Source organism: Nitrospiria bacterium (assembly GCA_035498035.1).
GTDB lineage: Bacteria > Nitrospirota > Nitrospiria > JACQBZ01 > JACQBZ01 > JACQBZ01.
In genome coordinates this window covers 1-57,671 of the sequence record DATKAN010000005.1, presented here as the reverse complement: position 1 = coordinate 57,671, position 57,671 = coordinate 1, and the positions used below count along the sequence as shown (strand labels likewise).

42 protein-coding genes (1 of these 42 running past the window's edge) are annotated in these 57,671 nt (G+C 58.5%); 23 read left to right on the top strand and 19 right to left on the bottom strand.

Annotation, left to right across the window (positions count from 1 at the left end; translation table 11 throughout):
• The 21 genes from VMN77_00410 to VMN77_00310 form a co-directional block, all read left to right on the top strand.
• A protein-coding gene (locus VMN77_00410; protein ID HTN42239.1) for a glycosyltransferase family 4 protein crosses the window boundary here: on the top strand, positions 1–818 show its 3' portion. The gene continues 367 nt to the left of window position 1, outside the view; only the last 818 of its 1,185 coding nucleotides appear in the window; the start codon falls outside the window, past its left edge; its stop codon occupies positions 816–818.
• On the top strand, positions 811–1,944 hold the full coding sequence (locus VMN77_00405) for a glycosyltransferase family 4 protein (GenBank protein HTN42238.1): 1,134 nt from the start codon (positions 811–813) through the stop codon (positions 1,942–1,944). Before VMN77_00410 ends, VMN77_00405 begins: the two co-directional genes overlap by 8 nt.
• Positions 1,941–2,657: a methyltransferase domain-containing protein gene (locus VMN77_00400; protein ID HTN42237.1), complete on the top strand. Its 717-nt coding sequence runs from the start codon at positions 1,941–1,943 to the stop codon at positions 2,655–2,657. Before VMN77_00405 ends, VMN77_00400 begins: the two co-directional genes overlap by 4 nt.
• A 142-nt stretch (positions 2,658–2,799) precedes the next feature.
• Entirely contained in the window at positions 2,800–4,950 is a 2,151-nt protein-coding gene (locus VMN77_00395; GenBank protein HTN42236.1) for a bi-domain-containing oxidoreductase, read from the top strand.
• Positions 4,943–6,907, top strand: a complete 1,965-nt coding sequence (locus VMN77_00390) for an alginate lyase family protein (protein ID HTN42235.1) — start codon at positions 4,943–4,945, stop codon at positions 6,905–6,907. The genes VMN77_00395 and VMN77_00390 overlap by 8 nt, the downstream gene beginning before the upstream one ends.
• Complete coding sequence (locus VMN77_00385) at positions 6,858–7,592, top strand: WecB/TagA/CpsF family glycosyltransferase (GenBank protein HTN42234.1); 735 nt, start codon at positions 6,858–6,860, stop codon at positions 7,590–7,592. The genes VMN77_00390 and VMN77_00385 overlap by 50 nt, the downstream gene beginning before the upstream one ends.
• Before the next feature lie 10 nt (positions 7,593–7,602).
• Positions 7,603–9,198: a VPLPA-CTERM-specific exosortase XrtD gene (xrtD, locus tag VMN77_00380; GenBank protein ID HTN42233.1), complete on the top strand. Its 1,596-nt coding sequence runs from the start codon at positions 7,603–7,605 to the stop codon at positions 9,196–9,198.
• An 8-nt stretch (positions 9,199–9,206) separates the two neighbouring features.
• Complete coding sequence (locus VMN77_00375) at positions 9,207–10,838, top strand: MraY family glycosyltransferase (protein ID HTN42232.1); 1,632 nt, start codon at positions 9,207–9,209, stop codon at positions 10,836–10,838.
• Between the two features lie 28 nt (positions 10,839–10,866).
• Positions 10,867–13,266 (top strand): tetratricopeptide repeat protein, encoded by a 2,400-nt coding sequence (locus VMN77_00370; GenBank protein ID HTN42231.1) that lies wholly within the window; start codon positions 10,867–10,869, stop codon positions 13,264–13,266.
• Between the two features lie 22 nt (positions 13,267–13,288).
• The gene (locus VMN77_00365) at positions 13,289–13,870 is read left to right on the top strand and encodes a polysaccharide biosynthesis/export family protein (GenBank protein HTN42230.1); all 582 of its coding nucleotides are present in this window, start codon (positions 13,289–13,291) and stop codon (positions 13,868–13,870) included.
• A 62-nt stretch (positions 13,871–13,932) separates the two neighbouring features.
• Positions 13,933–15,087: a hypothetical protein gene (locus tag VMN77_00360; protein HTN42229.1), complete on the top strand. Its 1,155-nt coding sequence runs from the start codon at positions 13,933–13,935 to the stop codon at positions 15,085–15,087.
• 53 nt (positions 15,088–15,140) lie between these two features.
• Entirely contained in the window at positions 15,141–16,886 is a 1,746-nt protein-coding gene (locus tag VMN77_00355) for a Wzz/FepE/Etk N-terminal domain-containing protein (GenBank protein HTN42228.1), read from the top strand.
• Positions 16,887–16,908: 22 nt separating this feature from the next.
• Positions 16,909–17,727, top strand: coding sequence for a CpsD/CapB family tyrosine-protein kinase (locus VMN77_00350; protein ID HTN42227.1), 819 nt, complete (start codon positions 16,909–16,911; stop codon positions 17,725–17,727).
• A 10-nt stretch (positions 17,728–17,737) separates the two neighbouring features.
• Positions 17,738–19,150, top strand: a complete 1,413-nt coding sequence (locus tag VMN77_00345; protein HTN42226.1) for an AAA family ATPase — start codon at positions 17,738–17,740, stop codon at positions 19,148–19,150.
• 70 nt (positions 19,151–19,220) lie between these two features.
• Positions 19,221–19,775 (top strand): hypothetical protein, encoded by a 555-nt coding sequence (locus VMN77_00340; protein HTN42225.1) that lies wholly within the window; start codon positions 19,221–19,223, stop codon positions 19,773–19,775.
• On the top strand, positions 19,772–21,529 hold the full coding sequence (locus VMN77_00335; GenBank protein HTN42224.1) for a POTRA domain-containing protein: 1,758 nt from the start codon (positions 19,772–19,774) through the stop codon (positions 21,527–21,529). The genes VMN77_00340 and VMN77_00335 overlap by 4 nt, the downstream gene beginning before the upstream one ends.
• Before the next feature lie 50 nt (positions 21,530–21,579).
• Positions 21,580–25,098 carry a filamentous hemagglutinin N-terminal domain-containing protein gene (locus VMN77_00330; GenBank protein ID HTN42223.1) on the top strand — a complete coding sequence of 1,173 codons (3,519 nt, stop codon included), beginning with the start codon at positions 21,580–21,582 and terminating at the stop codon, positions 25,096–25,098.
• Positions 25,099–25,144: 46 nt separating this feature from the next.
• A complete protein-coding gene (locus VMN77_00325; GenBank protein HTN42222.1) occupies positions 25,145–25,924 on the top strand; it encodes a MotA/TolQ/ExbB proton channel family protein in 780 nt (259 codons plus the stop codon).
• A gap of 33 nt (positions 25,925–25,957) precedes the next feature.
• A complete protein-coding gene (locus VMN77_00320; protein ID HTN42221.1) occupies positions 25,958–26,383 on the top strand; it encodes a biopolymer transporter ExbD in 426 nt (141 codons plus the stop codon).
• A gap of 5 nt (positions 26,384–26,388) precedes the next feature.
• A complete protein-coding gene (locus VMN77_00315) occupies positions 26,389–27,024 on the top strand; it encodes an energy transducer TonB (GenBank protein HTN42220.1) in 636 nt (211 codons plus the stop codon).
• 152 nt (positions 27,025–27,176) lie between these two features.
• Positions 27,177–27,656 carry a DUF4864 domain-containing protein gene (locus VMN77_00310; protein HTN42219.1) on the top strand — a complete coding sequence of 160 codons (480 nt, stop codon included), beginning with the start codon at positions 27,177–27,179 and terminating at the stop codon, positions 27,654–27,656.
• Between the two features lie 61 nt (positions 27,657–27,717).
• Here the strand turns inward: VMN77_00310 and VMN77_00305 are convergent, their stop codons facing one another.
• The 4 genes from VMN77_00305 to VMN77_00290 all read right to left on the bottom strand — a co-directional run bounded on the left by VMN77_00305 (position 27,718) and on the right by VMN77_00290 (position 33,071).
• Positions 27,718–30,612: an EAL domain-containing protein gene (locus VMN77_00305; GenBank protein ID HTN42218.1), complete on the bottom strand. Its 2,895-nt coding sequence runs from the start codon at positions 30,610–30,612 to the stop codon at positions 27,718–27,720.
• Positions 30,613–30,627: 15 nt separating this feature from the next.
• The gene (locus VMN77_00300) at positions 30,628–31,104 is read right to left on the bottom strand and encodes a prepilin-type N-terminal cleavage/methylation domain-containing protein (protein ID HTN42217.1); all 477 of its coding nucleotides are present in this window, start codon (positions 31,102–31,104) and stop codon (positions 30,628–30,630) included.
• A gap of 95 nt (positions 31,105–31,199) precedes the next feature.
• On the bottom strand, positions 31,200–31,439 hold the full coding sequence (locus VMN77_00295; GenBank protein ID HTN42216.1) for a hypothetical protein: 240 nt from the start codon (positions 31,437–31,439) through the stop codon (positions 31,200–31,202).
• Between the two features lie 477 nt (positions 31,440–31,916).
• A complete protein-coding gene (locus VMN77_00290; GenBank protein HTN42215.1) occupies positions 31,917–33,071 on the bottom strand; it encodes a helix-turn-helix transcriptional regulator in 1,155 nt (384 codons plus the stop codon).
• A 334-nt stretch (positions 33,072–33,405) separates the two neighbouring features.
• Here VMN77_00290 and VMN77_00285 point away from each other — a divergent pair, with 334 nt between their 5' ends.
• Positions 33,406–33,714, top strand: coding sequence for a PilZ domain-containing protein (locus VMN77_00285; protein HTN42214.1), 309 nt, complete (start codon positions 33,406–33,408; stop codon positions 33,712–33,714).
• 36 nt (positions 33,715–33,750) lie between these two features.
• Here VMN77_00285 and VMN77_00280 read toward each other — a convergent pair whose 3' ends face one another.
• The 3 genes from VMN77_00280 to cysC form a co-directional block, all read right to left on the bottom strand.
• Entirely contained in the window at positions 33,751–35,076 is a 1,326-nt protein-coding gene (locus tag VMN77_00280; GenBank protein HTN42213.1) for a TolC family protein, read from the bottom strand.
• A 216-nt stretch (positions 35,077–35,292) separates the two neighbouring features.
• Positions 35,293–36,204 (bottom strand): hypothetical protein, encoded by a 912-nt coding sequence (locus VMN77_00275; protein HTN42212.1) that lies wholly within the window; start codon positions 36,202–36,204, stop codon positions 35,293–35,295.
• Positions 36,205–36,547: 343 nt separating this feature from the next.
• The gene (cysC, locus tag VMN77_00270; protein HTN42211.1) at positions 36,548–37,192 is read right to left on the bottom strand and encodes an adenylyl-sulfate kinase; all 645 of its coding nucleotides are present in this window, start codon (positions 37,190–37,192) and stop codon (positions 36,548–36,550) included.
• A 298-nt stretch (positions 37,193–37,490) separates the two neighbouring features.
• Between cysC and VMN77_00265 the strand changes: the two genes are divergently transcribed.
• Positions 37,491–38,198, top strand: coding sequence for a hypothetical protein (locus VMN77_00265; GenBank protein HTN42210.1), 708 nt, complete (start codon positions 37,491–37,493; stop codon positions 38,196–38,198).
• Between the two features lie 50 nt (positions 38,199–38,248).
• Here VMN77_00265 and VMN77_00260 read toward each other — a convergent pair whose 3' ends face one another.
• The 12 genes from VMN77_00260 to VMN77_00205 form a co-directional block, all read right to left on the bottom strand.
• Positions 38,249–38,554, bottom strand: coding sequence for a hypothetical protein (locus VMN77_00260; GenBank protein HTN42209.1), 306 nt, complete (start codon positions 38,552–38,554; stop codon positions 38,249–38,251).
• A gap of 42 nt (positions 38,555–38,596) precedes the next feature.
• Positions 38,597–41,557, bottom strand: a complete 2,961-nt coding sequence (locus VMN77_00255; protein HTN42208.1) for a hypothetical protein — start codon at positions 41,555–41,557, stop codon at positions 38,597–38,599.
• A gap of 28 nt (positions 41,558–41,585) precedes the next feature.
• Positions 41,586–42,554 (bottom strand): PHB depolymerase family esterase, encoded by a 969-nt coding sequence (locus VMN77_00250; protein HTN42207.1) that lies wholly within the window; start codon positions 42,552–42,554, stop codon positions 41,586–41,588.
• Between the two features lie 72 nt (positions 42,555–42,626).
• Complete coding sequence (locus VMN77_00245) at positions 42,627–44,384, bottom strand: NAD-dependent epimerase/dehydratase family protein (protein ID HTN42206.1); 1,758 nt, start codon at positions 44,382–44,384, stop codon at positions 42,627–42,629.
• Between the two features lie 51 nt (positions 44,385–44,435).
• A complete protein-coding gene (locus VMN77_00240) occupies positions 44,436–45,407 on the bottom strand; it encodes a sulfotransferase (protein ID HTN42205.1) in 972 nt (323 codons plus the stop codon).
• Positions 45,408–45,446: 39 nt separating this feature from the next.
• Positions 45,447–46,439: an NAD(P)-dependent oxidoreductase gene (locus VMN77_00235; GenBank protein HTN42204.1), complete on the bottom strand. Its 993-nt coding sequence runs from the start codon at positions 46,437–46,439 to the stop codon at positions 45,447–45,449.
• Positions 46,440–46,533: 94 nt separating this feature from the next.
• Positions 46,534–48,000 (bottom strand): hypothetical protein, encoded by a 1,467-nt coding sequence (locus tag VMN77_00230; protein HTN42203.1) that lies wholly within the window; start codon positions 47,998–48,000, stop codon positions 46,534–46,536.
• A 10-nt stretch (positions 48,001–48,010) separates the two neighbouring features.
• On the bottom strand, positions 48,011–48,910 hold the full coding sequence (locus tag VMN77_00225; GenBank protein HTN42202.1) for an alpha/beta hydrolase: 900 nt from the start codon (positions 48,908–48,910) through the stop codon (positions 48,011–48,013).
• 17 nt (positions 48,911–48,927) lie between these two features.
• A complete protein-coding gene (locus tag VMN77_00220; GenBank protein ID HTN42201.1) occupies positions 48,928–50,571 on the bottom strand; it encodes an alkaline phosphatase family protein in 1,644 nt (547 codons plus the stop codon).
• Positions 50,568–50,879: a hypothetical protein gene (locus VMN77_00215; protein HTN42200.1), complete on the bottom strand. Its 312-nt coding sequence runs from the start codon at positions 50,877–50,879 to the stop codon at positions 50,568–50,570. The genes VMN77_00220 and VMN77_00215 overlap by 4 nt, the downstream gene beginning before the upstream one ends.
• Positions 50,869–55,944, bottom strand: coding sequence for a beta-ketoacyl synthase N-terminal-like domain-containing protein (locus tag VMN77_00210; GenBank protein ID HTN42199.1), 5,076 nt, complete (start codon positions 55,942–55,944; stop codon positions 50,869–50,871). Before VMN77_00210 ends, VMN77_00215 begins: the two co-directional genes overlap by 11 nt.
• The coding region (locus VMN77_00205; GenBank protein HTN42198.1) for an SDR family NAD(P)-dependent oxidoreductase at positions 55,944–57,671 on the bottom strand (1,728 nt) is incomplete at its 5' end. The genes VMN77_00205 and VMN77_00210, both read right to left, overlap by 1 nt.

Genomic DNA, 57,671 nt, shown 5'->3' with positions numbered 1-57,671 from the left:
CGTCGCGTCTAAGGCGATTGATCCGTCGAGGGTTTGGGGCATGGTCCGACGGGGCGATCGCCTCATCCGGCGCGGCGAGGGAAGCCTTCCGGCAGTATGGCGTCTCCGAGGACCGCATTCTCACCACCGTGATGCCCGTCGATGTAGACCATTTTCACGCCGTGGCGAGCGCGTTCCGAAGCACGCAGGAATTCGAGATGCTTCGAAGACGGTACCGCAACCCGATCCTCATATCCGTGGGCCAGATCATCCCCCGTAAGGGATACCGGGAGCTGTTTGAAATCTATCGGCGCCTCCTCGAGGCGGGCCACAAACCCTCGTTGCTGATCTTCGGGGAGGGCCCGGACCGCCCGTACTACGAAAGGCTTGCGCGCGACCTGGGCTGGGATCACGTGCATTTCCATGGTTTCGTGTCCCCTGAGGAGTTGCCCAAGTGGTTTGCCCTCGGAGATGTCTTTATCTTCCACACTCTCTTTGACCCCTTTGGGGCTGTGCTCGGTGAAGCGATGGCCGCTGGATTGCCGGTGGTATCCTCGATCCACGCCGCGGCGACCCACGAATTGGTAGAGGACGGCGTGACGGGGTTTTGTATCGACCCCAGAGAGGCGGACGCATCGGCCGCCGTGATCATCAAGGTGCTGACCCTGAGCTTGGAAGAACGGCTCGCCATGGGCAACGCGGCTTACACAAAGGTCAGGCGTTACGACCCCAGGACGTCAGCGATCGCGATCGTTCAGTTCCTGACATCCGTCCTCAATGGCGTAGGCAGGCCCCTGCGCGAGGGGACCGAGAACAGCCCGCCGGTCCGTCATGATTGAGGAGCGAAATCGCCCCAACGTCTTGATCATCGGACCCACGCCTCCGCCTTACCACGGCGTGGCGGTTGCGATGCAGGTGTTATTGGGTTCCGCATTGCGCGAGCAGTATGCCCTGACGCATTTGGATATCTCGGACCGACGCGGAATCCGCCACGTCGATCAACCGGATCTCCACGACGTCGTGCTGTTCTGCCGCCAGTGGAGCAATTTCATGGTATTGCTCCTCTGGGAGCGGCCGAAGCTGGTCTACCTACCGCTTTCCCAGTCCACTGTGGGATTTCTGCGTGACAGTTTCTTTCTCTGGCCTGCCGCTCTGCTGCGCTGCCGGATTCTTATCCACCTTCACGGCAGCCACTTCAGGCAATGGTATGAGCGCCTGGGGAATCCATTAAAAGCCTACGTCCGATGGACCCTTCGAACGGTCACTCGAGCGATCGTCTTGGGGGAGTCGCTGCGTGGCGTCTTTAAGGGGTTGGTTCCCGCGGACCGAATCTCCGTGGTGCCCAATGGTATTGAAGGCGGGAATGATCATCCACGCGGCAAGCGGGATCCGGCGCGCCAACGGTATCGGCTGCTGCATCTGAGCACCCTCAGCCGCCAGAAAGGGGCACTGGTTGTGCTCGCCGCCATTCCACTGGTAATTCAAAAAAGACGGGACGTCGAATTTATTCTGGCCGGGGACTGGCTGCGCGAGGAGGACCGGATGGCGGCCGAATCCCTGATTCAACGGGAAGCGTTGGAGGGGTATGTCAAGTATACGGGCCCGGTGGCCGGTGATCGAAAAGAGCGGCTCTATCAGTCGGCCGATTTGTTTCTCTTTCCGGGAATTCAGCCCGAGGGCCAGCCGCTGGTATTGCTCGAAGCGATGGCAGCGGGATTGCCGGTGTTGTTCACCAACCAGGGATGTATCGGAGAAACTGTGATCCAACGAGAGAACGGTCTTCAAGTGGAGGTCGATGATCCGGCGGACCTGGCATCAAAAATTCTCTGGTGTCTGGATCATCCTGAAGAAATGCAGGCGATGGGCGTTCGAGGCCGCATCCGATATGAAGCCCACTACACCGACGAACAGTTCAAAAAACGGATGGCGGATGTCGTCTGGAAGACGCTGGCGGATGAACGATGAACACCCGTGACTCGGTGCGGGATTATTTCGATCGTGTAGCCGACCATTTTGCCGCGAATTATCGCAAGGAAGATGCGTTTGAAGAACGTCGACGTATCTGGCATTGCATGATAGAAGAAAACCTTTCCCGTCTCAAGGATGGAGGGCTTTGTTTCGACATGGGATGTGGAGACGGATCGCTGAGTCGTCCGGTGGTCGCTCTCGGGTATCAAACGATCGGCATTGATCAAAGCGAGAACATGCTAGCCCTGGCCCGGCGCCAGTGTGAGGGGAACGGGCCGGTCCCATCTTATATTCAGGCGTCTCTTCCCCTTCCCCAGGATCTTTTGGAGAAATATCGCGATACGGCCGGACTGATTCTCTGCTCGAGCCTCCTTGAATATCTTGATGATTATGAGCGAGCATTGATGCAGTTTCATGGAATTTTACGAAAAGGCGGCCGGTTGATCCTTTCCGTTCCAAACAAGGATGCTCTCTACCGGATGGGGGAACGAGTCCTTCGGTTCGTCCTCACGTCCCGAAATTCGTACCTGAAATATCAGAGGCACCAATTTCGTCCCGCCTCTCTCCGATCGACGATGGGGCGTCTTGGTTACACCCTGGTGCACGAGCAGTATTTCGCACTGCCGATACAGAGGTACAGTTCGAAATTATTTGGAAATTTCCGGGGTAGACGGCTGGCCACGCTGTATCTTCTGGTGGTTGAAAAATAACCTTTTAAATTTAAAAGAGTTAACAGAGATTTTACATGACCTTGATTAAGCCGTGATTGACAACATGTTAAACCTTTTCTACAAATGGCGTGTTGCAGCCGAAAGTCCGGTTTCCCGGGCACATCGTGATTGATAGGACCCTATGAAGCAGATCGTTCAAAATTACAGAACCGGCCTGTTGAAGGTCGATCAGCTTCCCGCTCCGGCGTTGCGTCCCGGAGGCGTTTTGGTGGCCAATCGTTTTTCTCTGATCAGCGCCGGAACGGAGAAATCCACCGTACAAATGGCGCAAAAAAGCTTGGTGGGAAAGGCCGTCGAGCGGCCGGAATTGGTTCGAAAGATGCTGAATCAAGTCCGGAAAAACGGCCTGGTCGAAACGGTGCGGATGGCCTTCGATCGGCTCGATTCTCCGGCCGCGCTCGGGTACAGCTGTGCCGGTGTTGTACTCGGGGTGGGGGAAAATCTGAACGGGTTTTCGGTGGGCGAGGGCGTGGCCTGCGCGGGACAGAATTATGCCTCGCATGCCGAGGTCGTTTACGTGCCCAAAAAACTCTGCGTTAAAATTCCGTCCGGAGTTGATTTTGAGGACGCCTCTTTTGTGGCCCTGGGTGCGATCGCGCTTCAGGGAATCCGCCAAGCTGAGCCATGTTTGGGTGATCGGGTGGCGGTGATCGGTCTTGGGCTTTTAGGTCAGATCACCGTCCAGATGTTAAAAGCTTCGGGTTGTCTCGTGCTGGCTTCGGATCCGGATTGGAAGAAACTTGAGATGGCCAAGACATTCGGTGCGGACGCAGTGGCGGTTCCCGAAGAGTTGGACGAAGCCGCGGCCGCTTTTTCATGCGGATATGGCGTCGATATCGTGCTGATCACGGCCGCCACGAAGGAGAACGGTCCGATCGAGGTCGCCGGAGAGATTTCTCGAAAGAAAGGCCGCGTGGTGGTGGTGGGGGCGGTCGGGATGTCTATTCCGCGTGAGCCTTACTACCGGAAGGAGCTGGAATTGCGCTTCTCAACTTCGTACGGACCGGGGCGCTACGATGATCGCTACGAAGAAAAGGGTCACGACTATCCCTACGGCTATGTTCGGTGGACCGAAAACCGGAACATGGAGGCCTTTTTATCGCTGCTTCAGCAAGGGAGACTCCGTGTCAAGGACCTGGTGACGCACCGCTATCCGATTGATGAAGCCGGGCGGGCTTATGAACTGATGATGGAAAATCAGGAGCCTTATCTTGGAATCTTAATCTCCTACCCTCCGGATACGCCGTTGACGAGCAACCGCGTCATTGAAGCAAGTCCGTCGCTGCCCTTAGAAAAGCTCAACTTGGGGATCATCGGCGCGGGCCGCCACGTAAGGGATCGACTGCTCCCGGAACTTCTCAAGATGAAAGAGCTCCGGCTACGCGGGATCTGTACGGCCTCCGGAATCCATGCCAAGGCCCTGGCCGAGAAGACGAAAGCGGCTTACAGCACCACCGATTACTACGAAGTGTTGAAAGATCCTTCGGTGAACGCGGTCCTGATCGGGACGCGTCATGATCTCCATGGGACGTTGGTGGTCGAGGCGCTCGAAGCAGGAAAGCATGTTTTCGTCGAAAAGCCCCTCTGCCTTACGGAAGAAGAGCTGGACAGAATCGGTTCCATTTATGAAGTGAAGGCTTCTATGGGTTTGCATCTGGCGGTGGGATTTAACCGACGCTTCTCTCCCCACGCGGATCGGGCCAGGGAATTCTTTAAGGATCGCAAAAATCCCTTGGTGATGGTGTATCGGGTGAATGCCGGTTTCCTCCCCGCGGAGCACTGGGCCCAGGATCCTGATATCGGGGGCGGCCGCATTGTGGGTGAAGCCTGTCATTTTGTGGACTATATGCAATCCTTGTGCGGTGCCCCCCCTGTCTCCGTTCACGCACGAAGAATCGGCCGTCACGACTCTGGAACAACGGATGACCAGTCTATTCTTTCCTTCACGTTTGAAGATGGATCGATAGGCACCGTTGTATATACCGCAGGGGGAAATACATTGCTGGCCAAGGAACGCTTTGAGGTCTTCGGCGGTGGGAAGTCTCTCGTCATGGACGACTTTATGCGTTCGGATTTCTACGCTGACGGAAAAAAGACGAGCTTTAAATCGGGCGGGCAGGACAAAGGATTCCATGCTGAAATGATCCGGTGGGTCCAGAGCGTGGTTCGGGGCGAAGCTCCCGTGATGTCCTTCGGTCAGATCCAGGCGGTCACGCGCGCCTGTTTCCTGGCCGTGAGAAGTCTTCGGACGGGGCAGGTCTACGATGTTTAAGAGCGATGCGATGCCTTCGGGGGAAGATTTCCGGTGGTACGTCAAGCGGCTTAAGGTGATGAGCCCGTTCGAGATCGTGTCCCGGATCGCCGAGCAGTGTTCACTGAAGGCGATGGAGGTGAAATACAAGATGCGGCCGGCACACGCGCATCCCTTTCGTTACGACATTCATCGCTTCGGTTTCTGCACCGGATCCGAGCCCAGACTTCCGGAGCTTCCCTGGTCGTTTCCACAGGATGATTCTACAATCCAGGATCTTCTGGCCGGATCGTGCAAGGCGCTGGGTTATCCATGGACCTGGAGGCCGGATCCGTCGGTCTGGCACGAAGCGCCGGACACGGGAAAACGGTGGCCTCAGATTTTTTTCGGTTCCATCCCCTACCGAAACGGAAACCCATACGGGGATGTTCGCGTGGCCTGGGAGCCTTCCCGACTGCAGCAGTTGGTTTTGTTGGGCCTGTTGGCCGGGAAGAACGATGGAGCGCTTGGGGAACGGGCCGCTGTTCGGTTAGAAGAACAACTCCTGTCCTGGGTTGAGGCGAATCCGACACAGCAAGGCATTCATTACATCTCCGCCATGGAATGTGCCCTCCGGATCCTGGCTGTTTGTTATGCGGTGGACCTTGCGCGAAAAAAACTGGCCGGGTCATCGCGAATCTGGAAGGCCGTGTTGGTTCTGGTCAACGGCCATGCCGATTTTATCAATCGTCGGCTCTCTCTGTATTCTTCAGCGGGCAACCACACCATTGCGGAGTCCGCCGGACTGGTTTACGCGGGAACGCTCTTCCCGGAGTTGGACGGAGCGGAGGGTTGGAAAAACCTGGGACTGGCACAGTTGGACCGGGAAGCGAGCCGGCAGATCGCGTTGGACGGGGGCGGATCGGAACAGGCCTTTGGGTATCTCCAGTTTATTGTCGATCTATACGGCCTGGTGGTTGCGTTGATGGATCATCACCACGACCCTGTCCCGCCCGCCGTCCGATACGCCCACACCCGGGGGAGGCAATTTTTAAACGCGTTCGGGAATTCTCCGGAAGAATGTCCTTCCATCGGGGATTCCGACACCGGTTACGCCCTTTCTCCGTTTCTCCGTCTGTCCCGGGATGATTCCCCGGCCCGTCAAGCCCTCTTGACCTTCGAGGATTCCGGGTATTCGATGATCCGGGACGGAAACAACGGGGAGATCACGCTCATTTTTGATCACGGTCCTTTGGGGATGGCGCCTTCCTACGGGCACGGCCATGCCGATGCGCTATCCGTCTTCTTTCGGGCGGGGAGGGAAGAAATCCTGATCGATTCCGGTACCTACACCTATGCCGGGGATCCGCGCTGGAGGTCGTATTTTCGGGGCACGCCGGCCCACAATACCGTAACGGTAGATGGGTCGGATCAGGCGGTTCAGGAAACGCCGTTCATGTGGTCTCGCCCTTTTCAGACTCGAATCATCCGTCGCGAGGAAGCCTGGGACGGGGAAATTCGTCTCTTGGCCTATCACGACGGCTACACACGATTGAAGCCGGGGGTTGAACATTGGCGTGCGGTGATCTATCGTCCGCCGGGCCTGTGGCTGATCTTCGACCGTCTGGCCGGTGAAGGCCTTCACACACTGGACCTCCACTGGCATTGCGGGGTTTCGCCCGTCCGGAACGGCGAGGCGTTTCTTTTACGCGCCCGCGATCGGGACTTTAATCTCGTCGTCCAGGGCGGGGAGCTTTCCCTTCATTCCGGGGAGGAGAGTCCGATCCTGGGGTGGAGGTCGCGTCGATACGGATTCAAAGAACCGGTCACGATGCTTCGGGCGCGATACCACGGAAAGCTTCCCCACCGATTCGTGACGCAGATCCGGACCGGCGATGGGGCGACGAAGATATCGGATACGGAATGTTCCGGGATCCAGGGGTGGATGGATGAGGCCCAAGCGAATCGAGCTGCTCGGTGTGCCGCTGGACTGTGTTGACCTCCCGCTGGCCTTGAGCGCCGTTGAAGAGATGATGCGGGACGATCGGCCCGGCATGGTGATCGCGGTGAACCCCGAAAAGGTGATCAAGGCGATCAAGAGTCCGGTGCTCTTGGACCCGCTTCGGGAGGCCCGCCTGTTGATTCCGGACGGGATCGGCGTCGTGATGGCGGCCCGCCTCCTGGGGTTGGGGAGGATGAAAAGGGTCCCGGGGTCGGAGCTGATGCCGGCCATCTGTGAGCGGGCCGCGCGGAAAGGATATCGGGTCTTTCTTTTCGGGGGCGGTCCGGAGGTGAATCGCGATACGATGGATGCCCTGCGGCGGCGTTTCCCGGGCATTCAAATCGTGGGGGGGCAACACGGTTATCTCAAAGAGGAAGAGATGCCCGGCCTGATCGACCGCATCAATGCCTCGAAAGCGGAGGTGCTTTTTGTCGCATTGGGTAGTCCGAAGCAGGAGATTTGGATGAAGCGGTATCTCCCGCGGCTGAACATCAAGGTTTGCCAAGGCGTGGGTGGGACATTCGATGTGCTCGCCGGACGGGTGAAGCGCGCTCCGGCGGTCATCCGGAAGGTCCACCTCGAATGGCTTTATCGCCTCCTCTCCGAACCGAGGCGTCTGGTCCGGCAGACCGCGCTGCCCCGATTCGCCGTGCGGGTGTTGCGGCAATTCGTGATCGGCTGAAGACGGATCGATGGAATTCGAATCGATGGGCGTTATGGAAATCCTGTACAAACGTTGGTTCTGGCAGATGGCGGTTCTTCCCGTCCTGCTCTTGGCGATCATCTATTACCCGGGAATGGCCTACATGGTAAAGTCATGGTACACGGATGAGAATTACGGCTACGGCTTCTTTGTCCCGTTGATCTCTCTCTATCTGATTTGGCAACGGCGCGAGAGGCTGAAGGCGATCGACCGGGGCGGAACCTGGTGGGGTTTCCCGGTCGTGTCGGTCGGTTTGGGACTTTATTTCATCGGAGAGCTTTCCACCCTGTATGTCCTGATTCACCTTTCGCTCCTTGTGGTCGTGACCGGCCTGTTGCTCTCGGTCATCGGGACACGCGGCCTGAGGGAGATCGCCTTTCCCGTTTTCTTTCTTCTCACCATGATTCCCCTTCCCGATTTTCTGTATCAGGGATTTTCGGCCAGGATGCAACTGATTTCCTCCGAACTCGGCGTCGGCTTCTTGAAGCTGGTCGGGGTGACGGCCTTTCGGGAAGGGAACGTGATCGACCTCGGGCCGATTCAACTTCAGGTGGCGGAGGCCTGCAGCGGATTACGATACCTCTTTCCCTTATCGACACTGGCGTTGATCTGCGCTTATCTTTACCGGGAGGACCTTTGGAAGCGGGCGGCCCTTTTTCTGTCGAGTTTTCCGATCGCGATTTTTCTCAACGGGTTTCGAATCGGCGTGACCGGATTCCTGGTCGACCGCTACGGCCGGGTGACCGCGGAGGGATTTTTCCACGCTTTTTCGGGATGGCTGTTGTTCGTCTGTAGCCTCCTGATGCTGGTCGGCGAAATGTGGGTCCTCGGGCGGATCGGCGCACGGGGGAGACGGCGGTCCTTGTCGGAAATGTTCGGTCCCGCCCCGGCCGCGACAGCGGATGAGGGGGAGGGCTCGGGGGTCCGGAAATCGGGATCGGTTTTGTCCCCTCCGGCCTATTTCGTTTCCCTGGCCCTTTTCGTTCCGGTGATCATCGCCTCGACCCATGTCGTCTCGGGTGAGGAAATCCCGCCGGCCCGGCCGACGTTTGCCGAGTTTCCGATGAATGTGGGGGCTTGGACGGGGAGGAGTTTTCCGATGGAGGAGGAGTACGTGAAAACGCTCCAGTTCGACGACTACCTCCTGGCGGACTATCGCGGCCCGGGCGATTCCCCGATCAACTTCTATGTCGCTTACTACCAGTCCCAGAGGAAGGGTCAGTCGGCCCACTCCCCCCGAACCTGTATTCCGGGCGGGGGGTGGGAGATTACCTCCCTGGAAGAGAAAAAGATTGGTCCGGAGGCCGGGTTTCCTCTGACGGTGAACCGGGCCGTGATTCAGAAAGGAACCGACGAACGGGTCGTCTATTACTGGTTTCAGCAGCGGGGAAGGATCTTAACCAACGAGTATCTGGTCAAGTTTTATCTTTTCTGGGATGCCTTGACCAAAAACCGAACCGACGGGGCCCTGGTCCGCCTGACGGCCCCCGTGCCCAAGGGGAAAAGCGCCGCCGACGTCGACCGCCGACTCGTCGAATTCGCGGGCGAGGTCCGTCCCATTTTGGCGCGTTTCATACCGCATTAAATATGGATATGACCCTCTTTTACGCGTTTGTATGTTCCTTGCTGATCTGCATCGCGCTGATCCCTCCGTTGATGCGATGGGCGGGACCTCTTCGTCTCCTGGACATGCCCGGCGAGCGGAAAATGCACGCCGTCCCGGTCGTCCGGGTGGGAGGAATCGCGATGGCCGCCGGGGCGTTGGCGTCGATCCTGTTATTTGCGCCGATGGACCGGGAGGTTTCATCCTATCTGATCGGCGCGGGAATCATTCTGTTTTTCGGGGTGTGGGACGACCGCTCGAGCCTCGACTTCAAGTCGAAATTTATGGCGCAAGTGTTGGCGATTCTGATCGTGACGGGGTACGGAGGGATCCGTTTGAAGAGCCTGCCCTTCCTCGACGGGACGGATTGGGGTCCATGGTTGGCGACCCCGGTGACCCTTCTGGTCCTGCTCGGAATCACGAACGCCGTCAACCTGTCGGACGGACTGGACGGACTGGCCGGCGGGCTTTGTTTGCTCAGCTTCGCCGGGCTGGCCTACCTGGCCACACTGTCGGGAGACCCTATTGTGATGATCCTGTCGTTCTCGGTGCTGGGGGGTGTTTTCGGATTTTTGCGTTTTAACACCTATCCGGCGAAGGTTTTCATGGGGGACAGCGGGAGTCAATTTCTCGGGTATTCCGCGGCCGTTTCGGCCGTGATCCTGAGCGATCCCGCTCGATCGCCTTTCAGTCCGATCCTGGCCCTTCTCGTGATCGGCCTGCCGGTGCTGGATACGCTCATGGTGATGGGCCAGCGCCTCCGGGAGCGCCGGTCCCCTTTTCTCGCGGATAAAAATCATATCCACCACAAGCTCTTATCGGTCGGTTTTTTCCATCACGAAGCCGTCGTGATTATTTATCTCATTCAGGCCGCGATGATCGGCCTGGCCTATCTGATGCGCTGGCATGAGGATGGGGAGCTGTTGGCCGTGTACACCTTGTTCGCGGGGGCGGTTCTTATCTTTTCCGTTCTGGTCGCGGGGGGCCGATTGCGATGGCGACGGGCCGACCGCGGCCGATCGCTCTCGGCGGTTCTGATGCGACGGATCAAGGAATCGGGGCGTCTTTCGGAGATTCCATTCTGGATTTTGGGAATGGGGATGCTGCTGTTTTTGGGGTTGGGCGCCTTCGTTCCCTATCAGATCCCGGCCGATTTCGGGATTTTCGCGGTCTTGCTGTTCGGCATTCTGCTCGGCGGCTTCGTGATCTTTCGTCGGGCGATCCCGCTTCTGGTCCGTCTGGGCTTGTACGTAGTGGGTGCATTTCTAATTTACCTGAGCGAGGGGGGATTCCGGGACGCCGGAGGGCCCATCCATTTGATGTTGAACCTGTTCTTCGTCCTGATGGCGGTGGTGGTTCTGATCGCCATCCAACTGAACCGGGATAATTCCTTCCGGGTCACCCCCCTCGATTTTCTCGTCTTGCTGGTTGCGATGATTGTCCCGAGCCTTTCGGAGATCCGCCTGGGAGAAATACCGCTGGGCCTGCTCGTGTTGAAATTGATCGTGCTGTTTTTCGCCTACGAGCTGATTCTCGTCAGGCTTTCGAACCGGTGGGTCCCGTTGGGGATGGTGGTGCTTTGGGCCTTGATGATTCTTGGGGTCCGGGCTTGGGCGGCCTGAGGGTCTATCGGAAAACGAGGAGGCGGCTATGGAACGGATGAAAATCTGGATGGTGATCCCGTTGATGATCCTGACGGGTGTCATCGGGTGCAGCAGCCCGCAGGACCGAAAAGCCGAATACACGGAGCGGGCGAGGCAGTACATGCAGGAAGGGAACTGGCCGAAGGCCCGCGTGGCGCTGCGCAACGTCTTAAAGATCGATCCCAAAGATCCCGAGGCCTATTTCATGTACGCCCAGGTGGAGGAAAAGGAAAAGAACTGGCAGGAGGCCTTTGGCCACTACTTGAGGGTCGTCGAAATCAATCCGGATTACCGGGAGGCCTTGATCCAACTGGGCCGGTATTATCTGGATGCCGGAATGTCCGACAAGGTCGCGGAGATGGCGGACAGGGTTTTGAGTCAACATCCCGGCGATGCCCAGGCCGAGATTCTGAAAGCCGCCCTCCTGGTCCGGGACGGTCGAGTCCGGGAGGCGATCCAAAAGGCCGAAGGGGTGATGCGGCTTCATCCCCAGGAGCCGGACGCGGCCAGCCTGCTGGCGGCGCTCTACGTACGCGAACAGCGGCCGGGCGATGCCGAAAAAGTTTTGAGAGAGGCGGTTGGAGCGAATCCCGACAACATCGTACTGCTCAGCAACCTTGGAAACCTCCTGGTTCGCCTGGAGAAAAAGGAGGAGGCGGAGCCGCTCTTTCAAAAAATGGTCCAGGTGGAACCGCATGTCTTTGATCATCGATTAAGACTGGCCGGGTTCTACGAGCATTACCACGAGTTGGACAAGGCCGAAACGACACTCAGGGAAGCGATCCAACAGGAACCCGACAACGATCGGGGATGGCTGGGTCTCGCCGAGTTTGTGACCGCCCACAAAGGGATCCGGGAGGGGGAGGCGGTTTTGTTGGAAGCCGTTAAGAAATCGGACAATGCCGCCCAGTTTCAGTTCGCCTTGGGGCAACTCTACCAGAAGGCCAAGAAAACGGAGGAGGCCCGGAGAGTATACGAGAAGATCGTGAACGAGGAAGAGGACCGCCCCCAGGGTTTGAACGCCCGGGTGAAATTGGCCGAGATGGATTTCGCCGAAGGGAATCGGGAATCGGCCGAGAAGCGCCTGCAGGAAGTCTTGAAGAAAAATCCCCGCTCCTCGGACGCACTGCTCGTCCAGGGCAAGATCTCGCTGCTCGATGGAGAAGGCCAGGATGCCGTCGGGGCCTTCCGGTCCGTGCTCAAGGATCAGCCCGAAAGGGCGGACGTCCATTCCCTTTTGGGCCAGGCCTATCTGGCGACGGGTGAGGGCCCCCTGGCCCGCGAGAGTCTGGAGAAGGCCGTGGCGCTGGACCCTCGACAGTTCGATGCCCGTCGGGTTCTCGCCCGGTTGGACGCCGCGGATGGAAAACCGGAGGCCGCCCGCGGCCGCCTGGAAGCGATCCTGAGGGAAACGCCGAACGATGTTGAGACCTTGGGCGCCCTGTTGACGCTTAATATGGCGGATCGGGATTGGCGCGGGGCCGAGGCGGCGCTCACCCGTGTTCAGGCGGCCGGCGCCGATCCGGTCGTGGCGGACATGGCGGAGGGAAGCCTCGGTCAAGCCCGCAGGCAATGGGAGAGGGCGACCCGGGCCTATGATCGCGCGATGGACCTTCGGCCGGATGCCCCCGCTCCTCTGTTTGGGCTGATGCAGGTGGAGCTGGCGCAGGGAAAAAAAGAAGAAGCGAGCGGTCGGCTTCGAAAGCTCATCTCCGCTCGCCCCGAACACCCTTACGCCCATGGAATGCTGGGCGAGGTCCTGGTGGTGCAGGGGGATCGGGCCGGGGCGGAACACGAGTTTTTGGAAGCGATCCGACTCAAGCCGGATTGGGTCACCCCTTGGATCGATCTGTCCAATTTGAAGCTCCTGCAGGAAAAGCCATCCGATGCAGCGGCGGTGTTGGAAAAAGGGCTTCGGGCGAACCCGAAATCCGAAGAGCTCCAGGTGCTTTTGGCGGCGGCTCAAACGCAGATCGGACAAACCGATCAGGCGATCCAGCTCTACGAAAAAGTCCTGGATAAAAACCCCAATGTCCTGTTGGCCGCCAACAACCTGGCCTCCTTGTTGACGGAACACAGGGGAGATCCACAGAGCCTGGAACGCGCGCTCGCCTTGAGCCGGGATTTCGAAAAGACGGCCCCCAATCCCTTGTTCCTGGACACACTGGGATGGGTCTACGTGAAAATGGGCCGGTTTGAGGACGGGGTGCGGGTGTTCCAGAAGATCGAATCGAAGGTGCCCGACCGTCCGATCCTGTATTACCATCTCGGGATGGCCTATTACAAGGTGGGAAATGAAATCAAAGCCAGGCGTTACCTGGGGCGGGCGGTTCAGGCCTCCAAGCCTTTCCCCGGCATCGAGGATGCCCGGGCCGCGCTGGCTCAGATCGCTCAGGTCAAAGGATGATGGAAGGGAAGGAGACCGTCGCGTGAAAGGGTTTGAGACCGCATGGGCCATTGTGGCATCGGCGGCGTTGTGCCTTCTGCCGGTTCCGGTCGGTGCGATAACGGATGGAACACCCACGGATCTCGGATACCGCCTGGGACCGGAGGACGTTTTGCAGATCTCGGTTTGGAAGGACGATAGCCTGACCCGCGAGGTGCTGGTCCGTCCGGACGGAATGATTTCATTCCCGCTGATCGGGGAGGTCCAGGCCGAGGGGAGAACCGCCGAGGAACTCCGAAAGGATATCCGGCAGCGCCTATCGCCGTTCATCCCCGAACCGACCGTATCGGTCGCGGTGACGAAAGTGAACAGCTATAAGATTTACGTGATCGGGAAAGTGAACCGTCCGGGCGAATATCTCGTCGGCCATTACTCCAACGTCATGCAGGCGCTGAGCCTCGCCGGCGGGATGACGCCGTACGCCTCCGAAAACGGGATCAAGGTGCTGCGTTGGGAGCAGGGCAACCAACGGACCTATCCGTTTCGCTACGGCGATGTGAAAAAGGGGAACCACCTGGAACAGAACATCCTCCTTCAACGGGGGGACGTGATCGTGGTTCCATGAAGAACTCGGGGCGAAGATCGGACAGAACAACGGCCGGTTTCTGATTCATCATGGGGCCGTTCTTGAGAAGAACCGGGGCATGGACCGTCGGAATTTTACTGGTCCTTTCCCAAGGGGCGGCCGCAACCGAATGGTCGCTGGAACCCTCGATGAGCGTGAAGGGCCAATACGAGGATAACCCGACCTTCGTCGCTGAACATCATCCGGCGGCCGGGGTCACCTTTTCCCCCGATTTGAAGTTCGAAGCGCGGGCGGAACGATTGGACCTTCAGGGGAGTCTCCTGGTGAATATCATCCGCTATCCGACGGAGCAGACCCTGAACCGAACGGATCAGTACTACACCGTCTCGGGGCTTTATACCCTGGAGCGGGACAGCTTGGGATTGGACACTTTATACACGCAGGATCAGACCTTGACGAGCGAATTGAATCAGACCGGGAAACCCCTGGTTTGGGCGCGACGGGATTACCTCAAACTGGAACCCAAATGGACCCATACGCTGAGCGAAAAGGCCGTCCTCCAGGCCGACTATACCTTTTCCGCCGCGCACTATTTCGATCCGACCCTCATCAACTACCAGGACCAGCAGGGGACGGTCCAGATGAGATACAAGCTCTCCGAGCGGGATCAATCCACCTTGGGCGCTTATTATTCTTCCTACCGGGCGCTGACGGTGGTCTCCCGGTCGTTCGAATACGGCGCCCGGATCGGTCTGGCGCACGATTTTTCCGAAACGTTTCACGCGGACGCGAGCGCGGGAACGCGCAACACGACTTCGAAAATTCAGACGGCCCTTTACGAATTTCATGATCGAGGGCAGGGTTGGGTCGGGGACCTGAAAATGGAGAAGGCGTTTGAAACCGTCCTGGTCCGAGGCGGACTCACACGGGAAACCGAACCGAGCGGTTCCGGGTACGTCATCCTGGTCAATCATCCTTATTTATTCCTTCAAAAAACGATGACGACGACCCTGTCCGCCTCGTTGATTTTCGACCTCTTCCTCGATCATCCGGTGGCGACGGGGGGAAAGATTCCCGACAGCCGGTTCGTTCGTGTCGAACAGCATTGGGACTGGAAATGGAACGAACGCTGGTCGCTGGGGGCCTCCTATCTTTATCAGGAACAGCGCCAATACCATACCCCCGTTCGGCCGTTCTCCAACACCGTCTATTTGATCACGACCTATACCGGCTCGAAAATGGCGATGTCGCGGTGAAGAGGCGATGGTAAAACGCTCAGGCGAAAATCCGATTCAAGGGGCCGGCTTCGATGGATGACGGGAAAAAAGACTTCAGGGAATATCTGGATCTCATTCGGAGGAGGAAGGTTCAGATTTTATTGCCCGCGGCCGGGCTCTTTATCGCCGGAATCCTGGTGTCCTTCCTCCTGCCGCCGTCCTATCGTTCGACGGCCACCATTTTGATCGAGGAGCAGGAAGTGCCTCCGGATCTGGTGCGGTCCACCGTCACCAGCTATGCCGATCAGCGAATCGAAACGATCAAGCACCAGGTCATGACCCGCTCAAACCTTTGGAAAATCGTCGAGCAATACGGGCTTTACGCCGGCGAGCGGCGCCGCGAAACCACGGAAGAAGTCCTGGTGCGCTTCGTGAACGACATCAAGCTCGAGGTAATCAGCGCGGAGGTCGTGGATCACCGCACCGGCCAGCCGACGCACGCCACCATCGCCTTCACCCTGGCGTACGACGGGGAAACTCCGGAACGGGCCCAGAAAGTCGCCAACGAGCTGACCAGTCTTTTCCTGTCGGAGAATCTTAGAACCCGCGAACGTAACGCCCAGGAGACCACGGTGTTCCTCAAAAGCCAGGCCCAACGACTTTCCGGCCATATCCGGGATCTGGAAAAAAAGATTTCGGCGTTCAAGGAGCACGCCAAGGGGGCCCTGCCCGAACTGACCCAGTTGAACATGCAGTTGTTAAACCAGGTCGACCAGGAGCTGATCGGCGTGGACCAACAGGTCCGCGCCCTGGAGGAAAAAAAAATCTCTCTCGAAGGCCAATTGGCGACGCTGAAGCCCAACACGCCGATCATCACCACCTCCGGGGAGCGGATCCTGGACCAGGAGGAGCGGCTCAAGGCCCTCCGGGCCCAGTACGCGAGCAGCGCGTCCTACTTGTCGGCGCAGCATCCCGATGTGATCAAGATGAAGCGGGAGATCGACGCGCTTGAGAAGGATGTCGGGGAGGCGGACGACACGGATGAACTTTCGAAACAGCTCACCGCCGCCCGGGCGAACCTGGACGGCCTTTTGGAGCGGTATGGGGAAGACCATCCCGATGTCATCCGGACCCGGAAGGTCATCGCATCCCTTGAACACGCGATCGCCCGGGCCCGGCCGGGTGCGGGAGAACCCGCGCCGGTCAAGCCGGAAAATCCGGCGTATATTATGACCCAATCGCAGCTCGCGTCGGCCCGCAACGATTTAAAGGCGATGAAGGCCACGCGGGCCGAAATGAAAGCCCGCGCCGACGAACTCGCCCTTCGGCTGGAAAAAACCCCGATGATCGAGCAGGAATACCTGGACTTGACTCGCGACCGGGATAATTCCGCTGAGAAATATAGGGAAATCCGGTCCAAACTGGTGGAGGCCCAGGTTTCCGAGGTTTTGGAAGCCCAGCGCAAAGGGGAGCGCTTTTCCCTGATCGATCCCCCGGCCCTTCCCGAAAAACCGGAAAAGCCGAAACGGGGCATCCTCGTTTTTCTCAGCCTCGTTCTGGCCGCCGCCGGCGGCATCGGCTCCGGGGCGGCGGCGGAAAATTTGGACCATTCCGTCCATACCGCACGGGCCCTCGGCCTGCTCAGCCAGGCGCCTCCCCTGGCGGTGATCCCCTACATGCCCAACGAGGAAGACCGGAAGCGGTCCGTCCGGATGAAAAGGAGACTCATCGGGGGCGGCGTCGGTCTCCTCATCGTCTCTTTGATGGCGGTCCACTTCCTGTGGCTTCCGCTCGATGTCATTTGGTTCATGATTCTGAGAAAAATCGGCTTGGGGTGAAGGCCAATGAAAGGGACGAACCATGGATAGGCTCCGGATCGCACTCGATCGGGCGAAAGGGAATCGGGAACCCCAGGAGATCCCGACCCTTTCCCGCCGCCCGGATTCGCGCGGAGGTCCGCCCGGAAGCATCATTTATAAACAGACCCGTTCGGTGGAAGCGCCGCTTTCCCACATGCGGGAACATCGGATCATTGCGGCCTTTGAGGAAAATGAGTTTGGCCACGCATATAAAATCCTCCGGACGCAGGTCCTTCACCGCATGCGGGAAAACGGGTGGAACCTGCTCGGGGTGACGAGCCCCGGCGAAAAGGAAGGGAAGACCGTCACCGCCGTAAACCTGGCGATCAGCCTGGCGATGGAGGAGGGTCAGACGGTTCTCCTGGTCGACGCGGATTTGCCGAACCCGGGGGTCCATCGTGTCCTTGGAATCGGGACGAACCCGGGGCTGGCCGAATACCTGACGGAGGATCGATCCCTCGGTTCCCTTCTGGTCCACCCGGGCCTGGGACGTCTGGTCCTGCTTCCGGGGGGACGACCCTTGGGACGTTCCGCGGAACGGCTCACGTCGCCGAAGATGGTCGCCATGACCGAGGAGATGAAGCACCGTTATCCGGCCCGGATGGTGCTCTTCGATCTCCCCCCGCTATTTTATTCGGCCGATGTCCTGGCTTTTTCCCCCCATCTGGACGCCCTGCTGCTGGTGGTGGAAGCGGGACGGACCAAACGGGAAGAGATCGAGAAGGCCCTCCAGGTCCTCCGGGCGGTTCCTCTCGTCGGGGTGGTACTGAACAAAGAACGGGGAAAAGGAACGGCGCCGCAAACCAAGCCATCCAGTTAGGGGAAAGTCGATGTATGAATCGTATTACGGTTTCCGTGAAAAACCGTTTTCTCTGCTTCCGGATCCGGATTTTTTTTACAAGAGCTCCATACACGCTGCGGCATTGAACGTACTCGCATACGGTCTGTTCAATCGATCCGGATTCGTGGTCATCACCGGTGAGATCGGAACGGGCAAAAGCCTTCTGTTGCGAAAAATGATCGTGGAAGCCGGGCGGGAACTCACGGTCGGAATGATCTCCAATACCCACGCGCAGGTCCAGAGTTTGATGCCATGGATACCGCCGGTTTTCAAACTGCGTTCCAAGAGCCAGGATCCGGTGGTCGCCTACCGCCACTTCTCGGATTTCCTGGAGCGGGAGCAGGCCGAAAAGCGCCGGGTGGTGTTGGCGGTGGACGAGGCGCAGAATCTTACTCCGGCGATGCTGGAGGAACTGAGGCTCCTGTCGAACCTGAACTCCGGAAAAGATCCGGTTCTTCAAATCGTGCTCTCCGGCCAGCCCGGTCTGAGGGATCTCTTACGTCGGCCCGACATGGTCCAGTTCGCCCAGCGGATTGACGCGGAGTATCACCTGGAACCGATGAATGCGGAGGAAACGACCCAGTATATCCGGCACCGCCTCAAAACGGCCGGGGGGGAGTTCCCTCTTTTCGAGGATGCGGTCTTTCCCCTGATTTATCGTCTTACGGGCGGCATTCCCCGGTTGATCAATCAGGTCTGCGAACGATCTCTCGTTTACGGATTCGCCGAATCGGCCCGGAACATTTCGGCCAGGGTGGTCGCGGAGGCGGCTTCGGACCGGGTCGCGGGGGGGATCGTTCCCTTTGACGAGAACGTCGATCTGACTCCATACCTTCGGGAAAGGGAAACGAAAATAGGAGTCCATGGCGCCAACGGCAACGGGTCCCACCGGGAGGAACGGCATCGTCCGGCCGGGGGATCGGGAGAGGTCCCGGATTCGGCTTACCGGAAAGGGATGGAATTGCGACAGGACGGGCAATACGATGAAGCGATCCGATTCTTCGAAAAAGCGGCTCAGGCTCCGGGGTATTGGCTGAAGGCTCATTTCCAGGCCGGCCTCTGCCACCGGGACGCGGGCCGGATCGAAGAGGGGCTGCGTTCTTTCCGGACCGCCTTGTCGGACCATTCCGCTCCGGATCGGGAGACGGTCCGGGTTCGTTATGAAACGGCGCTGGCTCTGGAAATCCGGGGAAAATTTCGGGAAGCCGCGGATGTCTACCGAAGGATCCAACTCATGGATCCCGGACATGGCGATGTCGATGACCGCCTAAAACGGATCACCGCTTCCTTCGCGCTCCGCCGACCCTGGATCGGCCGGATCCGCGGACGCTTGATTCGATTGGGGCCGCTCCGGCTCGTGCGATCCTTCAAGCGAGTTTACAGGAATTTAATCGATTCTTGAGGTTCAGATAACCTGAGAAGAACAAGATCCAACGATTGATCATTTCCAAATTAACAAGCGGAGGTCGGGAATGTTATCGTTTTGGGTGAAGCGGCCGGGCGACCGTGCGGTTCGTTTCACCGGCCCAACAGTCCTCGCCGCATTTAAAATCACCGCTTTTCCGACATTGGTTGCCGGCCTCCTGAGTTGCGGCCCGGGAGACCCGGTTCCATCCGGCTCCGGAGTTTCTCATATTCCCCCCCCCGCGGCCAAGAAGACGAGCCAGACCGCTCCGAGTCAAGACTTGCCGATTTCTTCCTCTCCGGAGATCGACCGGATCGTTACTCGCCACGCGCTGTATCTTTCGGACCTGAAAGATCCACGGGGCGATCTTGATCCGGATGAACAAAAAGAACGATACCAGCGGCAGGAAGTCTTGAATCGGATATTAAGCGAACCGGATCCCGAGACTCGCCATATCCTGATCACCTGGTTGACGCCCGTGGTCGAGGCGGATTCCGAGGCGATGCAGATTCTCAAGGAACTGCAAGAAAATGATAATCCTCCAAACCCAAAGGCAGAGCCTTCCGACGGTTTAACGGAACCTCCCGGGCAGGATGCTTCCGCCGGAGAGCCCGGGGATTGAACGGTCTCCTGCCGATTATTCTGTTTCTTTGTTTTTTCTTCTCCGGTTCGATTCCGGCGTTGTACGCGGAGGCTCAGACGGAGGGAGCGGCGGAGGCGCCTCAAAAAACCGCCGAACCGGCGGAAGGGTCCCCGGGAGAGGCGCCGAAAGAAGCGACGACACCCGCACCCGCGGTCCAGAATCCGGCGGAAATCACCTTTGCCATAAGCGATTATCAGGTGGAGGGAAATACGGTTCTGACTCCGGACAGGGTCAAAGAGATCGTTTCGAAATATCAGGGTCCGCAACAGCATATGAAGGACGTCGATCAGGCCCGTTCCGCGCTGGAGAAGGCCTACCGCGAGGCCGGCTACCCCACGGTTCTGGTGATCGTCCCGCAGCAGACAATCGAAAACGGGGTCGTGCGCCTCACGGTCGTCGAAAGCCGGCTGGGGGAGGTTCGGGTTACGGGAAACCGCTATTTTTCAAAACGGGACATCCTGGCGAGACTGCCTTCCCTGAAAGAGGATTTCTTGATTTACGAACCAAGCTTCCTTAAGGAACTGAACCAGGCCAACAGCAATCCGGACCTGGAGATCGACCCGGTCCTCGCGCTGGGTCAAAAGCCCGGAACGGTGGATCTCGAACTATCCATTAAGGATCGTCTTCCGCTTCATGCGAGCCTGGAATGGAATAACCAGGGCACTCCGGACACGCCAAAGCAACGCCTGAACGGGTCAATCCAGTACACCAATCTCTTCAACCGGGATCAGCTCCTCACCTTCCAGACGACTCAAACGCCCGAGGATTGGGGACAGGTCCAGGTCTATGGATTGAGCTACGTCGTTCCCCTGAAAACGTCGGGTCGAACAGCCGTTTTTTATGGGGCACTCTCCCAGAGCAATTCGCAGTTATCCGTCGGCGCAATATCGACCTCCTCGGGGAACGTGAACATCCCCGGGAACGCCGATATCGGGGGGGCCCGGTATGTCATCCCGCTCGATACCGGCACGAAATTGTCTCAACAGATCCTGCTTGGTCTTGATTATAAACATTTGGATAAAAGCACGGCCACCTTTCCCGGCGGGCTGGGGACAGAGGTCGTGAGCGATAGGGTCAATTACATGCCCCTATCGATCAACGATACGCTACTTTATCAGGACCGAGTGGGGACGACGAAAATTTCCGCCACCGCCAAAGGTTATGTGGCAGGGATGGTGCCGGGCGGGGACAAGGAGGATTTCGGCGGGGATCCCTCGGATCCCATCAACCATCCCGGAAACCGCCACGGATCGACGGGGACCTTTCTAATCCTCCAGGGAGGCCTGGAGCGGCTGCAGGACCTTCCGAAGGGATCCGCTCTGTCTCTAAAGGCCGACGGGCAGTGGGCGAGCGAGCCCCTGATCCCGGCCGAGGAATATTTTGCGGGAGGCGTCGATTCGGTCCGGGGCTATTTGGAAAGCGAGGCCTTGGGCGACAACGCCTTCCATTGGACCCTGGAATTATTTTCTCCGACAATTCCAACGGTCCACTCCGATCCTTTGAAGGAGAGCGTTCAGATTACCGTGTTCTACGATGCGGCCTACCTCCGGACCCGGCAGGCGCTCCCCGGTCAGATCGACCATCAACGGCTCGACGGAGCGGGTTGGGGGGTGCGATTGAAACTGACCGACTATTTTCAGGGACGAGTGGATTTTGCGTGGGCGATGAAGGATGCCGCGATCACTCAGGCCGGGGATTTCTTTGTTCATTTCTCCATGAAAGCCATGTTTTAAAAAGAGGAGACTTCGCAATGAGGGGAATGCAAGGTGTCAATGGAGATCGGATGGCAGCGTCCGGAAACTGGATCCCGGTCTTCCTTCTGTGCGCGGGCCTGATCTTTCCCGAAACGTCTCTTGGAAATCCATCGGGCCCGACCGTGGTGAGCGGCGGGGCCACGGTCTCGGGCGTCGGGACATCGGTCGTGACCGTCAATCAGACGACCCCGAAAGCGATTCTGAGCTGGCAGCAGTTTAACATCGCCCCGAACGAAGTCACCCGGTTTATCCAGCCCGGCACCCGTTCGATCGCGTTGAACCGGATTTTCGATGCCAATCCCAGCCAGATCTTCGGGTCGCTTCAGGCGAACGGGTCGGTCATCCTGATCAATCCGAACGGCGTTTTTTTCGGCCCAAGCGCCCAGGTCAATGTCGGCGGGCTCATTGCGTCCTCCCTCAATCTGACGGATGATAATTTCCTGAAAGGGCAGTATGTCTTCCAAGGGGACGCCGCCGGCGGTGCGGTCAAGAATGCCGGAACGATCCAGACCGGTTCCGGGGGGTACGTCTTTCTTTTCGCGCCGAACGTCGAGAACAGCGGTCTCATCAAGAGTCCCGAGGGGCAGATCCTTTTGGCGGCCGGGACATCCGCCTACCTGACGGACCGGCCGGACGGTCAAGGATTTCTGGTCGAGGTCAACAATCCGAACGGCGAAGCGACCAATCTCAAAGACCTGATCGCCGACGGCGGAAGCGTCAACATCTACGCCCGCGTCATCAATCAGGAGGGACTCGTCCAGGCCGACAGTGTCCGTGAGAAGGACGGACGGATCGAACTTTTTGCAAGCGAGGATTTGAACCTGGCCAACGGAAGTGTCCTGTCCGCTCGGGGAGACGGCGAAGGGACATCCAATGGGGGGACGATCGTTGCGACGTCGGACAAGGCGACGGGTACAACGCGGTTCGATCCGGGCGCGGTCATCGACGTTTCCGGGGGCGCCCAAGGAGGATGGGGCGGCTCGGTCGAGCTGAGCGGTCATGACGTGACGCTTGGGGGAACGGTTCGCGGCGGGGCGAATGCGGGATATACCGGCGGAAGGCTGCTCCTGGACCCGTATGATCTGACCGTGACCCAGGACGACTTCGACCCGTCCAGCGGCCTTTCCGAACTCGATTTCCAGGCCGATCACGACATCACCGTGACGGGGGCCCTCACGGACCTGAGCGCTTGGACCGTCCCCTTCGGGTCGCGGGGAAAAATCACCTTCACGGCGGGGAACGACATTCTATTTAATGATACGTTTATCATCAATGATATTTACGGTCTGAACGGCGGGGCTCCTTGGGACATCGTGGCGACGGCGGGACGGGATTTTGTCCTTTCCAACTCGACCCTGGGGACGGGAAACGGCGGCAACATGACGATTCAGGCGGGGCGGAACATCACCGCTCCGAGCGCCTTCGACAACGCAATCCAGTTGTATAACGGCTTGCGGTTGGATACGAACGCGCCCGGAATTTTGACCATCAACGCCGGCGGAGATTTTCTGGGCGGTTTTCTCGTTTCAAACGGCCGGGCCCATGTCACGGTCGGGGGGAATTTCGGTTCGGCCGACAACAATGTGAATTTGACGCTCGGATCAGGCCAACTGGATGTGAGCGCGGGCCAGTCCGTTTATCTCGGACTTGTCCAGGACAAGGGCCTGGCCGAAGGGGTCAATTCGATCTACGGGAACCGGGAGTTAACGGCCGATCCGGGCAATGCGGTGAGCCTCACCGCGACGAACGGGGACATTCACCTGGGGCCCCTCGTCCCCGACGGAGAAAAAAGCCCGGAAATGGCTCAGTTAAGGCAATATTACCCGGCCTCCTTCAGCGCCAGCGCGCCTCATGGGAGCATTTTTATCGAGGCCAATCTCGCGTTCTGGCCTTCTCCGACCGGCCGCCTTGATTTCTTCGCACAGGATGCGATTCAGGGGACCCTGGTCAACGGAGTTCCTCCCACCCTGAAACTCATTCCGGCCGATCCGGATTCGCTGGTCGGCGTGTCGATCGACACCGATTTTTCGAGATTGTTGAATAATCCGGCCGGGACGATTTCGAACAGCGTCATTCCGGTCAGCTTCCGGACGGTCGCCGGTAACATCGGCAACCTCGACCTCCAACTGTACAGTCCGACCCTTCGAAAACAGGTGACGGTCCAATCCGGGGCCGATATCACCAATTTCTCGGCGACGATCTCGGTTCCCGACGGCGTGCAGGGAACGGTCGGCGCGGCGGGGAATATCGACATGACCCCGACCCGGGCGAGCACCAGCGGAATCCTTTTTGTCGGCACGGGCGACGGGTTGGTCTCGACGGGCGGGGACCTCAATCTGGCCGACAGTCGGGGCATCGGTCAGCGGTTCACCGCCATCCCGACAGACGACATCGTTCCCGAAGGGCTGCTCGAGATCGCGGTGGGCGGAAATTTGGAAATGACGCAGTCCACCATCGTCACCTACAACGGGGCGGCGATCCGGATCCACGGACTTGACGGGCCGGACAGCCCCGTCGGAGGGAGCGTCGACATCGGGACCAATCGGTCCACCGGGGTATCTCAATTCGGTACCTATTTGGGCATCATGACCCTCCGGGGCGGGGAGATCGATATCACGGCGACGGGCGATGTCAATGTCAATAAATCCAGAGTGGCCACCTTCGGCGGCGGCGACATTCGGATCAGCTCCACGGAGGGAAACATCAATGCCGGAAGCGGCGGCAAGGATGAACTGGTGCAGTTCATCTTTGTGGATCAAGTTACAAATGACCAGGGTAACGTCATCACCACATACCTGCCCGCGAGTGTTCCCGGGAGCGGCATCTTTACCTTCCATCCGAACGATCCGGACCCGCTGCCCGATTACCCGCCTCCGCCCCCGTTCCAATTGACGCCGGAATTGCAGGCGCTTCAAAATGAGATCATAAAACGGCGGTTCCTCGGACGCGATACCCAGGCGCTGGAGAACCAGTTTAAGGCCGGGCTGGCGGAGGCCTTGACGGCTGCGAGCGAACAGTACGACCAGATCAAGGCCGAGTTCAGCGGGGATTGGAAACTCGGGAACATCTACCTCACCGCTCCCGCGGGGGACGTGGTGGTTCCCCCGGCCGGGATCCGCGGGAAGACGGTTTCGATCACGGCCGAAAACCTGGACCTTCAGGGGGGGGCGGTCGAGGGGAACGTGGTGATCGACGTGGATAAAATCACCGGGGATCAATCGGCCATCACCGGGCCGCTGAGCGGAAGCATCGGGGGAAGCATCTCGATTCCCATCTCGGCCCCCTCCTCCGCCGGTACCGGCCTGGGAGGGCTCAGCGGAACCACGGGGTCCGTCTCGACGAGTACCGCGGCCACGTCGTCGGCGGTCCAATCCGCCCAGGACACCGTGGCGGAGGCCGCGGCCCCCGAGGAAGCGCAAGCGGACGGGGACACCGGCAAGAAGCAGGCCGATCGTTCGAAGGGGAAAAGGAATCGAAAAACGTTCGAGAGCCTTAATTTCAAGAAGGGTGTGACGATCGAAGTGGACGTGACGGAAAATCCGGGTTGATATCAAAGCGACCGAAACTTTTAACGTTCGATGAGGAGACGTGGGTATGGGACAGCTGGGAGGCCTTGCATATTCGTTGAGACACTCGACGCTCGAGGGTCAGATCATCATGATCGCCCTCCTGATTTTCTCGCTGGTCAGTTGGACGGTGATCATCACAAAGTTCCGCCAACTGAGAAAGACCCGAAAACAAAACGGGAAGTTCTTGTCCCTTTACTCCGCGGGCAATTCGCCCCTGGATCTTTTCAAGCAAGGGGCCTCCCTCGAGGGGTCCTCTTTATTCCAGGTTTACCAGGATGCGTGCGAGGAGCTCAAACAACAGATGGCCAAGTACGGAAAAAAGATTTCCCGCCATGGGATGAACGCGGTTCGCATTGCGATCGAACGGGGCATGGGGGAAAGCACCGTCAACCTCGAATCGGGCATGATCATTCTGGCGACCGCGATCAGCGGGGGCCCCTTCGTCGGGCTGCTCGGAACGGTTTGGGGCGTCATGGACACTTTTTCGGGCATCGCCCGAAGCCAGCAGGCCAGCCTGACCGCCATGGCCCCCGGCGTGGCGGCCGCGCTGATCAATACGGTGGTCGGCCTTTCGGTCGCGATTCCCTCGCTCTTCTGCTACAACTACCTGATCACCAAGATCCGTGAAGTCACGATCGAGATGGAGAATTTTGCCGCGCATCTGGACAACGTGTTTGCCGCCGAGTACGTGAAAGAGGGGGGCGCGAACGGATCGTCCAACCCGGATGCCGAGCCGGGCGAGGGTTCGGAATTGGGCCTCCGGGCCTCCTATCCCATGACCGAGTCTGCGCAACCGGGAACCTAGCGTCCCCGCGATCAAACGAGGAGGATGGACCCTATGAGACGATTGTCAAAATCCACGCATGGCGCGGTGGCCTCGTTGAACATCACTCCGCTTCTGGACCTGGCCTGGGTGTTGCTGGTGGTGTTCATCCTGACCACGACGGCGGCGCTTCAGGGGATCGAGGTCCAGCTCCCGGAGTCCTCGCCGAACGAGACGACCATCGACGAACACAAGGTCCGGGCGATCTCGATCAAAAAATCGGGGGACGTTTTTCTCGACGATCAAAAAGTGGAGGTCCGGGAGCTCGAAGGCATTTTGAGGGACCTCAAGAAGGCCAAGGGAGCGGAATTTCCCGTGATCATCCGCGGGGACGAGCATGTCGAGTACCGGTACGTCGTGGCCGTGCTGGACGCGCTGCAAAAGGTGCCGATCGAGGATGTGGGGCTGGCGACCAAACTCTTGAGCGACGAGGGGAGTTAGTCCCGATGCCGGGATACGTCGGCTTCAAGAAGAAAAAAAGCAAGGTGGGGACTACCCTGCTGATCGTGGCCGTACTGCACCTCGCGGCGGCCGGCTTTCTGGTCTGGCTCGCCACCACATCGATCGGCCAGGAATTCCTGGCCTATTACAAGATCAATATCCGGAACGTGAAGGAACCGGAGCCGCCCAAGCCGAAGCCGCCGGAACCGGAACCGCCGAAGCCCGAACCGCCGCCCCCGGCCCCCGAGCCCGAGGCGGCTCCGCCGCCGGTCGAGGACGTGAAGAGCGCCCCGCCTCCCCCGGCCACGCCCGCTCCGGTCGAACTCCCCGGATTCGGGAATCCATTCGCGTCGGGAGCCGGAGGAGGAAAATATTCGGGTTACATCGACCTCGTGACGACCGAGATCCAGCGCCTGTATAAACAGCCGCAGGATCTGCCGGAAAACATCTCCCTCTCGGTCGTTTTACAGCTTCAGGTGGACGAGGCGGGAACGCTCCTCGACTATCAGCTCGTGGGTTCCTCCGGCAATCCCAAATTCGATCAATCCGCGCTTCGGGCCATCTCGGAGCTCAAGAAACTTCGTCCTCCCCCTGCGGGCATGTCCAGGAAAATCGTCGTCAAATTTATCCCCCCGTCGTAATTCATGGACGAGGGGGCTCTTCCCGCGCTGCCGGGCTTGATTGGTTCCGAAATCCTCAGAATGGGAGGGAATTGACACGCATCAATAGAATCATTAGAATGCTGACAATGGTTCGATCTTAGATGAAAATCGGGGAACCCGGCCCCCATTCGATGCCCCCTGAAAATATTCCAGTTCAAAACCATACTCTCCCGGCCGGGGATTCAAATCCCTCCGCCGCTATCTTCTTGGCCTGGCTCCTCCTGTTCGGGTTCTTGGTCTTCAAGGCCGGTCCTGTAATCGCCGATGACCCGGGGCTCTTCGTCCAAGGGGTCATCCAACAACAATTGAAAGCTTTTAACGCGGATGACTATCCGGCCGCATACCGTTTTGCCTCCAAACATATTCAATCCGAGTTCTCGTCGGATGAATTCAAGGCGATGGTCCAGACGGGGTATCCCCAGATCGCCCGATCGAAGCGGACTTCCTTCGGCGATATCGCCTTCTCGGAAGGAGGGACTCGTGCGGTGGTCCGTGTCGACGTGACCGGCGTCGATCTTGTGACGGTTCGGGCGCAGTATCGAATGGTCCTGGAAAACGGGAGCTGGAAAATCGACGGCGTGATAATATACGACCGGACCGCGCCGATTTAGACGCTCACGAATTAACAACGATGGGAATGGCCGGCGGTCTTCGAAGGGGCCGATTTCTCTCTCAAGATGCCAATCGGGGATTGGTGGCTTTTCCCCCCGGCCGATGGTTTTTTTCCCGCAGGAGCTTTTCGAGGGCCTCGATCGGAACGGGCGGGCTGAACAAGTTGCCTTGAATTTCATCGCACCCTTCCTCGCGTAAAAATACAAGCTGCTGCTCATTCTCCACGCCTTCCGCGAGAACCTTCAGTTTCAGACTATGGGCCATCGCAATGATGGCTTTAATGAGTGCGACGTTATCGGAGTTCACCGGGATATTTTCCACGAACGATTTGTCGATCTTTAGCGTGTCCACCGGGAACCGGTTCAAATAACTCAGCGATGAATAGCCGGTGCCAAAATCATCCAACGAGACCTGAATTCCCATCTCCCGCAACGCATGCAAGGTGTTGAGGACGGTTTTCTGGTTCTGTATCAGAATACTTTCGGTGAGCTCCACCTCCAGGTATTTAGGGTCGAGACCGGTGTCTTTCAAGATTCGAGCCACGGTCTCCGGAAGCTGCGGATCCAGGATTTGTCGTCCGGAGAGATTCACCGACACACGCATCGGAGGAAGACCGGCCGCTTGCAGGGCCTTGTTTTGTTCACAGGCCGCGTTCAATGCCCATTGTCCTATCGGGACGACCAGGCCCGTTTCTTCGGATAAGGGAATGAATTCCCCCGGTGGTATCAACCTTCTGTCCGGGTGCAGCCAGCGAATGAGCGCCTCCATCCCGGGAATTTTTCCCGTGCGGAGGTCCATTTGCGCTTGGTAGTGAAGAACAAATTCCCGGCGCTCCAGCGCCTTCCGGAGGTCGTTTTCGAGGCTGAGCCGTTTCATGACGGCCGCGTTCATGGAGGACGTGAAAAATTGGTAATTGTTCCTTCCCTTGTCCTTGGCATGATACATGGCCGTGTCCGCGTTTTTGAGGAGGGTGTCCCCGTCTTGGCCGTCCGAGGGGAATACGGTTATGCCGATGCTGGCCGTGATGAACACCTCGTTGGTGTCCAGCATGAAAGGCTTGGAAAGCACATCGAGAATGCGTTGGGCCACGGCGGCGGCGTCCTGGACCCGGGTGATATCGGCAAGGTATAATGTGAATTCATCTCCCCCCAGGCGGGATACGATGGTGTTTTCCTCGTTGGCGCGGGAAGGGTAATCGCTCGACCGTATCCATTGCAGCAAGCGGTTCGTCACTTCTCGCAACAACCTGTCGCCCAGATCGTGACCCAGCGTGTCATTGATCTGCTTGAAATTGTCCAGGTCCAGAAAGAGGATGGCCACCCGTTGGTCGCTGCGCTTGGCCAACTGGAGCAGCCGGTTCAACTGTTCCTTGAACATCACCCGGTTCGGCAACCCGGTCAAACCGTCGTAGTAGGCCAGGACATGGATTTGTTCGACCATCCGGGCGTTGGAGAGCGCCACCGCGACCTGATCGACCAGGCGACTGATATGGAGCAGGTCATCCGGATTGTACTGGTGTCGGGTCGAATGGCCGAGGGTGATTATGGCCGCCAGTTTCTCTTTCAAAAAAACGGGCAGGATTAAAAATGATTTCATGCCGCGTTGGACCAGGGGGGCCAGGTAAGACGGCAGATGCGGGTCCGTGGCCTTAATAATATTCACCGAGCCTTGACGAAGCCGCTCGGCATCCTTCGGCGGGATCCGCACGGCCGTTTCCAGCTCCCCGGTTGCCCCGTCGCTGGAGCGGATATAGGCGCGGGTCGAATCCGGGGTTTTGGAATCGAGCAGGGCCACCATGACCCAATCGCAGGAAATTATCTCTCTCATGCCGGTGAGAAGGGCTTCCACAATTTGTTTGGTGTCCAGCGTTGAGAGAATGGCCCGGTCGATTTTAGCCGCGCCGGCGAGGGCCCCGATTTGTTTCCCCAATCGGCCCGCCATCGCGTTAAAGGAAACGGCCAATTCCTCGAATTCGTCTCCACTATTGATGGTCACCGGGACGTCAAATTCCCCGCCCGCGATGCGGCGGATGGCTTCTTGTAGTCGTTCAATCGGCCCTAAATTCCTTCGGATCAGGCCGATGCTCAAAAGCAAGACCACCCACAGGGTCATCAGGGAGACAAGGACGAAGGTTTTTTTAAAGTGGATCAGGGGCGTCAGCACATCGGATTTCGATTTGCTTACCACCACGGTCCACTTCGGCATAAAAAAATTGCTTTTTAGAAAAATAGACCAGTAGCTTGAAATGTATTCTTTTCCATCGGAGAGCCACTCGAACTGGCCCGAGGAGGATTGGGCCAGCAGGGACGCGGTCGGCTCCGTCAAGAGGGCCTTCCCCGGAAGGGAGGAGATCGGCACGATGTGGGATTGATCCGACAAGAAGACCTCGACCGCGGTTTGCGCGGATCCCTCCTCGGAATTCCCCCAAAGATAAGCTGGATTAATCTCGGCCACGAGAAGACCCTTCTCCGGGTGTTGTGGCTCCAGCATACGACTCATATATAAAGGCAAGGGGAGACCGGACTTCTTTCGAATCGATACAAGGGTTTTTCCGGCTTTCAGGTGATCCCTTTCTTGGGGGTTGGGGGCCGGCGGATTTTGAATCGAACCAAAGTGAACCACTGGATGCGCCGTGTCGGCGACAATCATCATGGACTTGAAATATCGCCCTAAGACCTGATTAAATTCTTCGGACGAAGGGCCGGCGCCTGACTTTACTTTGGACGCCACTTCCTTCATTTGCCCTTCAAGAAATTGCAGACGCTCGAAGAGAGAAAACGCCGTTTCCTTGCTGACTCTATGCAGACGCTCCTGCGTCTGCGTGGTCAGCTGTCTCACCACCAGGCTGTAGGAGATTATGGCGAGCGTCACTGTGGGGAGGAGGGCACACAGGATAAACAGCATGAAAATTCGGCGGGCGACTTTGCTTTGAAGGAATTTCCTATCGAATTTCATGATTAAAGTACACCCCTAAAACATCGCGGCCAGATCGACGAAGGCTCCGTCGTTGGCGCGAAGGATGTCGTCCTGGCTCATCTTGGTGGTGAGGGGTGGTTTACTTTGCCCGTCTTTCCCTTTGCTGTATAGATCGTAGGTCGAGTTCAAGGGAACGAGAAACTTGTCTTTCCGGGCTTTTCCCTTCCACCCAGGGCCCGCGGCCGAAAAATTCAGGTATTGATAGGGATGGCCCCAGGGATCCGGCTGCTCCCAGTTCAGGTCGGAAAGGCTGTCCGGAAGTTTCCCCTCCTCCTCCATGTAGACCTGTATCTTGAGCTGCAAAACCTGAATATCGGATATGGCTGCCGTGTTCCTCGCCCGGTCCAGGTAGGACTGATATATCGGGATCGCAATGGCGGCCAACGTGGCCAGCATCGCGACAGAGATAAGCATTTCGATCAAGGTAAATCCCCGGCACCACGCAGCGCACCCTTGAAATTCGGATGTCATAGCCGCTTGACGCCATCGTGTGCCCGGTAGATCCGTATTGATCATCTCTGAGGAATAACGAGACATCTAATGGTGCTCCCTCTGGAGAGCCCGATTCAGTCTTTTGTTCCGATATCTTTTTTCCATTCGATATTTTCTTGATTCTTGAGTTTAATCACACCGCCGCCTGGATCGTAGAAAAAGGAAAGGGCGTACTCTCCTCCGTCTTCATCCAGATAGGTGACCGTGTATAAGTCCTGTTGGTCTTGACGGAGCATTTTGACATTTTTGATGGATTGGATGCTTTGGTCCCCGTCGCCTGTTCCAAAGATCAATACGTCTTTTTTAAACTCCATAAAACGATCCTTATACTTCGCCGCCGAGGTTTCCCAAACCCCCACCATATCATCCGGGATATTGGTCGTTTGGCCCGATTCGCACCCCGCACCTGTGATTAGAAGGACAAAGACCGCCAAGATAGTACGCGTAAATATCCGGATATATCCCTTGTCATGGCTTGATACGGTCATCGATAAACCTGCGGTACGGACACCGTTTATAAAAGAAGGCGGACCGTTGAGGACAAGATTCTCAAAAAGACCCCGAATTTTCTCGAAGGGTTGATACGCAATTATCCTTAATATAAGGATAACTTGGAACCGCAGGTTGTCAAGAAAAGAGGAGGGAGGGTGTGGATTTGGATTGGGCCGCGATCTTCGTTTTGGCCGAAGCGGACTGAGTAGAAAGCGGCCTTTTGGCGGCGTCGTTGATCGGAAGCGGGGCCTTGCGGAGGAAATTCCGGAGGTGGGCCGGTGTGCTTGAGCGGCCGGCCGCTACTCCACGCTGTGCAAATCATGAGGGGATCGGACCATGATTTTTGCGACAATCCCGGAACGGGTGTTCGTCCTAAGTTTCCTCATGATGTGTTTAATATGATCTTTGACCGTATGGATGCCGATTTCGAGGTCCGCCGCGATCTCCTTGTTCGTGAAACCCCGGCTGATTAACCTGGCGATGGCCCCTTCCCGCGCCGTGAATTCGGAAAACCGTTTATTGAAGGTGGGCGAAACCTCGGTTTCTTCCGGTAGGACCTCGATCAATACCATCACCAACCCTTGATCCTCGCCCACACCGGCCAGGTGGATTCCTTTGCAGGAAAAAGTCGTTCCGCGGAAGCGAAAGATCTCCGAGGGAGGTGTGGCGCTCCCGTTTTGTTCGGCCGGGTCGGTGTGTTTTAAGACCCGGGATCTGAGCTCACGAAGTTTTCGAAAAAACTTCTCCTCGGAGGTTCGGGAGAGATGTTCCTTCCCGCTCTGTATATTCGAAAGAAGGGTCTTGGCCTCATGATTCATCAGGCCGATCTCGTTCTCTTTGCCCAAGATGATCACGCCCGGTTCCGCGTGTTGGGCGATTAACCTGAAGATTTCCGGTTTTTCCCAATCATCCTCCGTCGATTCGGTACGGCTCAGAATGGTGGCGCACGAACGGGAAGCGTGCTCGAGGAATAAGCTGTCCCGACCGGAGAAATCATAACGGTGGTTGGATCTCCAGAGGACGATCAATCCGATCGGCTGTTTTTTCTGATCGACACAAGCCCCCACAAGAAAAAATTTAAGCCCCAGCGGATGAATGACGTCTTGATAAAAAGGATCCTTCATCCAGACTTCGGTTTCAACGAGATCGGACCCCCTCTTTGCGATATATCCGTCATGACGCATCTGGTGAATCGTGGGTATGGGAGTTTTGGTATAGAAGCGATCGAGATATTTTGAAAAAGCTTCCTGGCTGAATTGGTGAAGGTGGATATCCGAGATGTTCAGGGACCCGGGATCGAACTTTAGAACCCATGCGGCGTCAAATTGAATCGAGCGTTGCAGTACCTCCAGGAGTTTATGACCCGCCGCGGCGACACTGCCTTGTTTTTCTTCATGTAAAGCCAGCTTTTGGAAGTTGTTCAGCGTTAACAAATGATGCTTTCCGAGTACCATGGGATCGCCTTTTGGTTCTTGCAGAGGTTTTTATTCCAGCTTTGTTTATTTAAATGTAACAGATCTTAATTCTTTTACAGTAAAGATGTCAAATAAAAAACCCAATAAACCCCCCCAGAAAAGGGGGTTGACTCTATAAATGTATGATAGTAGGATGGCACGACCATTTCGAAGGTCTCTGGAAAGTTAAAAATTGGCTTGATTTTTAGGTATTTATGGGCTTCTGCGGGAGTGGTGATCGGATCTAGGAAAGGTCAACCCCCGCGTGCTTTGATCATTCATGTTTCCTCAGACCGGCCTGCCGCTCAACCCGGTTTGATACGTGAGAAATCCCATGCCTGAAAAATCGCAGGAACTTCCCAGGGCCAGCGCAAGGTTTTCCTCCAACCTTCGCGTGGAATTCCATCGCGCGGTCGGTTCCTCGACTGAAAATCAAAAACAGCCTGGGCTTGACGGTGTGCTTCAGAACATCAGCAGCGGCGGGGCCTGCATCATGACAACGGATCCACTGAAGGTTGCGGAAGTGTTAAAGATTTCATTTCCCGTTCAACAGATTTTCACGCCGCGCACCTTGGCCGAGGTCCGGTGGACCCATCCTCTTCCCGAAGGCAAGTTTGCCGCGGGCTTGCGGTTTTTACTCTAGGAAGATCTTCGATTCCGGTAGGTGGTCTTTCCCGAATTAATTGGAACCACCCGCTCTTGCAATACTTTCCTCATCCATAATGCCGATGGAATGTCGAAGGGTGGCCCGGGCGATCTGGGCCGTGAAATGGGCTCTCAGATCGGCAAGCTCCGCTTGGGACAACACCGCCTCCGCCTCGATCAGGTCCGTGATAGTCTTCACTCCTCCATGATACCCCAATTCAACCACGCGAAGGTCCTCCTTGGCGTGTTCCACGGCGCTGGCGGCAACTTGAATTTGCTTTTCGGATTCGTCAAGCTTCAACCAGGCCTGGTGAACATCAAGCTGGATCCGATCCGAAAGCTGTTGTACCTCGAAGTCAGCACGCCGTAAATTGGCATTCGCCTGTTCCACCCGTTGATTGGTCCCTCCCCATTCCCACACATTCCAGTCCGCTGTAAGGAAGATCAGCCAACGTTGCTGGTCAACCTGACTGGGGGATACATCCTGCCGATACCACTTGGCTCCGGTATTAACCTGGGGATAATAGGAGGACTCTGCAACCCGCCGGGAAAAACCGGCGGCGTTAAATGACGCGAGCGCCTCCTGCAAATCCGGACGGTGGGATTGCGCCAGGGATAATGCCCCGATCAGATCGATGGCCACGGGCGGAAGATCCGGAACGGGCTCAAGTGAAGCGGAGGCATCGACGGGACGAACGATCAGAAGGTTGAATTGGCCGTTCTTAATCTGAACCTCGCTCGTCGCCGATAAGAGATTTTGTTCGGACTTGGCCTCTTTGAGCTCCACCTTCAATACATCATCCAGCGTATTTCGTCCGGCCTTGAATTTCTGTTCGACATCGGAACGCAGCTTTTTGAAATATTCGAGATCCTTTTCCGCGACTTTTTTTTCGGCCACGGCCTGAAGGACACCCAGATAAGCCTTCTCAACATCAAAAAGGAGATCATTCACGGCCTGTTTTTCATTCCAATTGGCCTCCTCTTCCATGGCCTGGGACTGCCGGAATCCGAAGTACAATCGCCCTCCCGCAAAGACCGGTTGTTCCAGGGAGGGGCCGAATTGATAGGTGGTTCGGTTTGTGATCGAGATCAGCGTGTCCTCCGCAGGAAATGAGAAGGTGTTCCCGAGGAGGTTTGATGTTGAAAACTCCCCCTGAGATAAGAGAAACTCTGAGGGTTTATTGTAACTTGTCAGATTACCATCGAGGTTGAGCTTTGGGAAAAGATCGGTGAAATGTTCTTTTCGCTCCGACTCCGCCTCGATGAACTGTTCATGGGCGATTTTAACCCCCCAATAGGCCTTGACGGCCTCTTCTCGTGCCTCCTGTAGGGTAAGTCCCAAGGCAGATGGAGACGGCACGATAAGACCTATCGAGATGAACAAACATAGAATTGATGAAACGATCCACTTCATCCAGCCACTCTCATCCCAACCATTGAACGCAGTTAAAACAGGCCCAAGATCTTGCAAACAAAAAGCAAACAGCCTCGAATACTAACAATCTTTAGCTGGAATTGTCAACCGCCTAAAAGGGGGGGATTGAGCCATTTCCGTACTCAGGAAATGCAAGATCGATTAGGAATGAGGGTTTGCCTTTAAATATTCCAGCATAGGGACTTCCCAGTCGTCTCCGCCGGTTCCGTCCAGTTTGCCATTAGGCCATCGAAGATGGGCATCGGTTCCTGTGATAAAATCGTCCGCGGTGGGCGGGGGGGGATGTGCCGGATCACAGGCACTTGCGGCGGTGGTCTGAAGATTGATAAGTTGAATTTGTACGGCGGAATCATTTACTACGGCGGAATTTTGCAGTTGACCGAACCAATCTACTGCGCTATGTCCGGGCGGGAGGCCGAATAGCGTCTCCTGATCCGCATCGCAGGCGGTTAAGGCGTCGAAAGTGCGGTTGGCCAAGTAGAGAGGCACCGCGGAAGTGGGATACGTATTCAGCTCGCACGAGGGCGTCTGGGTCCATGAAATGTTTGCAAACGGATTCGCGAAGGCATAGACAGCCGCGGCCGCCACATTATTCTGGCCCGGTGTCTTTGTCTGAAATCTTGCCATCGCATAGAACTGCGCGAAGGTCGCCCCGTTCGACCAGCCCATGACATAAATACGAGCGGGGTCGACAATCCCTTGCCCAACAAGAGTATCGATCAGATGATCGACATTCGCAACGTCCGGGTTTGTGGAGGGGGAACCCATGTCACGGTAATAATAATCGTGATGCCTTCCCGGTGAATCGGTGGTAGGCCAGTGGAGATTTCGCCCCTGAACCGAGGCGAGAATAAAGCCAGGACGATTGGTATCCCCGGTCAGGTCGTAGTCAATCGCCTTGACACGGATGCCGGTGTAGTTATACGCATCGCTGGCATGACCTCCGGAGCCGTGGAAAAAAATAAGTAAGGGTCTATTGGAAGCCGGCGACGCGCCGGACGGTTTGAACAGGCAGGAATATCGCCTGACTCCGTCCGGATCCGTCCAGGTCATTGGGGGTCCATCGTTTATCAATCCGTTACTGGTCTTGCAGGCAGGGGCATTGCTTGCCGTGTTCACGGTCTGGTAAGAGAACCCTCCGTTTCCAAAAACGATCGCGTGGTTGCATGGCTGCGCTCCGCTGCAAACCGGAAGCGGCTGGGTGAGGCCGGTGGTTGTGCCGTCGCACGCATACACGATCGGCGGAGCTTGCGTCGAGGACGACGAATGCTTTGATCCGCATCCCCAGAAGGCAAGGCATAGAACCGTGAGCCACCAAACCCTTCTGGAGAGGGCGGGAACCCGCTCGAGGTCCAGCACGGAGTTCAAGTTCATGGCCGATGCGCCAAGGCCCCGCTCAGAGATTCTTCTTTAATGTGCTTCCCTCTGGTTTGGCCGATCCATTCCCGGGAATCCCGGCCGCAGGTCCGGGGATATACCGAAGGGCTATCAGGCCATCCAGGATCTTCTGGAGGCTTTCTTCGGGGGATTCACGATCCGTGTAGACCGTGATTTCGGATCGGGTCGGCGGTTCATAAGGATCCGAGACCCCCGTGAAGTTCTGAACCTTGCCTTGGATGGCCTTCGCGTAAAGTCCCTTTACATCCCGCCGGATGCATTCCTCCACGGGACAGTTGATGTATACCTCCACAAAGTGTTCAATATCGGATCGGGCCTGATCCCTGGACTTTTGATAGGGAGAGATGGCGGCGGTGATGGCCACGGCCCCCACACGGCTCAACAACTTCGCCACATAGGAGATGCGCCGGAGATTCTCCTCACGATCCTCTTTTGAAAAACCGAGGCCCTGGTTCAATCGTTGACGCACTTCATCCCCGTCCAATATCTCGACGGGAAATCCGAGCTCAAGAAGTTTTTTCTGAAGCATTCCCGCCAGAGTGCTCTTCCCGGAACTTGGAAGTCCCGTAAACCAGACCGTAAATCCTTGTCGTCTCATTCCTTCTTTCCCTTCTCTCCTTTCCGAGTGGCGCCTCGTCGTCAACCCGGATTGATATGTTTCCTGCTGACGCTTATTTCGAGGCCGCCCGTCCCCAAAACGACTTCTTTTCCGAGGCCGTTCCTTCCGACGGATTCACGATCTTTTCCGTTTGTGCTTTCTCCGTTTTCGCTTGTGAAGCCGGAACTCCGGCCTGACGGATCGACTCGACATTCGGCTCCGAAGTCTCCAATTTTTCTAACTGGCTCCGTGTCACGCGAAGCTGCGTCTCGAGCGACTGGATCCTCCGTTCAAGTTCCTTTCTCTGACTCTCCTTATCCCGCCCTGGGTTAGGTAGTGCCCTTTGCCCGAAAGCTGGCGCGGCCTGCCCCATCCCGGCCATTCCTTGTCTTTGACCTTGAAACCCTCCTGGCTGCATTCCCTGACCCTGTCCTTGGAAGCCGCCCGGCTGCATTCCCGGCGCTCCCTGGCCTCGGCCACGGAAACCTTGCCACATTCCCCGGAACCGCTGTCCCATCCCGGGTTGTCCCTGTCTCTGACCTTGAAAGCCTCCCGGCTGCATTCCCTGACCCTGTCCCTGAAAGCCGCCTTGTTGCATTCCCGGCGTTCCCTGGCCTCGGCCACGGAAACCCTGCCACATTCCCCGGAACCGTTGTCCCATCCCGGGCTGTCCCTGTCTCTGACCTTGAAAACCGCCCGGCTGCATTCCCTGACCTTGCCCTTGAAAGCCGCCCTGTTGCATTCCCGGCGCTCCCTGGCCTCGGCCACGGAGACCCTGCCACATACCCCGGAACCGTTGTCCCATCCCGGGTTGTCCCTGTCTTTGACCTTGAAACCCTCCCGGCTGCATTCCCTGACCTTGTCCCTGGCGCCGGAAACCCTGCCCCATACCGGGACCTCCCTGACCGGGACCTTGAAACCCTCTTTGTCCCATCCCTGGACTTGGTCCGCGAGCGGGTTGGCCCGGTCTAGTCATTCCCTGCTGTTGTCCTTCCGCTTTGTCTTCCTTTTTGTCCTGGTCGCCCATATGATCCTCTCTTTCGTTGGTTAGTTCTCGGTTTAGTTTCACTATGACTTAAATAAATCCGATTCGTTCAACTCCTACTGCGAACGCTTCCATTTGATACTTTTCCCTTTCGGACCGGTGAGGGTCATATCATTGTCACCGACTTCAACCTTCATATCGACCCACTGGTCTTTCTTGGCCTGCATCTTTGCCGTTCCATTGTTGTAATCCTTAAGAACCATAGCACCGGCATGTTTGCCCTCCGCAACCTTGCAATCTGTATCGCTGCACTGGAACATTCCTCCCTTGGGCCCGGTCCACTTGCCGGACAGACCGGCCGCTTCGACACCCGTTGCCACCAAGAAGAACATTAGAACGAACAACCCGACTCGCAATGTCATTGCATCCTCCTTTTGTTGTATGTAATGGCCCTGGTTGAAAACTTACTTTACAAACCATAAAAGCTTAGAACCGGTGAAGCTTGCCGGGTTGGGAGCACTGGCGGTGACCTTGTCCAGATAGATCCGTTCCGTGATCATGAACGGATTATACTGAGACACACCGTTGGTTCCCCATGGAACCTCCAGACAGTAGGGCTCCGTCCCGCAGCTTCTGGAAATCTTCATGGCGAATACCGTGGATGGATCCACTCCGGTGTCTCCCAAATACGACACGGAAGAACCAGCCGTGTCCAGGTCGATGAAGGTTACCACCCCGGCCAAATCGGTGTAGCGGGTGACCGCATATGAAAAATAAGTATTAAGCGTGTCATCCGAAAACGCATGATGGTTTACACCGGCGACGATCAGAAAACCCTGATTGTCGGGCAGGCGGGTCAGACACGTGCTGGTCCCGCCGTTGGAATCGGGACAGTAAAATCGCGCATACAAGGCATCGGGGGCGTCGAAATTACAGGGCTGATATACATCCCGGCACTGAGCCTGAGGATCGACATGTTGGAGATTCTCTTCTCCGACGGCCGCGAGGGTGTATCCTTCGGCCTGGTATTTGCTGATGATCTGGTCGACCAGGGTCGCGAGGCCGCTTCCCGCTCCGGCGTCCGCTTCGGAGGCGTCGGTCCGGAGAGTGTCTTTCCAATTCGGGAGATCCTTGTCCATGACGTCTCCCGATTGGCCGGGACCGTCAAAGAACAGGATTTGCATGTTGGACGGCGACTGGGCGATGTAGTCCTTAATCATTTGCAGCTCACCAGGGGTTCGCTGGGTTAAGCGAAGCACAAAACCGAGCTGGTCGGGAAAAGGCAGGCTTCTATTGGCGAATCGTGCCGGGAAGAGGAGATGACTGATCGTCCCCTCCGGAACCCCGGCCTCAAGCAGCGCTTGATGAACGGCATAGGCCGCCTTAAAGTCGGCCGCGACAATCAGTGCAAAAAAGGTGTTGTTCGGCCCTCCCAACGAATTGAGATTCTCTTGGTTAAGGCTTAAACCGATACTGGACGCCGTGTTAAAATATTGACCGGTGACGGGGTTGTACTGGCTATACTGGTTTATCGTGAAACTGTAGTAGGTGATCGGAGGCGGCGTCGTCCCGTATACCACAAAAGCATCATCTCCGTCCAAGGGGAAGGACGTGGGCGTCGGTGTGCCCGTCGGCATATAGGCTTCACCATACCGTGTAATCGGATTATTGACGTAGCGAATACACCCCGGGTCCGCCGGGGGGCAACTTACCGGCCAGATCATCTTGGCGGCCTGAAGGGCGTATCCCGCGCGAATCAGAGAGGCCGTGGCCTGCGTATTGCTGACACGCGATAATAGCGTTGAGGGATCGAAAACCGCTGAAACGGCGGATCGGATAATATAGGTTCCGGTCGATAGGGTATTGACGATAAGCCCCGTCACCTCGTTTCCCCCGGCGGCATAGCGGAATTGAGCCGGCTGTCCGGCTGTTCCATTTCCCGGGGCGGGCGATCCGGTCCCGTTGAGTGCCAGGGGGAAACACCAGACCGGGCGAGCGATCACGGGGCCTTTGGCCGGAAGCGCGAAGGCGCCCAAATATCCGTAGGTCTGGGAATCGGACTGGGTTATCTGGAAATTCGTGGCGGCCACTATTTCGTTCGTCCCCTGGTCGTAAGCGATGGCGAAGGGACTGCCGACCCTGGCCGTGGCAGCTCCATTGTTCATCCCGCATCGGATGAGGTCCGAATTGGAAAGCGGAAGGGGCGGGGGGACATCTCCGGAAAGGGTGTCGACGTCCCGAAAGACGTAAATTCCGAAGGTCGTGCCGACCAATAGCGTGCGGCTCTTCGAATCAAACCCGGGGGCGGCATGGATGTCGTCGCCGACGACGAAATTGATCACGGACCGCCACTGCCGGCTTAGGGTGCCATGGTCATCGACGACAGCCGCGATGGCGGGCCAGAGCTTTCCGTTCAGAAAAGCGTCCGCGTCGGTAAAAATAAGAGGCTTTCCATCGGGCTGCACCCAAGCAACCGGTGAGGCTGCGGGGGCATTGATTCCGATCATGGCCCGGTCCGGGGTGGGATCGGACGGGGAGAGGGGAGTGATGATCGCCTTGATCTTCGTCTCCATGCCGGGAACGTCAGGCTGTGTTAATTCAATTCGCACGACATGGACCGGGCTCTGCTTGGGGTCCAGCGGATTGGAGGCATCGGCCTGGAAAGTAGTCACCAAATAGAGAACATTACCGAGGATGGCCGGGGAGTTGTTGGTGATCATGATGCCATGATAGAGAGCCCCGTTTACCACGACGTTGGTACTCATTTGATAGGCATCGATCACGCTGCCGTTCACCGGATTCAACTTAATGATCCAGCCCGTGTTTGTGACGGTCACGATCTCCTTGGCGTCGTCGAAGCTCAGGGAGACCGGCATCCCCACCCCGCTGGGGGCCGCGGTGGTGATTTGTGTTGTGGGCGTTTTCCAGACCCGCACCCCGTTCGCCACATAGGCTACGAACTCGGCCGGGTTGGCCGCGAAGACCCAGTGTCGGACCGGGTCGCCATTGATCCCCATCTTGGCCAGTAGAAGCCCGGCGGGAACCCGGTGCGTGGTTCCGGGGAGGTCCTCCGGAGGGCTCTTCCAGATCACGCCGCCGCTTTGATAGTCGAAGGCCGCCAGGGCGGGGTAGTTGGGCATATCGTAGGCGCACACCGCCATCGATTCTCCTGAGACGCAACCCAAGACCCGACTGGCGCCGGGAGAGACGGTAGGGTCAAGGATTTTTTGCGAAGACCCCAGCGAGAGGATGGGGGGAAGATCCTGATACGAGTTGTCGTTGCGATTGCAGTGGGCCATGGGACACCAGACCCCGTCCGCCTCCAGACTGTCGATGGTCGAGGTCTGAGCGTACAAAGCGGTCGGCTCGACCGTCAGGCCGGTGAGGGTCAAAACTGCAAAGGTGATGAACTGTCGAATCGTCATGATTTTCCCGCCTAAATCAGATCGGCGTTTACGGTTTCTCCGGCATCGGATGTTTTTGGAAAAAGGTCAACAGCATATCGGTCGCCGAAAGATCCATGTTGCCGGGACCGAGTGCCCGGGCCAGGCGCGGAGGAAACCGAATAATAAATCCCGGCCATTGATGACCCATTCCTTCAATGGTACAGAAGGTCACCTCCGAACCCTGACTGCAGTGAGGATGCGTTTCGCAGGAGGCCGCTCCTTTCTTGTAGGTCACGCTTGTGTCATTTGTGCACCCATCCCATTTCACCCAGTGATCGATCGTTTCGGGGGCTCCGAGCTTATAATAGTCATATTGCGTAACCCCTTTTCCCCCCGAGTAGGGATGGAAGGTATCCGACGTACCGTGAAAGTGAAGGATCGGAACCGGGCGTTTGGGACTGCAATTTTTCAAACTCAAAGAACTGGCGTTGATCGCTACGGCCGCAATCCGATCAGACAGTTCGCACGCCAGGCGATAGGTCATGTTTCCGCCGTTCGAAAATCCGGTAGCGAAAATGCGCCGGTTATCGATGTTCACGACGGCCGCCAAATCGTCAAGGACAGCCCGGACAAAGGCCACGTCGTCGAGGTTCTCTTTATAGGGAGGGCCGCAGCAATCATCTCCAGCATGCCAAAAGTGCTCATAGCCGGCGGGATAGGCGATCACAAAGCCGTCCTGATTTCCTCCCAGCTCATCCAATCGGGTCACCTTGGCGAACTGCTCCGGAGTCGAACTGCCCCCGTGAAAGGCCAGGATCGCGGGAGCCGGTTTCGTCCGATTCATACTCTTCGGGATGTAAAGCCGGTAGTAACGTTGCTTTCCCTGTACGGTCAGTGTTCGGATCGATACCCCCACCGGTACAGTCTCGGCCGCTTGGACCCCATCACCGACGCCAATCGTCCTAGAGCAGGACGAGAAATCGCCCATTAATAACAACAGAGCTCCGGCCATGATCACCGTTTTCATTCCATGCATTACAACCCTCCTTTGATCCCGTTGCGTCCGAACGTTTTCCTGAAACAAACGGCGGCGCGACGCCGGATCGCCTTATTTTTTGGTTCCGGAAGCGACCACATAAAACTCGAAGTAGGTTTCAAGACGATTCAGCCAGGATGAGACCGCCGCATGGTTTCGGTCGTCCAAAGTGCCGTTCTGCTTTCCCTCGTCCAGATAGGCCCGGAGGTGTTCGGAGAACCCGCCCCAGCTCTCCCGGGTCGTGTCCACCGCGATGACATCCCTGAAACCCGCCTGCTTCAATGCCTCACCGAACTCCTCCGCGTTGCGGACGTAATTGACCTCCTGCTGAGTTCGTTCCTGCGGGGTCTGTGCCCGCGGGGTGAAGATTGCATCGCATAGGACCAGTTTACCCCCCGGTTTGAGAACGCGGTGGGCCTCCCGGAGAAACATATCACGAGTGTCAAAGTGTCCGGCGGCTTCGACGCAAAGGACGTTGTCGAAATGCTCATTTGGAAATTCCAGATTCACCGCGTTCATCAGCCGGAAATCCACGCCGGGCGCGTTTCTCCGGCAGATCTCGAGTTGTTTCTCGGAGATATTGATCCCGATGATGTTCTCCGGCTTGTAGTAGTTGAGCAACAGGCGTGTCGAGGCTCCCTTGCCGCAGGCCACATCCAGGATATTCCCTTTTTTCTCGGGAATGTACGCCAGCAGTTTTTCCACCAGATTCTCGCAGGCTTCCCGTTGGTTCTTCGTTCCGGCGTCCCAGTAGCCGAAGTCCCAGAAATCGCTGTTATCATAAAAACCATTCAGCAGGTTGAAGTCCAACCGGAAGTCGTACGCCTGTGCGATCCTGGCGGCGGACCTTCCTATCGCCGATGGAGTATATGGGACACCCATCCCCCCGGCCATCATCTCCGCCAAACCTTCCGGGAGCGTGATTTGAGACTTAAAACCAAGAATCATCTCGGCCTTTGTGGTGTCGTATCGTTGATACCCCTTCAACTGTCCCAGGAAGCGGCCCGGCAGCGGCATCCCGCGATTGATTCGAAACATTGCCGCCCGGAGCATCCGGTTCATTTCGTCAACAGACGCAACCTCCGGCCCGGCAATGTTGAACTCCCGCCCGACCGCCTCCGGACGCTTTCCAGCCAGGATAACCGACTCGGCTGCGTCCCGGACATGCACCATCTGGAGACCCACCTGATTGCCCTGGCCCGCGCGGCGATTCGGACCCTGCATGGCCTGCTGGACCATTCGGTCGGACATGGGAGACCCTGCGCCGTACACGATGGAGGGGCGGAGGATGACGTATTCGAATCCCGACTCCTTGGCCGTCTGACGTATCATGTTCTCGATGGTGCGCTTGGGTTCGATATAGTTCAAAGAATATTCGCCGCCATAAGAACCCTCCAACGGCGCTTCCTCGTTGACCGGCCATTTGTTCATGTCGGATGAAGACCCGTAGACCGCCACCGTACTGGTGTAAATAAAGCGACGTATACGATGCTCCGCGCAGGCCTTGAGTAGATTCGAGGTGGTTTCGATATTGATCCGAGCGATGTCCTCGCCGTCCCCCGATCGACCTTTGGCGATGCCGCGTTTCGACTGCCAGGCGAGATGGTAAACGATTTCCGTCCCTTCAACGGCATCGGTCAGGACCTTTACATCGGTCAGGGCCCCCGGAATGACCTCGACCCCTTCCATTTTCTGAAGTTCCCGGCCGTGGTCTGATTGTGCGAGCGTTTCCGGCCGCACGAGCACCCGGACCTGGTCGCCCTGTGCCAACAGCCGCTTGAGTACTTCCCAACCGATGAAACCGGTTGCTCCTGTCAGTAGAACTTTCAATGGACACTCCTTCTGCTTAAGGGTTTAAACTCATCGAACCGGCCCGTTCCGTCACACATATCCGAATTGTCGGGCCAACGCCTGAACCTCCGGTCTGAATTTCATTCCGTCCTTGCGCCATGGGACCGGAGCGTCGAGACTCAGCGTCGCCGACTTTCCGGCCCTCAGGGCGGGTTTCTGAAGAAAATTCGGGTCATTTCCCAGATGGGCGTTGGGCGGCCCGAAGCACGCGTACGGCGACCGTTCCGGATGCTTCATTTGCTCGATCGCTTCCGGGTCCGTTCTAAATCCCAGCCAGCTTGCGATGTCCCGAAGATGGAGATCCGGGTCGGCCATCAGGTCCTCCCCGCGAATCTGCATCCACTGCCAGGGAGGGAGCGCGGACAAGAAATGACGTATATTTGTTTGAAGCTTGTACCAGCGCATCTGCGGATCAAGGGTCGGCGGATCGGTGCTATAGTCATATAGCCCGTCGTCCGACCGGCTCGACGAGGGTGCCCCTCCGATTCCGGGTCTAGGCCTGACGGGCCGTGCTCCCTCCGAATTCCCAAGCCCTCGCGGCAACGCGCCGAATTGATCGAACTCCTCGAATGCCTTCAGGACCGATTGCCCGTGTCCCAACGGATGGCGCAGCAGATGAAGAAATTTTGCGCGTGGAAAGACGCGGCGGGCCCGTTCCATGTACTCGACACGGTAAACGGTGGTCGGGCTTTTTTCCACCACGGCCAGAGGATCGACCTGCTCCGCGATCTCCCGGAAGATCGAACCGGTGTCACGGTTGAGTCTCTGTCTCAGCCAGTTCCAGGCCTCCCGGATGGTCTGCTCCGTCTGCTCCTGGCCGTAAATTTCCGCGACGACCCGAAGCGGCCCGTGAACGCCGATCGCGGTGCCTTGCCGGAACATCGCCCACCATTCGGACATGTTTTCGGCGACAAATAGATTCATCTCAGGCAAGCCGTACATTTGAGGATGCTGCCCAAGCATGGCGGAGACCACGCTGGTATAGGAGCGATGAGGCGCCAAGATTATTAAAGGATCCGCAACCGGCATTGCAACACCTTTTCAGTACAGTGGCATCATGGGTTGATCGGCGGCCGTCACGGTCGAACCGTGTGTGTCGAACGCGGCCGCCATTTCTGCAAAACCTTCCTGCATGGCCGTCCCCGGGACGAAGCCGAGGAGTCGTTCGGCCTTCGTCATTTCGTAGATGAGAACATACCGTCGCCAGACCTGAGACGGGTCCGGCCACGGCGAAACCCATTCCGTACGGCCTCCGAGCCTCCGGATCAGGGACACGACATCCCGATACGTGGCCACCTCGATCCCGGCCAGGTTAAAGGCTTCGTGGGCCGCTTCGGGTAAGGTTCCCGCCCGCACAATCCCCTCCGCCAGGTCACGGACATGGATGAGCTGCATGGTGACCTGGGAACCGGGACCGCTTCCCGCCCTTGGATCGGTCAGGGCACGCTGGACCATCGCCTCAGCGGAAGGACTCCCCACCCCGTAGCAGGTGGAGGGGCGGAGTATCACGGGCTCAAACCCCAAGTCCTTCGCATACCGCCGCACCAGGCTTTCGGCCGCCACCTTGGACCGGCCGTAATTACGCAAATCTTCGGTTCCCCTCGGGTTGGTCGGGGTGTCCTCGTTGATCGGCCATTCGTTCGGAGAAAAGGCCCCGCCGTATACCGCAACGGAACTCGTAAAGACAAAGCGGCGTATCCCGCCTGCCCGGCCGCAGGCCCGAAGGAGGTTTTCCGTCCCGTGTACGTTGATCTTCATCAGGTCGACGTGCGAACTTCCGGGCAGAAGAGCGGCCATATGGTAAACCATCTCCACGCCCCGAACCGCCTCGGTCAGAAGCGCCTCATCCGTCACGCTTCCGGCCACCACCTCGACCCGGTCCGGTTGTCGAAGATCCTTGATCGTTTCCGGCAAGGCCAACACACGGACCCGGCCCTCCTGCATCAGAACCCGATCCAGGACATGAGAACCGATAAAGCCGGTGGCGCCGGTTAAAAGCACGCGAGGATTATCCCCGCTCCCTCCGCCGGACATCGAAGGTCGATCCGAAGCCTTGCTCGGGGCAGAGGGCTTCTGATCACTGCGTGATTGGTTTTTAGCCTTCATCGTTTCACGATTCGCCATAACTTTACCCCTTTACCCCCGTTGATGCGGCGGGTTCGGAAACCAATTCTTCGGATGGCCGACGGCGTTTTCGGCCCAGCCACACCTCAGCGCCCCCGTCCGGATTCGGGATATATTTCCACCCGGTCGCCGTCTTGACCGCCACCTCCGGACCAAACGGGTTCGCGGTCCCCAGCAGAAATCCATACGGACTGGACAGAAAGGTCCTTGCGCCGTAATTGTAGGGATTGCCCATCCCGTTTCGGGTGACGGGGACCCACTGGATCCCGTCTTCGCTCCGCCAAAGCTCGAACCCACCCCCCATGCGGATGAGGTGATCCGCGCCGAACCCGCGCATCAGGTCTTTGTACAGCCCCTCGACCCGTGTGGCATACGGCAGGAACACGCTCCAATCGAAGGTGGAGAGATAGATCCATCCGTCGTGGACGCCCATCCGCCATTTATAACCGGCGAAGACGTTGTCAAAACCCGGTCCCATTCCGGAGAGGGGATACCGCATGCCTTCCGGTGTTTGACGGGGGGTGCCGACGACCAGGTCCCAGGAGTTGTCCGGATAGATCCGGACCACTTCGCCGGCCGCCGGGCCGATAATGTTCCAACGGTCATACCCGCCGTTTTGTATCCCACTACCGACATAAATGGCGTCTTTGAAGGCGCAAAGGCTCATGGCCATCTCGTTGAGGCTCCCCCGATAGGCGCCGTGCCCGAGGGCTTTCGTCCAACGGCAGGGGGCATCGCCCGTCGCCGGCGTTTTCCAGACCTGATAACCCTCGATATGATTAAAGGTCCCGGCATAGAGATGGTCGTCGAAGACCGCCAGCTCAAAGATCCCGGTGTTGTTCGGATCGCCGAAGCCGGGCTCGCAGGCCAGCTCCCATTCCTTATGGAGCGGGTCTGCGCAGCGAAAGATTTTTGGAGCCTTTGTCGTGTTCCAGGTCTTGCCTTCCCCGGCGGGCGCGGCGTACAAATGGCCGTCGAAGGCCACCAGCGATCGAAACGTGGAAATGTTCGGGTTTCCCAAACCCGGTTCGGAGACCGGATCGAATTTCAAGCCCTCCGACGAGCGCAGGACGCGGGCCCCGGTGCCCCGGGAGACCGAAGATACCGTGCTGACATAGAGGGCGGGCTCCGGATCGGAACGCCCTTGAAACACCACCATGCCGCGGTAGCCGAGGTCCCGCGGAACTTCTTTTCCGTTCCGCCCGATGATGTCCGGTGAAGTGTGCAGGTGTTCAAACCCGCCGCTGGCCGGATCCCACCTCCAGATCTGGGCCCGAAGATCGAGATCCTCGACGCGATCCGGCACGTTTACCGGCCACGGGTCCATCGAGGCGCCGTCCGGCGGCGGAAACAACTTGAGCAGTGCCAAAATATGCCGGGAGGTCCCCATATAAACATGGTCCTTATACCAGGCCATCGAATGGACGTACGAATTCTGCGGATCCCCGAAGCCGTTCACGACGATTCGCATGAAGTCCGTTCTATCCAGACCCGCTGATGACCGTTTGTTGCTGTTCAATTTCGACTCTCCCAATGAACTCCTCCACATGTTTTACAAAACCTTCCGGCTTGAGAACCGGATGAAAATGTCCCGCGTTCGAAATCAGAATCGACCGGCAATGGGGAATGCACTGTTTCAACCCGCGAAGCGTCGGCAGGCAGCTGGAGCGCCGCCCGAAGATCGCAAGGGTCGGCTGTTTGACCCCTCGAATCTGCTCCACCGTCAGTCCGGCCGGGTCCTCGAGGTCCCGGTGGGCCGTGGTGGTTCGCATCAACTGGGACCAACGCTGCATGGCCCGCGAGTTTCCCGTCCGCGCTCCCAAAAACCCCCCCATCCGATCGCCATGGCCCTGTTCCGTAACCGACGGAGATCGCCGCAGATGGGCCAGGTCCTCGAACAGGCTGTAGGCGACCCGCGGCAGGTTCTCCGGCAGCTCGATCCCCGCCCGGCGAAGCCGCGTGTTGAGACGTTTCCAGTGGGCCGTGCCGCGGGGTTGCAGGGGAGGTTGCAAGGCCGGGACCCGGGCATCCGCGAGCGTAAGCGACCGGACGCGTTCGGGATGAAGCACGGTGTAATGCAACGCGACCCCGCCTCCAAAGCTGTGTCCGATAAGGTGCACCCGCTCGTCGCCCAGATGTTCCAGAAGGTGATGCAGGTCGTCCGCCATATCGTGAGTGGTGTAACCGGAAGGCGGACTGCCGCTGTAGCCGTGTCCACGCAGATCGTACACCACGACCCGATAGCGGCGTGCGAGTATCGGCACCACGCTCATGTACCAGAACGCAAGGTTCGAGAACAGTCCATGGATTAAAACAAGGGTCGGACCTTGTCCCGCAGCTTGATAATGAACCGGCAGCCTGTTGATTTCCGTGATCGGCATCGCTCGAACCTTTAAGACTACTCCAAGTATCCCAACGCCTTCAACTGTTCCATGACTTGCGATTTTTGACCCTCATCCATGGAAGCCTTTTCCGGCCCGGCTCCCGACGATCCCGCCGAAACGGTGGGCGGCCCGGTGCGGAGCGGACGGACCTTCAAGAATTCCGACTCGAACGCGTCGAGGGCGGGTTTTCCCTCCAGATCGCTTGGTACGGCCAGTCCCAGGCTGTAAAGGAGTGTGGGCGCGATATTGATGATCGGGAACTCCGACACTTCCCCACCCGCCCGGATGCCCGGACCGCGCCCCATGAAGACCCCGTGTGGATGATGCGTGCCGTAGGGGAGCATCCGCCGCTTCAACGGCTCGTCGGCCCGGAGCACCGACAGAAAGCTCCGGTCCCGCAGGGCCAGGGTGAGATCCGGCGCTCCGGCGGTCCGCTCGCCCGGGAAGGCCTCCTCGCGGGTCAGAACGCGCTCCACCACCGGCTGACCCGTTTCAGGGTCCCGAAACGCGAGCAGCCGGTCGATCAGTTGCCGACGGAAGGAATGATACTCTTCCGCCGGGACCCCCGGCATGCCGGGCTTGCTGGCCCGGCGGATGAAAATTCCGTTGCTGCTCGCGGTGAGCGCGAAGGCGGTCGTGCGGGGGGCGGCGGGCGTCGAATCCCAGCCCCAGTCGTACATCGTATCGGATCCGGTGTGGCCTTCCAGCGTGAGACGCCCGTCTTTGTCCAGGGCGACCCCATCCGCCCATTTCAAGTATCCCTGTTGTTCAAGCCAGACGTTGGTGTAGAAGATTTTTCCACCTGCGTCCGTAAACCCGTGATCCGAGGCCATGAAGACACGGGCCTCGGGGCCGGCCATCTGGATGATCTCGGCCAGGAAGCCGTCCAATTGGCGGAAATAATCGAGGCAGTGCTCCCTTACCTTTTGCTCCCAGGCGGTGGGATTTTGAGGCGTGAACTTCGGGTCCAGCAGATAATAGCAGAGGTGCTGCAATTTATCCACGCCGTCGAAGAGGATCGCGGTGAGGCGGCAGGGCTCCTCCTTCATGAGCATTCGAACGATCTCGAACCACTGTTGTTCGCGGGTGATATGAAATTGGATCCAGGGTTCGAACTCCTCCTTCCCCAGGCCCTGGAGGGCCTTGCGCTCCACGTCCCAGTCGAGCGCCAGCTCCTTGGCGTTGAACTCCGGACGGGCCTTGAGCCGGCCGTATAACTCCTTGGGATATACGGCCCGGGAAAGATAGCGCCACGGCACGAAGCCCGGGATGACGAACCCGTTGATCGGTTGAGGCGGGAACATGCACGGAAAATTCAATGTGGTGACGCGACACCCTTCCCGGCTCGCCATCGACCAGACGGTTTCGCAACGGACATCCTCCGAGGTGAGGAGGGTGTACTGTGGATGATCGGTGTCCTGCTCGACCCGCACGAAGTCGAACACCCCGTGGCTCCCCGGAGTCCGTCCCGTCATCAGGGAAGTCCAAGCCGGTGGGGTCAACGGATGGGGCGTGGAGAGCAAAATTCCCCGGACCCCCCGGGAAACGAACTCCCGGAGGAAGGGCATCACGCCCGCCTTCATCAATGGATCCAGCACGCTGAAGGTCGCTCCGTCAAGCCCGATTAATACGGTTGGATGAAACTGCTTTTCTGTCATGATGCCTTTCCCTCCTCGCGGATGCCGTTTTCGATATAACCGATCAGGTCCGCGACTTGAAGATCGTTGACATGGATCTTCGCCGCGATCAATTTCTGGAAAATCAGGTTTTGCAGCCGGTACTGTTTCTGGAGCTCGGCGATCAGATAGACCAAATTGATCGACTCCAGGCCGAGGCTTCCGAGCCGCGTGCCGATCGTGATCGGGCCCACATCCCACTCCGCGGTGATTTCCTCGAGCATGCGGAGGACGGTTGCCTGCACCGTGCCCGGCTCCGTTCCCTCTGCGCGATGGATACTATCCCCCATTTCCTTCATCCTCCTTTTCTTCGATCCAGGCGGTGGCCGTTATTAAATCCCCGTTCCGGCCGGTCCGGGCGACAAGGCGGCGGCCGGCGAAATCCGGAAAGGCCGCGGCCATTTCACCGACGAGGCCGATCGTCACGGTTCCCGTCGAAAAATCCAGCGACTCCACCGAGAGGGCCCAAGGCCCGCCGATCACGCCGGTGCCCAGGGCCTTCCCGACGGCCTCTTTGGCGCACCAAGTCCGGACCGACCATTCAAGACGCTCGGAAGGGGGTGCGCCTTCGAGCAGATCGTGCTCCGCCTGCGTGAGGAGATCGGCCTCAAAGCGCCCGTTGAAGCGGCTCAGCCGTTCCAAATCGATCCCGATTCCCTTGACGCCCGCCGCCGCCCCGGCGACGGCGGCGGCGATCCCGCCCGCGTGGGTCAGGGAGAGCAACGGGCGGTCGGCTATGTCGGCGGTCCAAGGCCCCTGCGGGATCGGCTGGCCCTTCGGCCCCTTTCCGATTTCAACATCGGCGGGATAGACCGTCAATCCGTGACGTTCTTTCAGCCAGACGCGGACGGCGTCTTTGGCCGCCATTCGTCCGAGCAGCCATTCGATCCGCCGGGGCTCGGGAAGATTGAGGCTGTGCCACATCTCCCGTTCCTGGCGACTGAGAATAAGGTGGGCCAGGACCCGGCACCAGATCATCCATCCTCCTCGGAGCAGCTCATCGGGCAGTCCGTCCAGGAGCATGCACCGAAAGGCCTCGGGGGCACGGAATTGTTCCAGGCCTTCGGCCCAGTCCCGGCTCAGCACTACGTCCAGCGGTGTGATACGGAAACGGTAGAAGGCGTTGGGCATCTCGAAGCGGCGATCCCACCAGCCGGTCAATCTCATCCAGATTCCTCCGTCCGAGCCGACGAGATCGATGTCCGAGCGGGTCTCGGCCTCCCCCACGTCCGTGAGACGGGCCCGGCAGACAAGTTGCTCGTCCACCGCGAGGTTGGGCCGGTAGATCCGGAGCGATTCGAGACGAAAGGGGAAAACGTTGAAACGGGTCGTAAGATTTTCCAAGGCCCAATAGCCCACCACCTGGCCGGCGGCGTCAAGAACAACGGGATCGGTGACCAGGGCGGGGGCCGGCCGTGACTGAAAAAGGGTGTCGGTCGGAAGAACCCGGAGAGTCGCTTCGACACCGTCCTCTCCCGTGCGATCGACTTCCACCACAGCCTGAAAGGCCGGGCCGTGGAACATCCCGTCGGTGTATAGGATCTCCCCGCGCCAGCGGGAGGGGCGTTCCCCCTTCAGCTCAAGCGGTTCGATCGAAGGAGGATCCGGGTAAGCCTCCGCAAACAACATGGTGCCTTCCATGATCAGCGTGGCCGGCGATAGATCGGGTGACGCGCCCGCGTCTTCCCGGACCTGCACGTCCACCTCGATACCGGGCAGGCCCGTCTGGCGCTTGGCGGAGATTTTCAGCGTCACACGTCCCTGGTCAAGCCCGACCCAGCGATAGCCGCGAACCTCCCGCATGCCGACCAAGCGGTGATCCGGGTACAGCACCGAGGCCACCTCGGCCATCAACTCCATGTTGACCGTCAGCGGGATGACCGGAAGGGCCGTCAGCCCGGGGTCCTTCGACACCGTGCGGCTGCCGATGGTGTGGTGATACAGAAAGAGATCCTCCTCCAGCCGAAACTCGCGTCGGGCCACGACCGACTCGCCCGGGACCAGGGACAGGATCCCGTCGATCAGCGGAAAATCCGGCCGCTCAATAACCGCGCGGGATTCGATCGGCGGGGCCGGAGGATTCGGGTCCGATTGCACCGAACCGCCGGCCTTCCAGGCCCGCCCCTCCGCGGAGCCCATCGCAGCACTTTGAAGGTAAGTTCGGATGATTTCCTCCTGCGCCTCCAAAAAATATTCCATGGTCTGAAAATATTCCCCGACCACTTCCGCGCCCGAACCCGCCGGTCGATTCATGCCAATTCCATTGCCGCCTGACACCCCGGCATCCACGGATTGGGCCGCCACCGAAGCAAGAGACCGCACCGGCTCCGGATGAGCCAGGGGAACGGGAGGCACGGGGACCGGAGGGAGCGTCGGGGGGACGGTGGCCGCGGCCGGACTCGCCGGAGGCAGGGGGACGGGAAGGAAATTTGTAAGTCGCAGTCCGGGAAGATAGGAATCCAGCTTCACCGTTCCGGCCGTCCCGATCGTTTTCTCCAACGGCAAAGACGGGGAATCCAACGAAAGATATTTCGGGTTGCGTCGCGCGTAGAGGGGGTCCGTCTTGAGCGAGACCCCATGGGCCGCGAGCTGCGCGATCATGTGATGGATCTGCGCGAGGCCGGACCGGCTGATCAGGTTGGAGGCTACCGCCGTCTTGGGACGACCCCGAAGGATGTCCTCCACGAAAGCGGTCAGATTTCCCCGCGGGCCGACCTCCACAAACAACCGAACGCCGTCGGCATACATGGCCTCGATCGTCTCCCGGAACCGGACGGGGCTGGCCCATTGGATAATCGCCAGCCGTCGGATTTCCTCGGGATCCTCCGGATAGGGGGCGGCCGTCACGCAGGAGTACATCGGCAGCTTCGGTCCCACGATCTTCAGGCCCCCGAAAAATTCCCGAAGGGGCCCGCTGAACCCTTCGAACAGGGGCGTATGGTAAGGCCGGTCGAAGGGCAGGACCTGGCAAACCGCCCCCGTTTTTTGAAGGGCCTCGGCCGCCCAGGCGGTGTTTTTCTTCGTCCCGCAAAGGACGATCTGATGCGGGCAGTTGTCCATGGCCACGAAGAGCGGCTCTTTTGCCTCGGCCACCAAGCGATCGAGCGCCTCCCGGTCGGTCGTGCCCACGGCCAAAAGGGCCGCCTCCGGGAGTCCGCCGCGCGCGGTGAAGTCTTCATAAGCCCGGTTCAGGTCCCGGACATGGATGGCGAGCCGATCTTCATTTTCCACTTCCAGGGCCCCCGAGGCCAGCAGCGCGGAATACTCCCCGGTGCTGTGTCCCAGGACGGAGTCCGGCCGAATTTCCAGCCGACCCAGTAGCGCGCCCATCCCCTGGTTGGCGGTAAATACGGCCTCCACCGCGCCGTCCATATCAAATAAGGTCTCGGCCGCATTCCCGGCTCCGTTGGATCCGCCGAGCGCGGGCGGGGGGAAGATGCATTGGCTCGGTAGGTAGCCCCGCGGGTGATCCCAGAAGGCCCGGTCCATGAAATCAAACCACTTCCGGACCTCCGGGAAATGAAGGCAGAGGTCAGCGAGCATGTTTTGGTATTGGGAGCCTTCGCCCGGAAAAAGAAATGCGAGTTTACCCTTTCGGCCCAATGGCTCCTCGAAGAAGTAAATCCCGCCGGCGTCATTGATCCGTGTGCAGCGGGAATCCGACAATTTTGCTCTCGCGGCGGCGAGTTTTTGCGACAAATCGGCCAACGAGGCGGCCACGATGCCCAAACGGCAGGGGGCATCCCGCAGGTCCCGGTTCACGGTGGCCGCAAGATCCTTCATCTCCACGCCCGGGGACGCGGACACGAATCGGTGCAGCCGATCCACCTGGCCGATCAACCCCTCGCGGGATGCAGCCTCGAGAATGAACACCTCGCTGTCCCAGGCCCGGTGCAGACTGACGGTTTTGTCCGCGTCCGTCTCGGGGGCTTCTTCCAGGATCGCATGGGCGTTGATCCCGCCGAAGCCAAAGGCGTTCACCGCGGCCCGACGGGGAGTTGGTCCGCCGTGTATCCACGGGCGGGTCTCGGTGTTGATATAAAGAACGGTCTTCTCCAGCTCAAACTTTGGGTTGGGCTCCTCGCACTTGAGGGTGGGCGGAAGGGTCTTGTGGTAAAGGGCCAGGGCCGTCTTAATCAGTCCGGCGATGCCGGCGGCCGGGATGAGGTGGCTGATCATGGACTTGACCGTCCCGACGGCGCAGTGGGGGTAACGCCCCTCCCGGTCTCCCAGGACGCGACGGAGGGTTTGGATCTCCGTGAGATCCCCGGCGGCCGTCCCGGTCCCGTGGGCCTCGACCAGTCCGATGGTCCGCGGGGAAATTCCGGACGAGTCATAGGCCCTTCTCAGGGCCAGCTCTTCGCCTTCCACGCGCGGGGCCAGCACGGAGAGGGCCCGGCCGTCGCTTGAACTGCCGAGACCTTTGAGGACGGCGTAGATCCGGTCGCCATCCCGCAGCGCATCGGCCTGCCGTTTCAGCACGACCATGCCGTAGCCTTCCCCCAACAAGGTCCCGTCGGCCTTCATGTCGAAGGGACGGATTTGTCCCTCCCTGGACAGGGCCCCCAGGAGACAGAACAGCATCAGCATCGGCGGAGTGGTGGAGGCATTGGCCCCGCCGGCCAGCACCATGTCGCAGGTTCCGGTGGTCAGGTTGTGCACCGCCTGTTCCACCGCGATGAGGGAGGAGGCGCAGGCCGCATCCACAATATAGTTGGGGCCCATCAGATTGAATCGGTTGGCGATCCGCCCGGCCATAACATTGGGGACCAGGCTCGGGGCCACCTCGGCCGTGAAGGGAGGCAGGTTGGCCTTGATCCCGTCCTTGATCTTTTGGAGCTCCTCCGGGGTGTATTCGGGATGGAGCCGGCGGAGAAGGCGGATGGTCTCGTCCACCACGAAACAGTGCTGGATCTGGTTCGCGAAGCCGCGGCCGATGTAGGTGCCCCGCCCGACGATCACCCCGCACCGCTCACGGTCGAAGGGTCGGTCGATGTAGCCGGAATCCGCCAGGGCCTCCTGGGTCAGGCGGAGCCCGAGGAAATGATCGGGATCGGTGCCGCCGATGGACTTCGGCATCACCCCGTAGTCAATGGGACGGAACTGGGCCAGATCCCCCAGATAGCCTCCCCGTTTGCAGTAGGTCCGATCGTTGGATTCCGAGTTGGGATCGTAGAAGAGCTCCGCCTCCCAGTCCGGGGGCGGATCGCTGATCGCGTCCACTTTGGAGACGATGTTCTGCCAGTAGGTGCCCAGGTCGGGGGCCATCGGGAAAATACAGGACATCCCGATGATCGCGATATCGACCGGGCCGCTTTTGATTGGTGCCTTGCTGTATGGCGCGTCTGAAGCCATCACCCGCCCTCTTGGGTCTTCGTTCCGATGAGTTGGGACCCGACGGAGGAGGCCCATGGCCCGTCTCCCACGATGACCTCCACCTCGCCCTTCCTTCCGCCGAGCAGCTCGTCGTGGAATTTGCGGAGGCCTTCTTCGGACGGGATCAGCTGCATGCCGCGTTCCTGCAGTTCCCTTTCAAGCCCCGGGGAAACCATCCCGCCCGTGGCCCAGGGCCCCCAGTTGATCGAGACGACCCGCGTCGGCCATTGGCGGTCGAGGTAGATCGCCAGTTTATTGAGCACCTCGTTCGCCGCGGCATAATCCCCCTGTCCCTTGTTTCCGAAGCGTCCGGCCACCGAGGCGAAGAAAACAAGGAATTTTAGGGTACTGGGACGCAGCCGGCGGCTGAGGACGAACGCACTGTCCGTTTTCGTGTCAAAAACCCTGTAGAAGGATTCCGGGTCCTTGTCAAGGATCAATTTATCCTCGATGATCCCGGCGCCGTGGATGACGCCGTCGATTCTTCCCTGAGATTGGTAAATTCGGTCGATCAGGTCCCCGTAGGCACGCTCGTCCCGCACGTCAACAGGCTCGTAATGAACCCGGGCCCCGGCCTTCTCCATTTCGGCAAGGTGGGTCCGAATCTCCCGGTCCTGGCACAGCCGTCGATAGGCCGCCTCCACCTGGGCGGGGGTGACCGTCGTTCCGTCGCGTCGTAGCCGGTTTAAAAGGGCCGCTTTCAAATCTCGGGAATTGTCTATCCCCCGGGTTTCCTCGGTTTCCTCCCCCGCCGGACGGGGAGATCGCCCCACAATCCATAAAGTCGGCCGGTAACGCCGGGCCAAATCACAAGCGATTTTTGCCGTGATGCCGCGGGCCCCGCCCGTGATCAGGATCACGGAGTCGGTGCCGATGGTCATGGACGACTGTCCGGTTGGATCCGCCGGTGCGAGCCGCGGTTGAGGGATAAGGCGGTGGCTGCCTTGATAGTTTAGCTCGACCGGTCCATTCGGTGAGGCCATCTCGGCGATCAGTTGTCCGGCCAGGTCCGATGCGGATTGGGTCGCGTCCAGATCAATCACCTTACAGCGGACGGAGGGCCATTCGATCGCCGCGGTCTTGATCAATCCCGCAATGCCCCCCTGCCCCGGAGATGAAGAGGATGCCGTCGCGGCCACCATCCAGCCTCGGGTTTCTTTGAGGTCCGGGCCGGCCGATTTCGCCAGATGAAAGAGGGCCTTGACATCCCGGTTCAAGCCTGCGCGCCAATCTCCTAGTTCCATCTCTTCGAAGCGCTTCCGAATCTGAAGCGGCAACAGATGGATCAGGCCCTTGATCGGGCCATATTGCCGGCGGATCGTCTGCACCAACTCTTGAACGGCTTCGGGGCGGGTCAAATCCGCGTCATAGATTCCTTCTTCCAAGCGCCCCGGCGCCGTTCCCATCCGTAGGATCACGGCCCGGGCGCCGTGACTCTCCAACCGATGCCCGACGGACTGAGAGAAGCCGTTCCCATCGTCCGTGATGAGAAAGACCCCCTCCATCGTGGAGGGCGTCGTCGGAATGGAAAGCGGGGCGTCCACCGAAGTCATCAAATACCGGGGGACCCCGTTCCGGCCGTCGGCCTTGGACGTCGAAATCAATGCCGATGCGGGGGCCGACGGATTCGAGGTCATTTCAGTCGGCCCGGTCGACTCAGTTTGCATGGCGTTCAGCACCCAGTCGATGATCCCGCGCATCGTCTT

Coding starts and splice junctions, on each gene's coding strand:
- VMN77_00320 (HTN42221.1), top strand. CDS start 25,958: ATGAGACGATTGTCAAAATCCACGCATGGCGCGGTGGCCTCGTTGAAC.
- VMN77_00275 (HTN42212.1), bottom strand. CDS start 36,204: ATGACCTGGACGGATCCGGACGGAGTCAGGCGATATTCCTGCCTGTTC.
- VMN77_00355 (HTN42228.1), top strand. CDS start 15,141: ATGGATGACGGGAAAAAAGACTTCAGGGAATATCTGGATCTCATTCGG.
- VMN77_00340 (HTN42225.1), top strand. CDS start 19,221: ATGTTATCGTTTTGGGTGAAGCGGCCGGGCGACCGTGCGGTTCGTTTC.
- VMN77_00310 (HTN42219.1), top strand. CDS start 27,177: ATGCCCCCTGAAAATATTCCAGTTCAAAACCATACTCTCCCGGCCGGG.
- VMN77_00250 (HTN42207.1), bottom strand. CDS start 42,554: ATGCATGGAATGAAAACGGTGATCATGGCCGGAGCTCTGTTGTTATTA.
- VMN77_00290 (HTN42215.1), bottom strand. CDS start 33,071: ATGGTACTCGGAAAGCATCATTTGTTAACGCTGAACAACTTCCAAAAG.
- VMN77_00345 (HTN42226.1), top strand. CDS start 17,738: ATGTATGAATCGTATTACGGTTTCCGTGAAAAACCGTTTTCTCTGCTT.
- VMN77_00260 (HTN42209.1), bottom strand. CDS start 38,554: ATGACATTGCGAGTCGGGTTGTTCGTTCTAATGTTCTTCTTGGTGGCA.
- VMN77_00210 (HTN42199.1), bottom strand. CDS start 55,944: ATGGCTTCAGACGCGCCATACAGCAAGGCACCAATCAAAAGCGGCCCG.
- VMN77_00305 (HTN42218.1), bottom strand. CDS start 30,612: ATGAAATTCGATAGGAAATTCCTTCAAAGCAAAGTCGCCCGCCGAATT.
- VMN77_00285 (HTN42214.1), top strand. CDS start 33,406: ATGCCTGAAAAATCGCAGGAACTTCCCAGGGCCAGCGCAAGGTTTTCC.
- VMN77_00330 (HTN42223.1), top strand. CDS start 21,580: ATGGCAGCGTCCGGAAACTGGATCCCGGTCTTCCTTCTGTGCGCGGGC.
- VMN77_00350 (HTN42227.1), top strand. CDS start 16,909: ATGGATAGGCTCCGGATCGCACTCGATCGGGCGAAAGGGAATCGGGAA.
- VMN77_00225 (HTN42202.1), bottom strand. CDS start 48,910: ATGCCGATCACGGAAATCAACAGGCTGCCGGTTCATTATCAAGCTGCG.
- VMN77_00325 (HTN42222.1), top strand. CDS start 25,145: ATGGGACAGCTGGGAGGCCTTGCATATTCGTTGAGACACTCGACGCTC.
- VMN77_00230 (HTN42203.1), bottom strand. CDS start 48,000: ATGCGAATCGTCGTGAACGGCTTCGGGGATCCGCAGAATTCGTACGTC.
- VMN77_00300 (HTN42217.1), bottom strand. CDS start 31,104: ATGACATCCGAATTTCAAGGGTGCGCTGCGTGGTGCCGGGGATTTACC.
- VMN77_00220 (HTN42201.1), bottom strand. CDS start 50,571: ATGACAGAAAAGCAGTTTCATCCAACCGTATTAATCGGGCTTGACGGA.
- VMN77_00215 (HTN42200.1), bottom strand. CDS start 50,879: ATGGGGGATAGTATCCATCGCGCAGAGGGAACGGAGCCGGGCACGGTG.
- VMN77_00395 (HTN42236.1), top strand. CDS start 2,800: ATGAAGCAGATCGTTCAAAATTACAGAACCGGCCTGTTGAAGGTCGAT.
- VMN77_00375 (HTN42232.1), top strand. CDS start 9,207: ATGACCCTCTTTTACGCGTTTGTATGTTCCTTGCTGATCTGCATCGCG.
- VMN77_00295 (HTN42216.1), bottom strand. CDS start 31,439: ATGGAGTTTAAAAAAGACGTATTGATCTTTGGAACAGGCGACGGGGAC.
- VMN77_00385 (HTN42234.1), top strand. CDS start 6,858: ATGAGGCCCAAGCGAATCGAGCTGCTCGGTGTGCCGCTGGACTGTGTT.
- xrtD (HTN42233.1), top strand. CDS start 7,603: ATGGAATTCGAATCGATGGGCGTTATGGAAATCCTGTACAAACGTTGG.
- VMN77_00405 (HTN42238.1), top strand. CDS start 811: ATGATTGAGGAGCGAAATCGCCCCAACGTCTTGATCATCGGACCCACG.
- VMN77_00255 (HTN42208.1), bottom strand. CDS start 41,557: ATGACGATTCGACAGTTCATCACCTTTGCAGTTTTGACCCTCACCGGC.
- VMN77_00370 (HTN42231.1), top strand. CDS start 10,867: ATGGAACGGATGAAAATCTGGATGGTGATCCCGTTGATGATCCTGACG.
- VMN77_00235 (HTN42204.1), bottom strand. CDS start 46,439: ATGTCCGGCGGAGGGAGCGGGGATAATCCTCGCGTGCTTTTAACCGGC.
- VMN77_00400 (HTN42237.1), top strand. CDS start 1,941: ATGAACACCCGTGACTCGGTGCGGGATTATTTCGATCGTGTAGCCGAC.
- VMN77_00390 (HTN42235.1), top strand. CDS start 4,943: ATGTTTAAGAGCGATGCGATGCCTTCGGGGGAAGATTTCCGGTGGTAC.
- VMN77_00315 (HTN42220.1), top strand. CDS start 26,389: ATGCCGGGATACGTCGGCTTCAAGAAGAAAAAAAGCAAGGTGGGGACT.